General features: G+C 69.7%; 55 protein-coding genes, 1 tRNA gene, 1 pseudogene and 1 other annotated feature (1 of these 58 cut by a window edge). Of the genes and pseudogenes, 32 read left to right on the plus strand and 25 right to left on the minus strand.

Annotated elements, in window-relative coordinates; genetic code table 11:
- Nucleotides 1-207 precede the first annotated feature (207 nt).
- The 22 genes from AC3WRM_RS10915 (at nt 208) to AC3WRM_RS11020 (ending at nt 19437) form a co-directional block, all read left to right on the plus strand.
- Nucleotides 208-558 carry a single-stranded DNA-binding protein gene (locus AC3WRM_RS10915; protein WP_492248457.1) on the plus strand — a complete coding sequence of 117 codons (351 nt, stop codon included), beginning with the start codon at nt 208-210 and terminating at the stop codon, nt 556-558.
- A 10-nt stretch (nt 559-568) separates the two neighbouring features.
- A complete protein-coding gene (locus AC3WRM_RS10920; protein ID WP_492248458.1) occupies nt 569-1567 on the plus strand; it encodes an HAD-IIA family hydrolase in 999 nt (332 codons plus the stop codon).
- A 4-nt stretch (nt 1568-1571) separates the two neighbouring features.
- Entirely contained in the window at nt 1572-1826 is a 255-nt protein-coding gene (locus AC3WRM_RS10925) for a hypothetical protein (protein ID WP_492248459.1), read from the plus strand.
- Complete coding sequence (locus AC3WRM_RS10930; protein WP_492248460.1) at nt 1823-2656, plus strand: TlyA family RNA methyltransferase; 834 nt, start codon at nt 1823-1825, stop codon at nt 2654-2656. The genes AC3WRM_RS10925 and AC3WRM_RS10930 overlap by 4 nt, the downstream gene beginning before the upstream one ends.
- Nucleotides 2653-3585: an NAD kinase gene (locus tag AC3WRM_RS10935; RefSeq protein WP_492248461.1), complete on the plus strand. Its 933-nt coding sequence runs from the start codon at nt 2653-2655 to the stop codon at nt 3583-3585. Before AC3WRM_RS10930 ends, AC3WRM_RS10935 begins: the two co-directional genes overlap by 4 nt.
- Nucleotides 3585-5270: a DNA repair protein RecN gene (recN, locus tag AC3WRM_RS10940; protein ID WP_492248462.1), complete on the plus strand. Its 1686-nt coding sequence runs from the start codon at nt 3585-3587 to the stop codon at nt 5268-5270. The genes AC3WRM_RS10935 and recN overlap by 1 nt, the downstream gene beginning before the upstream one ends.
- A gap of 79 nt (nt 5271-5349) precedes the next feature.
- Nucleotides 5350-6519 carry a putative cytokinetic ring protein SteA gene (steA, locus tag AC3WRM_RS10945; RefSeq protein WP_492248463.1) on the plus strand — a complete coding sequence of 390 codons (1170 nt, stop codon included), beginning with the start codon at nt 5350-5352 and terminating at the stop codon, nt 6517-6519.
- A complete protein-coding gene (locus AC3WRM_RS10950) occupies nt 6520-7368 on the plus strand; it encodes a copper transporter (protein ID WP_492248464.1) in 849 nt (282 codons plus the stop codon).
- Between the two features lie 145 nt (nt 7369-7513).
- Nucleotides 7514-9220, plus strand: a complete 1707-nt coding sequence (gene pyrG, locus AC3WRM_RS10955; protein WP_492248465.1) for a CTP synthase — start codon at nt 7514-7516, stop codon at nt 9218-9220.
- The gene (locus AC3WRM_RS10960) at nt 9217-9825 is read left to right on the plus strand and encodes an NUDIX domain-containing protein (RefSeq protein ID WP_492248466.1); all 609 of its coding nucleotides are present in this window, start codon (nt 9217-9219) and stop codon (nt 9823-9825) included. Before pyrG ends, AC3WRM_RS10960 begins: the two co-directional genes overlap by 4 nt.
- A gap of 10 nt (nt 9826-9835) precedes the next feature.
- Nucleotides 9836-10771 carry a site-specific tyrosine recombinase XerD gene (gene xerD / locus AC3WRM_RS10965; RefSeq protein ID WP_492248467.1) on the plus strand — a complete coding sequence of 312 codons (936 nt, stop codon included), beginning with the start codon at nt 9836-9838 and terminating at the stop codon, nt 10769-10771.
- A gap of 124 nt (nt 10772-10895) precedes the next feature.
- The gene (locus AC3WRM_RS10970) at nt 10896-11744 is read left to right on the plus strand and encodes a ParA family protein (protein WP_492248468.1); all 849 of its coding nucleotides are present in this window, start codon (nt 10896-10898) and stop codon (nt 11742-11744) included.
- Nucleotides 11729-12094: a hypothetical protein gene (locus AC3WRM_RS10975; RefSeq protein ID WP_492248469.1), complete on the plus strand. Its 366-nt coding sequence runs from the start codon at nt 11729-11731 to the stop codon at nt 12092-12094. Before AC3WRM_RS10970 ends, AC3WRM_RS10975 begins: the two co-directional genes overlap by 16 nt.
- The gene (locus AC3WRM_RS10980) at nt 12091-12951 is read left to right on the plus strand and encodes a segregation and condensation protein A (RefSeq protein WP_492248470.1); all 861 of its coding nucleotides are present in this window, start codon (nt 12091-12093) and stop codon (nt 12949-12951) included. The genes AC3WRM_RS10975 and AC3WRM_RS10980 overlap by 4 nt, the downstream gene beginning before the upstream one ends.
- Nucleotides 12944-13744: an SMC-Scp complex subunit ScpB gene (gene scpB / locus AC3WRM_RS10985; protein WP_492248471.1), complete on the plus strand. Its 801-nt coding sequence runs from the start codon at nt 12944-12946 to the stop codon at nt 13742-13744. Before AC3WRM_RS10980 ends, scpB begins: the two co-directional genes overlap by 8 nt.
- Complete coding sequence (locus AC3WRM_RS10990) at nt 13741-14475, plus strand: pseudouridine synthase (protein ID WP_492248472.1); 735 nt, start codon at nt 13741-13743, stop codon at nt 14473-14475. The genes scpB and AC3WRM_RS10990 overlap by 4 nt, the downstream gene beginning before the upstream one ends.
- On the plus strand, nt 14472-15524 hold the full coding sequence (locus tag AC3WRM_RS10995) for a prephenate dehydrogenase (protein ID WP_492248473.1): 1053 nt from the start codon (nt 14472-14474) through the stop codon (nt 15522-15524). Before AC3WRM_RS10990 ends, AC3WRM_RS10995 begins: the two co-directional genes overlap by 4 nt.
- Nucleotides 15525-15559: 35 nt before the next feature.
- A complete protein-coding gene (cmk, locus tag AC3WRM_RS11000; protein ID WP_492248474.1) occupies nt 15560-16231 on the plus strand; it encodes a (d)CMP kinase in 672 nt (223 codons plus the stop codon).
- Nucleotides 16228-16950: a lysophospholipid acyltransferase family protein gene (locus AC3WRM_RS11005; protein ID WP_492248475.1), complete on the plus strand. Its 723-nt coding sequence runs from the start codon at nt 16228-16230 to the stop codon at nt 16948-16950. Before cmk ends, AC3WRM_RS11005 begins: the two co-directional genes overlap by 4 nt.
- Nucleotides 16943-18289: a ribosome biogenesis GTPase Der gene (gene der, locus AC3WRM_RS11010; RefSeq protein ID WP_492248476.1), complete on the plus strand. Its 1347-nt coding sequence runs from the start codon at nt 16943-16945 to the stop codon at nt 18287-18289. The genes AC3WRM_RS11005 and der overlap by 8 nt, the downstream gene beginning before the upstream one ends.
- 111 nt (nt 18290-18400) lie before the next feature.
- On the plus strand, nt 18401-19222 hold the full coding sequence (locus AC3WRM_RS11015; protein WP_492248561.1) for a pseudouridine synthase: 822 nt from the start codon (nt 18401-18403) through the stop codon (nt 19220-19222).
- Nucleotides 19223-19363: 141 nt separating this feature from the next.
- A tRNA-Pro gene (locus AC3WRM_RS11020) sits at nt 19364-19437 on the plus strand.
- 206 nt (nt 19438-19643) lie between these two features.
- On the opposite strand, the gene AC3WRM_RS11025 is transcribed toward AC3WRM_RS11020, so the two are convergent.
- From AC3WRM_RS11025 to AC3WRM_RS11045, 5 genes are all read right to left on the minus strand, one after another.
- Nucleotides 19644-20828, minus strand: coding sequence for a tyrosine-type recombinase/integrase (locus AC3WRM_RS11025; RefSeq protein ID WP_492248477.1), 1185 nt, complete (start codon nt 20826-20828; stop codon nt 19644-19646).
- 28 nt (nt 20829-20856) lie between these two features.
- Nucleotides 20857-21072 (minus strand): helix-turn-helix transcriptional regulator, encoded by a 216-nt coding sequence (locus AC3WRM_RS11030; protein ID WP_463653837.1) that lies wholly within the window; start codon nt 21070-21072, stop codon nt 20857-20859.
- On the minus strand, nt 21069-21653 hold the full coding sequence (locus AC3WRM_RS11035) for a hypothetical protein (RefSeq protein ID WP_492248478.1): 585 nt from the start codon (nt 21651-21653) through the stop codon (nt 21069-21071). Before AC3WRM_RS11035 ends, AC3WRM_RS11030 begins: the two co-directional genes overlap by 4 nt.
- 84 nt (nt 21654-21737) lie before the next feature.
- Nucleotides 21738-23516, minus strand: a complete 1779-nt coding sequence (locus tag AC3WRM_RS11040) for a type IV secretory system conjugative DNA transfer family protein (RefSeq protein WP_492248479.1) — start codon at nt 23514-23516, stop codon at nt 21738-21740.
- Nucleotides 23513-23977, minus strand: coding sequence for a hypothetical protein (locus AC3WRM_RS11045; protein WP_492270924.1), 465 nt, complete (start codon nt 23975-23977; stop codon nt 23513-23515). Before AC3WRM_RS11045 ends, AC3WRM_RS11040 begins: the two co-directional genes overlap by 4 nt.
- Nucleotides 23978-24148: 171 nt before the next feature.
- Between AC3WRM_RS11045 and AC3WRM_RS11050 the strand changes: the two genes are divergently transcribed.
- Nucleotides 24149-24517, plus strand: coding sequence for a DUF4440 domain-containing protein (locus AC3WRM_RS11050; RefSeq protein ID WP_463653834.1), 369 nt, complete (start codon nt 24149-24151; stop codon nt 24515-24517).
- A 131-nt stretch (nt 24518-24648) separates the two neighbouring features.
- Here AC3WRM_RS11050 and AC3WRM_RS11055 read toward each other — a convergent pair whose 3' ends face one another.
- The 16 genes from AC3WRM_RS11055 to AC3WRM_RS11130 form a co-directional block, all read right to left on the minus strand.
- On the minus strand, nt 24649-26133 hold the full coding sequence (locus AC3WRM_RS11055; RefSeq protein ID WP_492248480.1) for a putative type IV secretion/conjugal transfer ATPase: 1485 nt from the start codon (nt 26131-26133) through the stop codon (nt 24649-24651).
- The gene (locus AC3WRM_RS11060) at nt 26130-26921 is read right to left on the minus strand and encodes a hypothetical protein (protein WP_463653831.1); all 792 of its coding nucleotides are present in this window, start codon (nt 26919-26921) and stop codon (nt 26130-26132) included. The genes AC3WRM_RS11055 and AC3WRM_RS11060 overlap by 4 nt, the downstream gene beginning before the upstream one ends.
- A 54-nt stretch (nt 26922-26975) precedes the next feature.
- Entirely contained in the window at nt 26976-28442 is a 1467-nt protein-coding gene (locus tag AC3WRM_RS11065) for an SCO6880 family protein (protein WP_463653830.1), read from the minus strand.
- Between the two features lie 3 nt (nt 28443-28445).
- On the minus strand, nt 28446-29828 hold the full coding sequence (locus AC3WRM_RS11070) for a conjugal transfer protein TrbL (RefSeq protein WP_492248481.1): 1383 nt from the start codon (nt 29826-29828) through the stop codon (nt 28446-28448).
- 28 nt (nt 29829-29856) lie between these two features.
- Nucleotides 29857-30126, minus strand: coding sequence for a DUF6112 family protein (locus AC3WRM_RS11075; protein WP_463653828.1), 270 nt, complete (start codon nt 30124-30126; stop codon nt 29857-29859).
- An 86-nt stretch (nt 30127-30212) separates the two neighbouring features.
- Entirely contained in the window at nt 30213-30479 is a 267-nt protein-coding gene (locus AC3WRM_RS11080) for a DUF6112 family protein (RefSeq protein ID WP_463653827.1), read from the minus strand.
- Nucleotides 30479-32107, minus strand: a complete 1629-nt coding sequence (locus tag AC3WRM_RS11085) for a M23 family metallopeptidase (RefSeq protein ID WP_492248482.1) — start codon at nt 32105-32107, stop codon at nt 30479-30481. The genes AC3WRM_RS11080 and AC3WRM_RS11085 overlap by 1 nt, the downstream gene beginning before the upstream one ends.
- 14 nt (nt 32108-32121) lie before the next feature.
- On the minus strand, nt 32122-32766 hold the full coding sequence (locus tag AC3WRM_RS11090; protein ID WP_492248483.1) for a hypothetical protein: 645 nt from the start codon (nt 32764-32766) through the stop codon (nt 32122-32124).
- 88 nt (nt 32767-32854) lie between these two features.
- Entirely contained in the window at nt 32855-33826 is a 972-nt protein-coding gene (locus tag AC3WRM_RS11095; protein WP_492248484.1) for a ParB N-terminal domain-containing protein, read from the minus strand.
- A 35-nt stretch (nt 33827-33861) separates the two neighbouring features.
- Complete coding sequence (locus AC3WRM_RS11100) at nt 33862-34764, minus strand: hypothetical protein (protein WP_463653823.1); 903 nt, start codon at nt 34762-34764, stop codon at nt 33862-33864.
- A gap of 91 nt (nt 34765-34855) precedes the next feature.
- Nucleotides 34856-35272 (minus strand): hypothetical protein, encoded by a 417-nt coding sequence (locus AC3WRM_RS11105; RefSeq protein ID WP_492248485.1) that lies wholly within the window; start codon nt 35270-35272, stop codon nt 34856-34858.
- A complete protein-coding gene (locus AC3WRM_RS11110; RefSeq protein ID WP_463653821.1) occupies nt 35269-35967 on the minus strand; it encodes a DUF2637 domain-containing protein in 699 nt (232 codons plus the stop codon). Before AC3WRM_RS11110 ends, AC3WRM_RS11105 begins: the two co-directional genes overlap by 4 nt.
- Nucleotides 35964-36896, minus strand: coding sequence for a bifunctional DNA primase/polymerase (locus AC3WRM_RS11115; RefSeq protein ID WP_492270925.1), 933 nt, complete (start codon nt 36894-36896; stop codon nt 35964-35966). Before AC3WRM_RS11115 ends, AC3WRM_RS11110 begins: the two co-directional genes overlap by 4 nt.
- On the minus strand, nt 36896-37957 hold the full coding sequence (locus AC3WRM_RS11120; RefSeq protein WP_492248487.1) for an ImmA/IrrE family metallo-endopeptidase: 1062 nt from the start codon (nt 37955-37957) through the stop codon (nt 36896-36898). The genes AC3WRM_RS11115 and AC3WRM_RS11120 overlap by 1 nt, the downstream gene beginning before the upstream one ends.
- Before the next feature lie 225 nt (nt 37958-38182).
- Nucleotides 38183-39073 carry an AraC family transcriptional regulator gene (locus tag AC3WRM_RS11125; RefSeq protein ID WP_492248488.1) on the minus strand — a complete coding sequence of 297 codons (891 nt, stop codon included), beginning with the start codon at nt 39071-39073 and terminating at the stop codon, nt 38183-38185.
- Between the two features lie 129 nt (nt 39074-39202).
- Nucleotides 39203-39760, minus strand: a complete 558-nt coding sequence (locus AC3WRM_RS11130; RefSeq protein ID WP_492248489.1) for an AAA family ATPase — start codon at nt 39758-39760, stop codon at nt 39203-39205.
- Nucleotides 39761-40794: 1034 nt separating this feature from the next.
- Here AC3WRM_RS11130 and mobF point away from each other — a divergent pair.
- On the plus strand, nt 40795-44355 hold the full coding sequence (mobF, locus tag AC3WRM_RS11135; RefSeq protein ID WP_492248490.1) for a MobF family relaxase: 3561 nt from the start codon (nt 40795-40797) through the stop codon (nt 44353-44355).
- A 41-nt stretch (nt 44356-44396) separates the two neighbouring features.
- Here mobF and AC3WRM_RS11140 read toward each other — a convergent pair whose 3' ends face one another.
- Nucleotides 44397-45398 carry a DNA-processing protein DprA gene (locus tag AC3WRM_RS11140; protein WP_492248491.1) on the minus strand — a complete coding sequence of 334 codons (1002 nt, stop codon included), beginning with the start codon at nt 45396-45398 and terminating at the stop codon, nt 44397-44399.
- Between the two features lie 214 nt (nt 45399-45612).
- On the opposite strand from AC3WRM_RS11140, the gene AC3WRM_RS11145 reads away from it, so the two are divergent.
- The 7 genes from AC3WRM_RS11145 (at nt 45613) to AC3WRM_RS11175 (ending at nt 54510) form a co-directional block, all read left to right on the plus strand.
- Nucleotides 45613-45981, plus strand: coding sequence for a sulfate permease (locus tag AC3WRM_RS11145; RefSeq protein ID WP_492248492.1), 369 nt, complete (start codon nt 45613-45615; stop codon nt 45979-45981).
- Nucleotides 45982-45985: 4 nt separating this feature from the next.
- Complete coding sequence (locus AC3WRM_RS11150) at nt 45986-47599, plus strand: hypothetical protein (protein ID WP_492248493.1); 1614 nt, start codon at nt 45986-45988, stop codon at nt 47597-47599.
- 67 nt (nt 47600-47666) lie between these two features.
- Nucleotides 47667-48374, plus strand: coding sequence for a hypothetical protein (locus AC3WRM_RS11155; RefSeq protein ID WP_492248494.1), 708 nt, complete (start codon nt 47667-47669; stop codon nt 48372-48374).
- Between the two features lie 191 nt (nt 48375-48565).
- Nucleotides 48566-49803, plus strand: a protein-coding gene (locus AC3WRM_RS11160; RefSeq protein ID WP_492248495.1) for an IS3 family transposase whose coding sequence is annotated in 2 segments (ribosomal slippage) — nt 48566-48851 and nt 48851-49803 — 1239 coding nt in all. Because the reading frame shifts where the segments join, the coding sequence is not laid out codon by codon here.
- Nucleotides 48838-48941: a sequence feature (AL1L pseudoknot), on the plus strand. (Overlaps the previous gene by 104 nt.)
- A 45-nt stretch (nt 49804-49848) precedes the next feature.
- Nucleotides 49849-50538, plus strand: a complete 690-nt coding sequence (locus AC3WRM_RS11165) for a hypothetical protein (protein WP_492248496.1) — start codon at nt 49849-49851, stop codon at nt 50536-50538.
- Entirely contained in the window at nt 50535-52520 is a 1986-nt protein-coding gene (locus AC3WRM_RS11170; protein WP_492248497.1) for an ATP-binding protein, read from the plus strand. Before AC3WRM_RS11165 ends, AC3WRM_RS11170 begins: the two co-directional genes overlap by 4 nt.
- Before the next feature lie 31 nt (nt 52521-52551).
- Nucleotides 52552-54510 (plus strand): hypothetical protein, encoded by a 1959-nt coding sequence (locus AC3WRM_RS11175; protein ID WP_492248498.1) that lies wholly within the window; start codon nt 52552-52554, stop codon nt 54508-54510.
- Nucleotides 54511-54776: 266 nt separating this feature from the next.
- Here AC3WRM_RS11175 and AC3WRM_RS11180 read toward each other — a convergent pair whose 3' ends face one another.
- The 3 genes and pseudogenes from AC3WRM_RS11180 to AC3WRM_RS11190 form a co-directional block, all read right to left on the minus strand.
- The gene (locus AC3WRM_RS11180; RefSeq protein WP_492248499.1) at nt 54777-55007 is read right to left on the minus strand and encodes a sensor histidine kinase; all 231 of its coding nucleotides are present in this window, start codon (nt 55005-55007) and stop codon (nt 54777-54779) included.
- 99 nt (nt 55008-55106) lie between these two features.
- A pseudogene (locus AC3WRM_RS11185) lies at nt 55107-55298 on the minus strand (nuclear transport factor 2 family protein); the annotation flags it as partial.
- A gap of 502 nt (nt 55299-55800) precedes the next feature.
- A complete protein-coding gene (locus AC3WRM_RS11190; RefSeq protein WP_492248500.1) occupies nt 55801-56703 on the minus strand; it encodes a zinc-binding dehydrogenase in 903 nt (300 codons plus the stop codon).
- Between the two features lie 102 nt (nt 56704-56805).
- Here AC3WRM_RS11190 and AC3WRM_RS11195 point away from each other — a divergent pair, with 102 nt between their 5' ends.
- Nucleotides 56806-57193 carry the 5' portion of a winged helix-turn-helix transcriptional regulator gene (locus AC3WRM_RS11195; protein WP_492248501.1) on the plus strand. 5 nt of this gene lie beyond the right edge of the window, so the window shows 388 of its 393 coding nt (coding positions 1-388); the start codon lies at nt 56806-56808; the stop codon falls past the right edge of the window.

The following is a 57193-nucleotide window of genomic DNA, read 5'->3' on the forward strand; positions in this document are numbered from 1 at the left end:
TCCACCGCGTCATCGCCACCGACCCCCACCACACCACCGACGCACCCCAACGCATCACCCAACTCGAACACGAACTCCAGGCCCGCAAGGACGAGGACTGAGCGACATCGCCAGCCCGTCCACAGGCCCCCCGACCCGACGCTGACGCCGTCCACAACCTCGACAGGACACGTCGTCGCGTCGTAGGGGAGCCGCGAGGCTGGGGTGATGACGCAGCAGCCACCGCACCAGAACCTCGTCTCGCTCACCGGCCGCGTGTCCGGTGCGCCCGAGCAGCGCACCCTGCCCAGCGGCGACGAGATCGTCACCTTCCGTCTGGTGGTCCGACGAGACCCACCGCGGGGCGGAGCCCGGGCCCGCTCGCGGCAGACCGTCGACACCATCGAGTGCGTGGCCTGGACCGTTCGTCTGAGACGGGCGGTGTCACGTCTGGAGGACGGCGAGACCGTCGCGGTCACCGGGTGCCTGCGTCGGCGCTTCAGCCGCTCTGCCGGGGGAGGGCAGAGCTGGTACGCCGTGGAGCTGGCCTCGTGCACCGCGGTGGCCGCTGCTCAGTAGTCTCGGGGCCATGCCCCTGCTGACCAGCGACGTCCCGCTCTGCGAGGCGCACGACCTCGTCATGCTCGACCTCGACGGCGTCGTGTACGTGGGGGCCGACGCGGTCCCGGGAGCGTCCGAGGCGCTGGAGACCTCCGTCGCCCGTGGCGCGCGGATCGCCTACCTGACCAACAACGCCGCACGTCCGGCAGGCGAGGTGGCCCAGCACCTGCGTGACCTCGGGATGCCCGTGCACGACGACGGCGAGGTCGTCACGTCGGCCCAGGCCGTCGCGCGGATGATCGCGGCCGACCTGCCGGCGGGCTCGCACGTGCTGGTCGTCGGCGGGCCGGGGCTGCGTGAGCCCCTGGAGGCGGCCGGGCTCGTCTGCGTCGACTCCGCGGACGACGACCCCGCGGCGGTGGTGCAGGGTTTCCACCGCGAGATCGGCTGGCGTCACCTGGCGGAGGCGGCGTACGCGGTGGCGCGAGACGTCCCGTACTACGCGAGCAACCTCGACCTCAGCATCCCGACGCCGCGGGGGACGGCGCCCGGCAACGGCACGCTCGTGCACGCGGTGGTGGCCGCCACCGGACGTGAGCCGATGGTGGCGGGCAAGCCCGAACGCCCCCTCTTCGACGAGACGCTGCGGCGCACCGGTGCCCAGCGTCCGCTCATGGTCGGCGACCGGGTCGACACCGACATCGACGGCGCCACCCGCGCAGGCATCCCGGCGCTCGCGGTGCTCACCGGCGTGAGCGACCTCGCGGAGCTGGTGGCCCTCGCGCCCGAGCGCCGCCCGGGCTATGTGTCCCACGACCTGCGTGGCCTGGTGGACCAGCACGTCGCGGTCGTCGTCGACGGCGACGCCTCCCGGTGCGGCGACGCGACCGCGGAGCGCAAGGACGGCACCGTCGTGCTGACGAGCGGCGATCGCGCCGCCACGACGTCGGTGCGCGCCGTCCTCGGCCTGGCCTGGTCGGCCGTGGACGCCGGGCACGACGCGCCGGACGTCCGTCTGGGAGGATGAGACGGTGACCGAGCACCACGACCCCGCGAGCGAGGCGTCCTCGCAGCCGCCCGCGGACGACGGCGTCGACCCGGTGGCAGCGCTCGTCGTGCAGGCCCAGGAGGCCTGTGCCGACCACCCCGAGCTGTTGGTCCTGGTCGAGCAGCTCGAGCGGCTCGAGGAGGTCGAGCTGGCTCGTCGCCCCGAGGTCCTCGACGCGGTGCACCGCACCCTGCGCGAGGTGCTCACGGGAGCGGGCAGGTCGGGCCGCTCCTCGTGAGCCGGCGGGTCCGGCTCGACGCCGAGCTCGTGCGCCGGGGGCTCGCGCGCTCCCGCGACCACGCCGGACAGCTCATCGCGGACGGCAAGGTGCTGGTCGCAGGACAGCGGGCGGCGAAGGCGGCCACCCAGGTCGGCACCGACCAGGCGGTCGTCGTGCGCGAGGCCGACGACCCCGGATGGGCCTCCCGCGGTGCGCACAAGCTCCTCGGGGCCCTCGAGGTGTTCGAGCCGCAGGGACTGCGACTGCAGGGTCGGCGCGTGCTGGACGCCGGTGCGTCGACCGGCGGTTTCACCGACGTGCTGCTGCGTCGCGACGTGCGCGAGGTGGTGGCGGTCGACGTCGGCTACGGCCAGCTCGTCTGGCGGCTGCGTGACGACCCGCGCGTCCAGGTGCACGACCGCACGAACGTGCGCAGCCTGACCCGCGAGGACGTCGGCGGCGCCGTCGACGCGGTCGTCTCTGATCTGTCGTTCATCTCCCTTACCGTGGTGATGCCCGCGTTGACCGCCGTCTGCCACGAGGAGGGCGACATCGTGCTGATGATCAAGCCGCAGTTCGAGGTGGGCCGCGGCAACCTCGGCAAGAACGGGGTCGTGCGCGACCCCGAGCTGCACGCCGACGCCGTGCTGCACGTCTGTGCCAGCGGGCTCGAGCAGGGCTGGGGCACGCACGGCCTCGCGGCCAGCCCCCTGCCCGGACCGGCCGGGAACGTCGAGTACTTCTGCTGGCTGCGTCGCGACCCCGAGCCCTCGGTGCCCGACCGGGCGGCCGTCGCCGACGTCGTCGCGCACGGGCCCCTCGGGACGGCGGACGGGGACGACGCATGAGCGAGCGCCGCGTCCTGCTCATCGTCCACACCGCACGCGAGGAGGCGACGTCGCTCGCGGCGCGCCTGGCCTCCGACTTGCGCAGCGCCGACGTCGGCGTCTGCGTGCTGGAGTCCGACCGCGACGACCTCGTGGCTGCCGGCATCGGCGAGGTCGGGGTGATCCCCGCGGAGGAGGGCGCGGCGCACGGCTGCGAGCTCGCGGTCGTGCTCGGTGGTGACGGCACGATCCTGCGCGCCACCGAGATCTGCCGTGGCACCCAGACGCCGGTGCTGGGCGTGAACCTCGGGCACGTCGGCTTCCTGGCCGAGGCCGACGTCGACGACCTGCAGGCGGTGGTGCAGGGCGTCGTCGACCGGACCTACCGGGTCGAGGAGCGGCTGACGATCGAGGTCACGGTCAGCGTCGGCGACGAGGTCGTCGCGACGAACTGGGCGCTCAACGAGGCGACCGTCGAGAAGGCCTCGCGCGAGCGCATGCTCGAGCTGGTCGTCGAGATCGACGACCGGCCCGTGTCGCGGTGGGGGTGCGACGGCGTCGTCTGCGCCACGCCCACCGGCTCCACCGCCTACAACTTCAGCGCCGGCGGCCCGATCGTCTGGCCCGAGGTGGAGGCCCTGCTGATGGTGCCGATCAGCGCCCACGCCCTCTTCGCGCGGCCGCTCGTCGTCTCGCCGAACTCGACGCTGGCGATCGAGGTGATGGGGGAGACGACCGCGGGAGTGCTCTGGTGCGACGGGCGCCGGGCGGCCGAGCTCCCGCAGGGCGCGCGGGTGGAGGTCCGCCGTGCCAGCACCCCGGCCAGGCTCGCGCGGCTGCACGAGGCGCCGTTCGCCGACCGGCTCGTCCGCAAGTTCGACCTGCCCGTCGCGGGCTGGCGGGGCACGGCCGAGCAGCGTCGACTCGGGCGACGGGTCGAGGACGCCTGATGTGGCAGCACCTGAGGCTCAGCTCCCTCGGCGTCATCGAGTCCGCCGAGCTCGAGCTCGACGCGGGCTTCACCGTCATCACCGGTGAGACGGGCGCGGGCAAGACGATGGTCGTCACCGCGCTCGGACTGCTGCGCGGCGGACGTGCCGACGCTGGACTCGTGCGGCACGGCGAACGCCAGGCACGGGTCGAGGCGAGCGTCGAGGTACCGGGCGGGTCGCCGGTCGTGCGCACGGTCGAGGACGCCGGAGGCACGGTCGACGACGACGTGGTGGTGCTGGGGCGCGTGCTGTCGGCACAGGGCCGCTCGCGAGCCGTCGCAGGCGGTGCGACGGTGCCCGCCGCGGTGCTGTCCGACGTGACCGACGCCCTGGTGGCGGTGCACGGACAGTCCGACCAGCACCGGCTGCTGCGCGGATCGGCCCAGCGGTCGGCGCTCGACGCCTTCGCGGGGGAGGCGCTCGCCGTGCTCGTGGAGGAGTACACCCCGCGGTACGCGCGGCTGCGCTCGGCGCGTGCGCGCCTCGAGGAGCTGCGCCAGCACGGACAGGAGCGGGCGCGCCAGCTCGACCTCCTGCAGCACGGACTCGCCGAGATCGCCGAGGTGGAGCCGCGGGAGGGCGAGGACGAGGAGCTGGTCACCGAGGAGGGTCGGCTGGCGCACGCCGAGGCGCTGGTGCAGGCGGCGCTGACCGCGCACGAGGGTCTCGCCGGCGACCACGGCTCCGCCGCGCGCGACGTCGTCGCCACCGGGTCGGCCGCACTCCAGGACGTCGCCGGGCACGACCCCGGTCTCGACGAGCTGGCCCAGCGGCTCCGCGAGGTCGGCATCCTCCTCGACGAGGTCGCGGCCGACCTCAGCGCCTACGCCCACGGCGTGGAGGTCGACCCCGCCCGGCTGGCCGCGGTCCAGGACCGTCGGGCGGCCCTCGCGGCCCTCCAGCGCAAGTACGGCCCCTCCGTCGCCGACGTGCTGGCCTGGCAGGAGAAGGCCGCCGCCGAGGCGGGGGAGCTCGACCACGACGACCAGGCCATCGCCGACCTCGAGGCCGAGGTCGAGGCCCTCGAGCCGCAGGTGCTGGACCTCGCTCACCGCATGAGCCAGGTGCGTCAGGAGGCGGGCGAGCGGCTGGCCGCGCTCGTGGGGGAGGAGCTCACCCAGCTGGCCATGCCGTCGGCGCGGCTCGAGGTCGCGGTGAGGGTGCCCGAGGGCGCCGTTCCCGCGGCCCACGGCATCGACGACGTCGAGCTGCTGTTCGCCGCGAACAACGGCTCCGCGCCGCGACCCCTGGCGAAGGGGGCGAGCGGCGGCGAGCTGTCGCGGCTCATGCTGGCGCTGGAGGTGGTCCTGGCCGACCAGGGCACCGTCCCGACGCTCGTGTTCGACGAGGTCGACGCGGGCATCGGCGGGCGGGCGGCGGTGGAGGTGGGCCGCCGGCTCGCCCGGCTGGCCGAGGGCCCCCAGGTGCTGGCGGTGACGCACCTGCCGCAGGTGGCGGCCTTCGCGCACCACCACTTCCACGTGATGAAGGACGACGACGGCAACGTCACGAGCAGCAGCGTCGTCCGGCTGGACGGGCAGGCACGCGTCGACGAGCTGGCGCGGATGCTCGCCGGCCAGGACGAGTCGGAGGCGGCGCAGGCGCACGCCCGTGAGCTCCTGGAGCTGGCCGGCCGGCTCTGAGGCCCCGTGGCCGACCCGCCGTGACGCGCCGACCCGACCTGCACGGAGGGCCGGGGTCTGCGTGCCACGATGGACGACGATGTCTCGACGCACCCGATCCACCGACGACACGACCGACGACATCGTCGGGGTCGTGCGCTTCGCCCGCGCCGGTGACGGTGCCGCCAAGTCGCTCCGCGCGGGCGACATCGCCGTCGTCGACCTGCCCGACCTCGACCGCGCCCAGGCCGACGCCCTGGTGCAGCGCAAGGTCCGGGCGGTGCTGAACGCGGCGGAGTCCTCGACCGGTCGGTACCCCAACTCCGGGCCGCAGGTGCTGGCCGACGCCGGGATCGCGCTGGTCGACCACGTCGGTGCCGGCATCTGGACCCGGCTGCGCAGCGGCGACACCGTCCGCATCACCGACGGCAAGATCTTCAAGAACGAGGTGCTCGTCGCGCAGGGCCAGATGGTCGACGACGCGACGCGCTCCGAACGCCTCGGCGCCGCCGAGCGGGAGCTCGCCACGAAGCTCGGCTCGCTCACCGCGAACGCCTCCGACCACCTCGAGCGCGAGCGCGCCCTGCTGCTGGAGGGTGCACGGGTCCCGCACCTCGACGCGAAGCTGCGCGGTCGGCCCGTGGTCGTCGTCTCGCGTGCCTACCAGTGGGAGCACGACCTCAAGGCCATCCGGCGCTGGATCCGCGACTCCGGCGCGGTCGTCGTCGGGGTCGCCGCCGGCGCCGACGCGCTGCTGGAGACACGCATCAAGCCCGACGTGGTGATCGGCCACCTCCAGGACCTCTCCGACCGTGCACTGCGCAGCGGCGCCGACGTGGTCGTCGTGAGCCCGTCGGGACGCACCGACGGCGCGGAGCGCTTCGAGCGCGCGCACGTCGACGTGACCGTGTTCCAGGCGACCGGCTCCGCCGCCGACCTCGCGATCCTCCTGGCTGACGCGAACGACGCGCCCGTCGTCGTCGAGGTCGGGGCGCCGCGCGGGCTCGTCGAGTTCCTCGAACGCGGCACGGCCGACGTGGCCAGCTCGTTCGTCACGCGGCTGCGGACGTCGGCGACGCTCGTCGACGCGCACGCCGTGGCCCACTTCACCCGCCGCACGATGCCTGCGTGGCCCGTGCTGCTCATCCTGCTCGCGGGCGTCCTGGCCGTCGCCGCCGCCGTGGGCACCACCCCCACCGGCGCCGACTGGTACGCCGTGCTCGGCGAGCGCCTGGCCGACCTCCGCACCTGGCTCGAAGGACTGCTGTAGATGATCACCTTCCGGTACCACCTCGTCTCGATCGCCGCCGTCCTGCTGGCCCTAGCCGCAGGCGTCGCGCTCGGAGCCGGCGCGCTCGACGGTCGCTTCGCCCCGGACCGCGAGGAGGGCTCGTCGTCCGGCGGCGACTCCGCGCTCGTGTCCTTCGAGAACGGGTACGCGGCCCGCACGTCGACCGGCCTCATCGAGGGCACCCTCGACAACCGGTCGGTCGTGCTGCTGACGCTGCCCGGTGCCGACGCCGAGCAGGTCGCCGGCGTCCGTCGCAACCTGGAACGGGCGGGCGCGACGATCACCGGCACGGTCGCGCTGACCGCCAAGCTCGTGGACCCGGCCAACCGTCAGTTCGCCGAGAGCGTCACCGAGGAGGCGGCCCCCGACTCCTCGGGCGAGGGCTACGCCCGGGTGGGTGCGGCGCTGGGTCGCTCGCTCCTCGGCCGCGCCGGCCGCGAGCTCGACCAGACCGCGCGCACGACGGCGTCCGCCTTCGAGGAGGGCGGACTCACCTCGGCCAGCGCCGCGCCGGAACGGTTCGCCGGCCAGGCCGTCGTGGTCGCGGGCCCGTCGCGGCTCGGCGACTCCGCCGAGGTCGTCACCGGGCTGCTCCGAGCCCTCGCCGGCACGAGCGACGGCACGCTGCTGGCCGGCCCGTCGGCCTCCAGCCTCGACGGAGGTGCCGTGGACGTCGTCCGCCGCGAGGCGTCCCAGGTCTCCACGGTCGACGTCACCGACTCCGCCGCCGGCCGGGCCGTCACGGCCCTCGCCCTCGCCCGCGTGGCGGCCGGCGAGACCGGCGCGTGGGGCACCTCGCGCAGCGAGGACGGCTCCGTCCCGCGCTAGCCGGCCACGTGGTCGGCGCGCCGCACCGGCTGGTCATGGCCGTCGCGGCGAGGGGCTACACTGGAATCCCGTGGAGCAGTGACGACCACGGCGCCCGCCGTCGGTCCGCTGAGCCGCATCCAGGCCCACGACCACGGGAGTCACCTTGCAGGGCAGCGCCGTCACCAAGCACGTCTTCGTCACCGGAGGCGTCGCCTCCTCCCTCGGCAAGGGGCTCACCGCCTCCTCGCTCGGCCGGCTGCTGAAGTCCCGGGGACTGCGGGTCACGATGCAGAAGCTCGACCCGTACCTGAACGTCGACCCCGGCACGATGAACCCGTTCCAGCACGGCGAGGTGTTCGTCACCGACGACGGCGCCGAGACCGACCTCGACATCGGCCACTACGAGCGGTTCCTCGACGAGGACCTCGTCGGGCGCGCGAACGTGACGACCGGCCAGGTGTACTCCGACGTGATCGCGCGTGAGCGGCGCGGCGACTACCTGGGCGACACCGTGCAGGTCATCCCGCACATCACGAACGAGATCAAGGACCGGATGCTCTCGATGGGCGGGCCCGACGTCGACGTCGTGATCCACGAGATCGGCGGCACGGTCGGCGACATCGAGAGCCAGCCGTTCCTGGAGTCGGCGCGCCAGGTGCGTCACGAGATCGGTCGCGGGCACGTGTTCTTCCTGCACGTCTCCCTCGTGCCGTACATCGGGCCGTCGGGCGAGCTGAAGACGAAGCCCACCCAGCACTCCGTCGCCGCGCTCCGCTCGATCGGCATCCAGCCCGACGCGATCGTGTGCCGCTCCGACCGTGAGATCCCCGAGTCGGTCAAGCGCAAGATCTCGCTCATGTGCGACGTCGACACCGAGGCCGTCGTCACCGCCAGCGACGCCGCGTCGATCTACGACATCCCCAAGGTCGTGCACCGCGAGGGCCTCGACGCCTACGTCGTGCGACGTCTCGACCTGCCGTTCCGCGACGTCGACTGGACCGAGTGGGACGCCCTGCTGCGGCGCGTCCACCAGCCGGCCGACGAGGTCACGATCGCGCTCGTCGGCAAGTACGTCGACCTGCCCGACGCCTACCTGTCCGTGGCCGAGGCCCTGCGTGCCGGCGGCTTCGCCAACGACACCAAGGTGCACCTGCGGTGGGTGCCTTCCGACGAGTGCGGCACCGAGTCGGGGGCCGCGCGTCACCTGGCCGACGTCGACGGCATCTGCGTCCCGGGCGGCTTCGGCATCCGCGGCATCGAGGGCAAGGTCGGCGCCCTGCAGCACGCCCGCACGCGCGGCATCCCGACGCTCGGCCTCTGCCTCGGCCTGCAGTGCATGGTCATCGAGCACGCCCGCCACGTGGCCGGGATCCCCGGTGCCAGCTCGACGGAGTTCGACCCCGACGCGAGCGACCCCGTGATCGCGACCATGGCTGAGCAGCACGCCTTCGTCGAGGGCGCGGGCGACCTCGGCGGCACCATGCGCCTCGGCCTGTACGAGGCCGCGCTGGCTCCGGGCAGCGTCGTCGCCGACGCGTACGGCTCCGACAAGGTCGAGGAGCGGCACCGTCACCGCTACGAGGTGAACAACAGCTACCGCGACCGGCTCGAGGCGGCGGGGCTCGTGTTCAGCGGCACGTCGCCCGACGGGACGCTCGTGGAGTTCGTGGAGCTGCCGGCCGACGTCCACCCGTTCTACGTGGCCACGCAGGCCCACCCCGAGCTGCGCTCGCGTCCGACGCGGCCGCACCCGCTGTTCGCCGGGCTGGTCAAGGCGGCGCTGAAGCGCCAGCGCGAGACGCGGCTGCCGGTCGAGGTGCCGGTCCCCGGCTCCGACCCGGTCGAGGGCGTCGACGCGCCGACGTCGTGAGCCCGCACCCCACGCTGCCGGGCGTGCTGGTCGACGAGGTCGCCGACCGGTCCGAGTCCTGGCCCGTCGCCTCCCACGAGCAGGTCTTCGCCAGCGGGTACCTCGACGTGGAGGTCGACGTGATCGTCGACCCGCGCGGTGACGAGCACCGACGCGTCGTGGTGCGACCGCAGGGCGCGGTGGGCGTGCTCGCCCTGGACGAGGACGACCGGCTGCTGCTCGTCGTGCAGTACCGGCATCCCGTCGGAGCGCGGCTGGTGGAGCTGCCCGCCGGCACGCTCGACGTGGCGGGGGAGGAGCCGCAGGAGGCTGCGGCCCGTGAGCTGGCCGAGGAGGCCGACGTCGTCGCGGCCGACTGGGCACCGCTGCTGTCGATCGTCTCGAGCGGCGGGTACTCCAGCGAGGTGTGCCAGGTGTACCGCGCGACCGGTCTCAGCCCGGTCCCCGTGGGCGAGCGCACCGAGCGTCGTGCCGAGGAGGCCGACATGGAGCAGTGGTGGGTGCCGTTCGGGTCCGTGGTCGACGCCGTGCTCGACGGACACGTCCGCGACGCGACGATGTGCGCCGCGGTGCTGGCCGAGGCGGCCCGCCGCGCCCGCGCGTGAGCCGGCGACGATGAGCGACGCCGGCGACCTCGACCGCGCCGTCCAGGACTACCTGGGCCATCTCGGCGTGGAGCGCGGTCTCGCGGCCAACACCCTCGCCAGCTACCGGCGCGACCTGCGGCGCTACCGCGCGCACCTGCACGGTGCCGGGGTCCACGACGTGGCCGAGGTGGCCGAGACCGATGTGCTCGCCTTCCTCGCGGCCCTGCGCACCGGCGACGACGACCACCCTCCCCTCGGTGCCTCGAGCGCCGCGCGAGCCGTCGTCGCGGTGCGTGGGTTTCACCAGTTCTGCCTGCGCGAGCAGCTCGTCGCGACCGACGTGACGGCGGCGGTGAAACCGCCCCGTCCCGCGTCGCGGCTGCCGAAGGCGCTGCCGCTCGCCGACGTCGAGGCGATCCTCGAGGCGGCCGGCGCGGCGGGGACCAGCCTGGCCAAGCGCGACCGTGCGCTGCTGGAGGTGCTCTACGGCACGGGGGCACGGATCTCCGAGGCGGTGGGCCTCGACGTCGACGACCTCGACCTCGAGGAGGGCACGGCGCTCCTGCGCGGCAAGGGCGGCAAGCAGCGCATCGTGCCCGTGGGCTCGTACGCGGCGGGGGCGCTGGGCGACTACCTCACCGTCGCGCGACCCGGGCTCGTGTCGGCCACCGGACGGGGCGGGCCGGCCCTGTTCCTGAACGCGCGCGGGGGCCGGCTGAGCCGCCAGAGCGCGTGGACGGTGCTCTCCCGCGCCGCGCGCGCGGCCGGCGTCGACGCGGACGTCTCGCCGCACACCCTGCGCCACAGCTTCGCGACCCACCTCCTCGACGGCGGGGCCGACGTCCGCGTCGTGCAGGAGCTGCTCGGGCACGCGTCCGTGACGACGACCCAGATCTACACGCTCGTGACGGTCGACCGGCTGCGCGAGGTCTACGCGACGTCGCACCCTCGCGCCGTCGAGTGAGCCGGGGAGGCGCCGCGATCCGGCCTCCGACCGGCGGGGCCAGGGGCGCGGGGACGCCCGTCGAGCGCGGTACAGTGGCACGACGATCGCCGGGCGGCGACCGGCCGCGGCGTGAAGGAGACTGATGAGCGACGAACTCGGACCCACCGGACGCCCCGCGCCCGACTTCCCCGAGCCGTCACCGCGCCAGGGCGGCCGACCCGCGCAGATCATCGCGATGTGCAACCAGAAGGGCGGGGTCGGCAAGACGACGACCACCATCAACCTGGGTGCGGCGCTGGTCGAGGCAGGTCGACGGGTGCTGCTGCTCGACTTCGACCCGCAGGGCTCGCTGACGGTCGGGCTGGGGTTCAACGCCCACGACCTCGAGCAGTCGATCTACCACGTGCTCATGGACCGCGAGCTGACGCTCAAGGACATCGTGCTCGAGACGTCCGTGCCCGGCCTCGACCTCGTGCCCGCCAACATCGACCTCTCGGCCGCCGAGATGCGTCTGGTCACCGAGGTCGGTCGCGAGCAGGTGCTCGCCCGTGCGCTGCACCCCGTCCTGCACGACTACGACGTCATCCTCATCGACTGCCAGCCGTCGCTCGGCCTGCTCACCGTGAACGCCCTGACGGCCGCCGACGGGGTGATCATCCCGCTGGAGTGCGAGTACTTCGCGCTGCGCGGCGTGGCGCTGCTCAAGGAGACGATCGAGAAGGTCCGCGACCGGACCAACTTCGACCTGCGCATCATCGGGCTGCTCGGCACCATGTACGACGGTCGCACCCTGCACGGCCGCGAGGTGCTGCAGACGCTCGTGCAGGGCTGGGGCGACCTCGTCTTCCACACCGTCATCCGCCGCACCGTCAAGTTCTCCGACGCGACGGTCGCGGGCGTGCCGATCACCGAGTACGCCGCCAGCTCGCCGGGGGCCGACGCCTACCGCCAGCTCGCCCGGGAGGTGCTGCACCGATGCCCCGACGCGTGAGCATGCCGGGGGCGGACGAGCTGTTCCGTCCCACGGCGCCCTCCGCCCGCTCGCGCCGTACCGCCCCCGAGGCGAGCAGCGAGCCGGAGCCTGCTGCGACGGAGCCGGCCGAGGCGCCTCCTGCGGCACCGCGCGACAGCGGGCGCATCAAGCACGACGAGAAGATGACGGTCTACGTGACGAGCGAGGAGCTGCTCGCGATCGAGCAGGCGCGACTCCAGCTGCGCAGCAGCGTGCGTCGCAACGTCGACCGCGGCCGCCTCGTGCGGGCCGCGATCGCCCTCGCGCTCGAGGACCTCGAGACGCGTGGCGACGACAGCGACCTCGCCCGGCGGCTCGGCTCGGCATGAGCCTGTCGGCCGACACCGCCCAGGCCCCGGAGGCGGACGGCTTCCACGTCGACGTCGGGGTCTTCGACGGCCCCTTCGACCTCCTGCTGTCGCTCATCTCCAAGCACCAGCTCGACATCACCGAGGTGGCGCTCTCGACCGTGACGACCGAGTTCATCGCGTACGTCCGCGAGCTCGGTGGCGACCTGGAGCAGACGACGCAGTTCCTGGTCGTCGCCGCCACGCTCCTCGACCTCAAGACGGCCCGGCTGCTGCCGCAGGCCGACGTTGAGGACGAGGAGGACCTCGCCCTGCTGGAGGCCCGCGACCTGCTGTTCGCCCGGCTCATGCAGTACCGGGCCTTCAAGCAGGTGGCGAGCTTCCTGGCCGACCGGCTCGCGACGGAGGGCAAGCGCTACCCCCGTCAGGTGGGGCTCGAGCCGCGGTTCGCGGCGCTGCTGCCGGAGGTGGTCGTCTCGATCGGGCCGGACGAGCTCGCCGCGCTCGCCGCGCGGGCCCTGCAGCCGAGGCCGGAGCCCGTGCTGTCGCTCGCCCACCTGCACGCCCCGACCGTGAGCGTGCGGGAGCAGGCGCACCTCGTCGTCGACCGGCTGCGCCGCGAGCGCACCACCACCTTCCGTGCGCTGACCGCCGACGCCGACCTCATGACCACCGTGGCGCGCTTCCTCGCCCTGCTCGAGCTGTTCCGCGAGGGCGTCGTCGGCTTCGACCAGGCCAGCCCGCTGGGCGACCTGCACCTGCGCTGGACCGGCGGTGACGACGAGGTCGACATCGACGTCGGCGACGAGTTCGACGGCCACACCGCCGACGACGGGATCACCCCCGCCCTGACCATCCCGGAGGACGACGATGCCTGACGCCACGCCCGACGCGAGCACCGCCGAGGCATCCGTCGACCAGACGGAGCAGACGGAGCAGACGGAGCAGACGGGGGAGCGCGAGCAGTCGGCCGACGGGTCGCTGCGCGGCCCGCACGAGCTGGAGCTGGAGCTGCTCGCGCTGCGTCCGGCGCTGGAGGCGGTCCTCATGGTCGCCGACCAGCCTCTCGACCACCTGACCCTCGCGCAGGCCGTCGGCCACCCGCCCGCGGAGGTGCAGGCGGCGCTCGCCGGCCTCGCCGCGGAGTACGACGAGCAGGAGCGCGGCTTCGAGCTGCGCCACGTCGGCGGGGGTTGGCGCTACTTCACGCGCGAGGCGTTCGCGCCCGCCGTCGAGCGGTTCGTGCTCGACGGGCAGCAGGCCCGGCTCACCCAGGCGGCGCTCGAGACGCTCGCCGTCGTGGCCTACCGCCAGCCCGTGAGCCGTTCGCGGATCTCCGCGATCCGTGGTGTGAACGTCGACGGCGTGGTGCGCACGCTGGTCACGCGCGGCCTGCTGGAGGAGGCCGGCACCGACCCCGAGAGCGGGGCGCACCTGTACCGGACCAGCAGCTACTTCCTCGAGCGCATGGGGCTCGCCTCGCTCGCGGAGCTGCCCGACATCGCGCCCATGCTGCCGGACATCGAGGACATGGAGGACGACCTCGTGCCGCCGACCGCCTCCGACGACGCGACGGCGGACGTCGCCGACGGGCTCGACACCGAGGACCGTCAGACTCCTGACCCGGCGCCCTCTGCCCCGGTGCCGTCCGAGCAGGAGGGGAGCGCGTGAGCGACACCGAGGGCATCCGTCTGCAGAAGGTGCTCGCCCAGGCCGGTGTCGGCAGCCGACGCCGCTGCGAGGAGCTGATGGCGACCGGCCGGGTGGAGGTCAACGGCGAGGTCGTCACGCAGATGGGGATCCGGGTCGACCCGCACACCGACCTGGTGCGCGTCGACGGACGGCGCATCCCACCGCCGTCGGACCACGCCTACCTCGTGCTCAACAAGCCGCGGGGGGTCGTGTCGTCGATGGCCGACGAGCAGGGCCGCCGCGACCTGACGGAGTTCGTGGCGGGGCGCGACGAGCGGCTGTTCCACGTCGGGCGGCTCGACACCGACACGTCGGGCCTGCTGCTGCTCACCAACGACGGCGACCTCGCCCACAGGCTCGCCCACCCGTCGTACGAGTTCACCAAGACCTACGTCGCCCTCGTCGACGGCTCGGTCGGCGACGCGGTGGGACGTCGGCTGCGCGACGGTGTCGAGCTCGAGGACGGTCCGGCCGCCGTCGACCGCTTCGTCGTCAAGGACCGCTCGCGTGGTCGCTCGCTCGTCGAGCTCGACCTGCACATGGGGCGCAACCGGATCGTCCGACGCATGCTCGCGGCCGTCGGCCACCCGGTCGTCGAGCTGACGCGGACCACCTTCGGACCGATCCACCTCGGTGGGCTCGGGGTGGGACGCTCGCGCGAGCTGACCCGCGAGGAGCTGGGAGACCTGTTCGATAGCGTGTCCCCATGACGTCGCTGCCCCCGACCCTCGTCGTCGGGTGCGGCCTCATCGGCACCTCGGTGGCCCTCGCACTGCGTGAGCACGGCATCGACGTCCACCTCACCGACCGCGACCCGGACCACGTCGCCGCCGCGGTCGAGCGGGGCGCGGGCAGCGCCGACCCCGTGCGCGACCCCGCGCTCGTCGTCGTCGCAGTGCCACCGCGGGCCACCGCCGCCGCGGTGCGGGAGGCGCTCGAGACGTACCCCGAGGCCGTGGTCACCGACGTCGCGAGCGTCAAGGGCAGCGTCGCGCGGGAGATCGCCGGGGGAGCCGGGCTCGACCGCTACGTGGGCAGCCACCCGATGGCCGGCAGCGAGCGCTCGGGCCCCCTGGCGGCGTCGGCGCGGCTCTTCGAGGGTCGGCCCTGGGTCATCACGCCCGCCGCCGGCGCCACCGACGCGGCCGTGCGGCTGGTCGAGGAGGTGGCCGTGATGCTCGGCGCCGTGCCCACCGTGATGGACGCCGACACGCACGACCGTGCCGTCGCGCTCGTGTCGCACGTGCCGCAGGTCCTCTCGACGCTGGCCGCTGCCCGCCTCGTCGACGCACCGCCCGCCCACCTCGCCCTCGCCGGTCAGGGCCTGCGCGACGTCACGCGCGTCGCCGGCAGCGACCCCGTGCTCTGGCGCGACATCATCACCACGAACGCCGCCGAGATCGGTGCCGTGCTCACGGCCGTGCGCGACGATCTCGACACCCTCATCGACGCGCTGCGCGACGGCGACGTGGTCGGGGGCGTGCTCGAGGCCGGTCGGGTCGGCACCCGTGCCATCCCCGGCAAGCACGGCGGAGAAGCCGTGGAGCTGGTCGTCGTCAACGTCCAGGTGCCCGACACCCCCGGCGCTCTCTCCCGGCTGTTCGCCCACGTGGGCGAGTCGGGCGTCAACATCGAGGACCTGCGCATCGACCACGAGCTCGGTCGTCCGGTCGGACTCGTCGAGATCGCGGTCGCCGCCGACCGCGCCGACGAGCTCGTCGCCCGGCTCACCGAACGCGCCTGGTCCGCCTACCGTTGATCCGTCCGTCCACCCCCTCCGAGGAGCCAGCACCTGTGAGCACCCCCTTCGTCGTCGCCGTCGACGGTCCGTCCGGATCGGGCAAGTCCAGCACCGCGCGCGGCGTGGCCACGCGCCTCTCGCTGGCCTACCTCGACACGGGGGCGATGTACCGCGCGGTCACCTGGGCGCTGCTGCAGCGGGGCACCGACCTCGACGACCCCGCCGCCATCGCGCGTGACGCCGTCGACCTGCGGCTGGAGTCGGGCACGGACCCGCAGGCGCCGACCATCGCGGTCGACGGCACCGACGTGTCCGAGGCGGTCCGCGAGGACGACGTGAACGCACACGTGAGCCCCGTGGCGGCCGTGCCCGAGGTGCGGAGCATGCTCGTCGACCAGCAGCGCGCGATCATCGCCGCGGCGTCCGGCGGCATCGTCGTGGAGGGTCGCGACATCGGGTCGACGGTGGCGCCCGAGGCGCCCGTCAAGGTCTACCTCGTCGCCGACGCGCAGGCCCGAGCCGCCCGCCGTGCCGCGGAGCGCGGCGGGGCCGATGAGGCCGCGACGGCCGCGTCCCTGGCCGCTCGCGACGCCATCGACTCCACCCGCGCGACGTCACCGTTGACCCGGGCCGACGGTGCCGTGCAGATCGACGGCACCCACCTGACCCTCGACGAGGTCGTCGACGCGGTGGTCCGACTGGTCGAGGAGGCCCGGACGACGTGACCGAGCCCCTCGTCGGCGCCGGTGCCCCGGCGTACGCGCCGCGCGGCCTGCCGGAGGCCGGCCTCCGGTCGCTGCGCCCGGTCGTGCGCCGCTACGTCGACCGGCAGTGGGACGTGCACCAGCGCGGCGCGCACCACGTGCCCGTCGCGGGGCCCGTGATCTTCGCCAGCAACCACGTGGGGTGGCTCGACGGTCCGCTGCTCATCCTGTGCGCGCCGCGGCTGGCCCACGCCCTGGTCAAGCGGGAGGCGTTCGAGGGTCGTACCGCGCGGGTGCTGCGCCTCGCCGGACAGATCCCCGTGCGCCGCGAGGAGCGCGACGTCGGAGCCCTGCGCTCGGCGGCCGGGGCGCTGGCAGCGGGCCAGTCCGTCGTCGTGTACCCGGAGGGTCAGCGCGGCGCGGGCGACGTGCGGCGCACGAAGGACGGCGTCGCGTGGCTCGCGATGGTCTCCGGCGCCCCCGTCGTGCCGGTGGCGCTGTTCGGCACGCGCGCACCGGGCGGCCACCCGGAGAGCAGGCCCGCGCGGGGCGCGCGCATCGACGTCGTCTACGGTGAACCCTTACGGATCGCGCCCGTTCCGTGGCCCCGCACCCGGGCCCACGTGGCCGAGGTCGGGCGCCGGATCACCGATCACCTGCGGCACCACGTCGAGTGGGCCGCCGACACCGGGCACCTGCAGCTGCCCGGCCCCCTGCCCGAAGGAACCGCCGATGTCTGAGTCCACCGCGCCGCGCGGCGACGCGCCCCTGCCCGTCCTGGCGGTCATCGGACGGCCCAACGTGGGCAAGTCGACGCTGGTCAATCGCATCATCGGCCGTCGTGAGGCTGTCGTCGAGGACGTCCCCGGTGTCACCCGCGACCGCGTCCCCTACGACGCGGAGTGGAACGGCAAGGCGTTCACCGTGGTCGACACCGGAGGCTGGGACCCGGACGCCCGCGGCCTCGCCGAGCGGATCGCCGCCCAGGCCGAGGTGGCTGTGCAGGCCGCCGACGCCGTCCTGTTCGTCGTCGACGCCACGGTCGGCATCACCGACGCCGACGAGGCGGTCGTGCGCATCCTGCGTGCGGCGAAGAAGCCGGTGGTGCTCGCCGCGAACAAGGTCGACGACCAGCGGGGCGAGCTCGAGGCGGCGTCGCTCTGGAACCTGGGGCTGGGGGAGCCGTACCCGGTCTCGGCGCTGCACGGCCGCGGCAGCGGCGACATGCTCGACGCCGTCCTCGCCGCCCTGCCCGACGCGCCCGAGGAGCGCGAGTCCGAGATCGGCGGGCCGCGTCGCGTCGCCATCGTCGGCAAGCCCAACGTGGGCAAGTCGAGCCTGCTGAACCAGCTCGCGGGGGAGTACCGGGTCGTCGTCGACGACGCGTCCGGCACCACCGTCGACCCCGTCGACGAGCTCGTGGAGCTCGGCGGGCGCGAGTGGCGCTTCATCGACACCGCCGGCATCCGCCGACGCGTCCGCGAGGCGTCGGGGCACGAGTACTACGCGAGCCTGCGCACGTCGACCGCGATCGAGCGGGCCGAGGTGGCCGTCGTCATCGTCGACGCGAGCATGCCGTTCACGGAGCAGGACATCCGCATCGTGTCCTCGGTCGCCGAGACCGGCCGCGCCCTCGTCGTCGCGTTCAACAAGTGGGACAAGGTCGACGAGGAGCGTCGCTACTACCTGGAGCGAGAGATCGAGCGCGAGCTGGTGCAGGTCCAGTGGGCGCCGCGGATCAACATCGCCGCCCGCACGGGCTGGCACGTCGACCGGCTCGTGCGTGCGCTCGACGCCGCCCTGGCGGGTTGGGAGACGCGCATCGGCACCGGGGCGCTGAACTCCTTCCTCGGGCGGCTCGTCGCCGAGCACCCGCACCCCGTGCGGGGCGGCAAGCAGGCCAAGATCCTCTTCGGCACGCAGGCCTCCACTGCTCCGCCGACCTTCATCCTGTTCACGTCGGGCAAGCTGGACGCGGGCTACGTGCGCTTCGTCGAGCGTCGACTCCGCGAGGAGTTCGGGTTCGTCGGCACGCCGATCCACATCCAGCAGCGTCCGCGCGAGAAGCGCAAGCGCTGACGGGAGGGCCCCGTGCCGCCTCGCTCGCCCTTGCCGCCGCGCCACGGGCTCGGTGCCGCCTGGGTGCGCACGCCCGACCACGACCGCACGCGACCGTCGCCCGCCCCCACGATGGGTGCCTGGCTGCGCCAGAAGCTGCCCGAGCGCGTCGGGGTCGAGGAGCTGCTCGCCGAGGGTCGGTTCGTGCTCGACGACGGGACCCCGCTCACGGGCGAGGAGCCCTACCGCCCGCACACGTTCGTGTGGTTCCACCGTGCGTTGCGTGACGAGCCGGAGGTGCCGGGCACGATCGAGGTGCTGCACGAGGACGAGCGGCTCCTGGTGGTCGACAAGCCGCCGTTCCTGGCGACCATCCCGCGCGGACGGCACGTGCGACAGAGCGTCACGGTGCGCTTGCGTGACAGCCTCGACCTGCCGGAGCTGACGCCCGCGCACCGTCTGGACCGCGTGACGTCGGGCGTCCTGGTGCTGGTCAAGGAGCGGCGGTGGCGAGGCGCGTACCAGCAGCTGTTCGCCGAGCGGGCGATGCGCAAGACCTACCTGGCCCTGGCGCCGCACGACCCGTCCCTCGAGCTGCCGACCACGGTCCGCGACCACGTGCGCAAGGACCGGGGGACGCTGCGCGCCGAGGTCGTGCCGGACGCCCCGGTGAACGCGGTGACGCACGTGGAGCTGCAGGAGGTCCGGGACGGCAGTGCCGTCTACCGCCTGCGACCTGAGACCGGCCGGACCCACCAGCTGCGCCTGCACCTCTGCGGCCTCGGGGTGCCGATCGTCGGTGACCCGCTGTACCCCGACGTGCTCGACGTCGCGGTCGACGACATGAGCACGCCGTTGCAGCTCCTGGCGCACGAGCTGGCCTTCACCGACCCGGTGGACGACGTCCCGCGGCGCTTCACGAGCCGCCGGACCCTGCCCCTCCGGAGCGGGTGAGGCCAGGTGGGGTCGCGACGGACGCGTACGGTAGGCTGGCTCAGGTTGTTCGGGCTGTAGCGCAGCTTGGTAGCGCACCTGACTGGGGGTTAAGTGGTTTACCACTCTTCGGTCGGCCCGAACAACTGAAAAACAATGCCACGGGCTGTGGCGCAGCTTGGTAGCGCACCTGACTGGGGGTCAGGGGGTCGCAGGTTCAAATCCTGTCAGCCCGACGTAAAAGCCCAGGTGAGAGCAGGTTCTCACCTGGGTTTCGTCATGTCCGAGGGACGTTTTCTGTGGTCCCCCTCTGGTCCCCCTGGCGCGGTGCTGACAGGTCGGCTGTGGATGGCCCGACCGCCTCGACCCCCTCCTCTGTGGATAAGGGGACCAAAAGGGGACCAGAGCACCTCCGGCAGCATTCGCTCGACCTCGGAACGCATCACAGGCTCCTCGCCGCCGGGCCGATGCGCCGGGCGTGTTTGCGCTGTCCAGCGGCGGAGAGGAAGGCGTTGGCCTGCTCGGCGGCGGAGGCGAGGTGGCGGTCGTCGGGGTGGAGGTAGCCACGGGTGGTTTCCATCGAGGCGTGGCCGAGGATGTCTTGGAGGACGTGCAGCGGGATGCCGGCGTCGGCCATCCAGGTCGCTCCGGTGTGGCGAAGGCCATGTCGGGTGAGGTCGGGCAGGCCGAGCTTCGCGACGATGCCGTCCCAGTTGGTGGCGTCGCGGACGGTCGCGGTGGTGAGGTAGCCGCCTTTCGGTCCGACCAGCAAAGAGTCCTCGGGCTGCTTGCCTGTGGTGAGGCGTTCCAGTACCGGACGGAGCGGTTCGAGGATCGGCACCCGGCGCTCTTTGCGGCTCTTGGTCGGCTTGGTGACCAGGCCGCCTTTGCCGGGGAAGACCTGCCGCCGGATCACGACGAGGTTCTTACCGAACTCAACGTCACCGACCCGCAACCCGGACACCTCCGAGGACCGTGCCGCCAGCAGCGCGGCGAGCATCACGAAGTCGCTGTAGGACTGATGCACCTTGCCGCACACCCTGGCGAGCCGGTTGAGGGTCCTCATGTCCGGGATCGCATGCGCCCGCGGGGAGGACTGCTCGGCCGACTGTCCGCGGAAGGCGTTGCGGTTCAGGCTCCGCTTGGCGCGGTTCTTGGCGGGGTTGATCTGGATCAGTCCGTCCCGGACGGCTTCATCGAGCACCCGGACGAGCGGCGCGATGGTGTTCTTGATGGTCGACGCCCCGTGACGCTTCTCCCACTCGTCGATGGTGCGGTCGATGATCCCGGCCGTGATTTGGGTGACCGGCAGGTGCCCGAGAGCGGGCAGCACCCGCAGCTTCAGCCCGTAGCCGTACGTCTCGCCCGTGGAGGTCGGGTCCAGGCCCCGCGCCCACCTGTCGCCGATGGAGGTGACGAACTCCAGCAGCGTCATGGACACGTCCATGCCCTTGGTGGACGAGTTGCGGAGCTGGTCAAAGAACTCGTGTGCCGCCGCCTCGTCCCGCACGATCTCCGAGCGAATGACACGGCGCTTGGTGGTCGGGTCCGTCCACCGGGCACGGGCACGGATGCCGTAGGAGCGGCGCTCCATATCTGTGGAGACCTTCACCCCGATCGGCGGCACCGGCTTGGGCTCAGCGGTCGGCTGCGGCTCAGCCCTCCGAGGCATGGTCGCGTTCCAGCTCGCCCAGCCAGCGGTCCACTGCATCGAGCCGATATCGGGCAATCCCGCCGAGCCGCAGGAACGGTGGCCCGGTCCCGGCCGATCGCCACCGCGACAGCGTGGACTCTGACACCTTCAAGTACGTGGCAACCTCACGACTATCCAGCAGCGGCGACACGACCAGTGCCTCGGCCTTCTCGCTCATGAGACTTCTCCGGTGTCCGGGTCGAGGTCGCGGTAGAAGGCTTCCTCGGCTACGCGGCGGGCTTGGACGTCGGTCATGACGAACTCCACGAACTCGGCGTCGCGGTCGATGATCGGCACATCTTCGATGGGGTCGGCGGGTTCCTCGCCGGGCCAGACTGTCTGCCTGGTGGGCCGGTCGTGGTCAAGCTTCGTGCCCGAGGCAGCCACCCAGTCGCGGAGGCGTTGGCGGGCGTCGGCGAAGTCGCGGTGCCAGCCGAGCGGCGCGGAGCCGTCTTGCTCGGGGTCGTAGGCGCAGAGCCAGTGCAGGTGCAGCGCGGACAGTTCCCACAGCAGTTCGGGGTGGGTGTGCCAGGCCGGCGGGATGACGGTGGCGGGCAAGCCGTAGGTGTGCCTGAGCCAGTCCACCCACCGGTTGAGTTCCAGCCACTCGACCTCGGCGTCGTCGGCGTTCAGCAGGTTCCAGTTGATCGGGTGCGGCGGCTCGGCGACCAGCGGGTCCTCGAAGCCGTCGTCGGTGTCGCCCAGGTCCGGGTCGGGAACCTCGTCCGCGGCGGCGTCCTGGTGTGGGGTGTCGGACATGCTCTGCTCCTGTCTGCTCTCGCATCCCCGGGTCGTGCCGGGGCTCGCTGTGGCAGGCAGGTGGGCCAGGAGGCGTCTGGACGTTCAGTCCTCGGTGCGGCGCAGCAGGGCTTCGATCTCCGTACGGTCGGCGGTGAGCTGGGCGGCGTCGGGGCGTTTCGGCCAGGGGTGCAGGTCGGTGAAGATCGGGGGCGCGGAGCGCAGCAGGACGATGCCGGTGCCGAACGGGAGCCGGCGGATGCGGTCGGGCGGGAAGATCGGGATGCGGCGGATGGAGCGTTGGTTGGAGCGGGTGCCGTGATCGCCGAGGGTCACGGAGTCGGTGTATTCGTCGCGTTCCCCCACGAGCGCGCTCAGGTCTTGCAGATCGCGGCTGTTGGACGCGCCGCCGAGGATGACCTTGACGATCGAGGCGTCCCAGATCGCGCCGGCCTGGTGCTCGTTCCACTTGTCCCGCGCCTGCGCGAGCGACTGGAGCACCGGCATCGTCGTGATGCCCGAGCCGCCACCTTCGGCCATGAGGGTCGGCAGCGATGGCAGCGGCGACAGGTTGGCTATCTCGTCCAGCGCCAGCAGCATCGGCGGATCGAGCCGGGCACCGGGTGAGCGTGCAGCCAGCCGCCGGGCGGTCTCGATGAGGTCTTCCACCAGCGCGGCAACCAGCGCGGCGCTGGCCCCTGCGCCGGACCCGGTGGCCAGGAGGAACAGGGTGCCGCGGTTCTGGATGAAGTGCTCGGGGTCGAAGCCCTCGCCGGGACCGGGCGACACGGCATCGAGCACCCGCGGGTCGGCCAGCGATCCGAGAGCGAGGGACACGCCTTGCCAGATGGAGTCTCGGGTGCGGGGGTCGGAGTCGATCATCGCTTCCAGGGACTCGGCCCATCCCGTCGCTGCTTGGGTTGAGCCGGTCAGGATCGCCACCGCGTCGGCGGCTGCGGTGGGGTCGAGGGTCCAGCGGAACAGCTCAGCCGGTGGCCGGTGGTCGATCGCTGCGGCGTGCAGGAGTGATTGCAGCGCGGCTCTGGTCTTGCCTTCCCAGAACCCGCCGCCATCGACCCCACCGGAGGCGAGTCCGGTGCCGGCGGCGAGTCCGGTGGCGCGGATCATCGCGGTCTGCGGGGATTCGCAGCCCCGGATCGGCGACCACCGCATTCCCGCAGGCAGTCCTTCGGCGAGGTGCTGCGGGTCGAAAATAGCAACGGGGCCGACTCTCTGGCGGGCGCGCATGGTCGCGGTCAGGTTGTCCGGCCTCGTGCTGGTGCAGACCACGGCGCCGGGTGCGTCGAGGATCGCCGGGATCACCAGATGCAGTCCCTTGCCGGAGCGGGGCGGACCGATGACCATGATCGAGTCCTCGACCGACGCCCACACGCTCGCGCCCTTGGAGACGCCGAGCCGGTAGCCGACATCCCGTGCGCGAGGATCATCCAGGCCGGGGCGCAGGTTCCCGGCGCGGCGCAGCAGTGCCTTCTCGGACGCAGCGGCGGCGACCTCGTGCCGGGTGGCGATACCGGCCATCCGTCGCGGGTCCTGCTCGACCCGGTGCGTGTGCCGGCGCAGCCGCGACCACGCCCACAGTCCGCCCGCTGCCAGAGCGGACAGCAGCAGGCTCGTGACCGTCCAGTACGCCACCGGGTTCAGGCCCGGGGCGTCGAGCGCTGTGGCGGGGTCGCCGGGATTGAACAGCACGCCTATCCCGGAGGCGGCGTCGCCGGCGGGCTGGCCGGTGTCGGTGAGGAATGCCGCGACCGATCCGGCACCGCGGAGCACGAGAGCGACGCCGAACAAGACGACCAGCCCGATCATCGCGGCGTTGGTCAGCTCGTCTCCGAAAGAGCCGGTCTGCCGGCCCTGGCCGTTCACAGCTCGATCCGCCGGATGATCGTGGTGCCAGAGATGCGGCCGACCAGCAGCACCTCCACGACCCCGCCCGAAGTATCCGGCCCGAGATGGGCGGGATCGATTAAGGCGCGGGCGGTGCCGGTCCCGGCGGCGTCGGTGTGCCCGGTGACGACGGCGACTGCCACGTCCTCACCGGGAACGAATCCGTCGCCGGTGACGGTGTGGAACACCGGCAGCGCCGCCTGCTCCGGTGCGGGGTGTGGGAGGGAGGGTCGGCGGCGTCGGGGCGCGATGATGTCGGTGAAGGTCGTTCCGTCCGACTCGCGGACCTCGACCCGTGCCGGGATCGTCCGGTCGTTCGTGGCGTGGTCGATGATCTGCCCGAACGAGGAGCGCCGCCACGGCCCCGCGACCGGGTCCGGGTCCAGTGGCTTCCCGTCGACCGTGACAGTAACAGTCCCGTCCTCGTGCACATCGAGCACGATGAGCGGAATGGATACCGGGACAGATTCGGGCTCGGGTTTCCTCATGGCCGCGAGGTGAGCCAGAGTCCTCCTGCGTGAAGGCGGCGCGGCTCAGGTCAGGATTCGTGAACGTCCGGGGAATCAATCTCCTCGTAGGCTTGAAACCCCGGCCAACGAAGGAGACGTACCGTGCTCGACGAGCTGCTCGACCTCGAACACCAGGGATGGAGATCCCTCTGTAACAGCACAGGCGCGGACTTCTACGGGCAGATCATGACCAGCGACGGCGTCATGGTTCTCGCCCACGGTCAGGTTTTCGACCGGCAGGCGGTCATCGACTCCCTGGGCGAAGCACCGCCGTGGCGGACTTACGACATCGCCGACGAGCGACTCATCGCCCTCAGCGACGATCACGCGATCCTCGTTTACACCGGCCGCGCCTACCGCGACGAGGATGAGCCCGCGTTCACCGCGCTCATGTCCAGCGTCTACACCCGGCACGACGGCACGTGGCGACTTGCCCTCTACCAGCAGACACCCGTCCCCACCCAGGCGTAGAGCCAGACGCGTCGACATAATCCGACAGCCTGTCCGTTGTCGAACGCCGGGCTGTTCGCTCCCAACGGGCCCAGAGACGTCCTGGAGGACCTTGAAGCTCTCGCGAAAACCGTCAGGAATCTGGGGAACTTCTAGGAGTTCCCGGTCATGCGGGCGGTGGTGTCGAACGCGGCCAGCTCGGCGGGGTGGAGCTGGTGCTGCACTACGAACGACCTGTCCTTGATCCGCCAGAGCCCTTGCCCGGTGCCGAGCCCCGGCAGGAGACGTTGTTCGGTGCCGGTGAGTCCAAGCGCGGCCGCGGTCGGGCCGAGCTGGTCGGTCTCTTGCCGGTAGACGATCCGGGTCTCGGCGTTCGCGAGCAGGCTGTTCGCGAGCGCCCGGTTCGCTGAGCCGAGGTCGCCGACGTTTTCCAGGTCGGTGAGCTTGTGGAACACGAGCAGGTTCGCCAGTCCGTAGTGCCGCGCGAGCCGCCAGTGTGCGTCCATCCGTCGCAGTAGCGCCGGGTGGGACATGAGCCGCCAGGCTTCGTCGTAGATGACCCAACGGCGTCCGCCGTTCGGGTCGAGCAGCGCGGCTTCCATCCACGCTGACGAGCAGGTCATGAGCACGCTGATGAGGGTGCTGTTCTCGGTGACGCGGGACAGGTCCAGGCTGACCATCGGCAGCGATGGATCGAATCTCAGGGTGCTGGGGCCGTCGAACAGCCCGCTGAGGTCACCGCGGACCAGACGGCGCAGGGCGTGTCCCACTTGCCGGCCGTCCTCGGTCAGCCGCCCGTCGGGGTCGTCGGCGGGGTCGGGGCGCAGCAGTCGGTCGACCACCATCGGCAGGATTGGCACGTCCGCGTCGCGCACCGCCCCGGCGAGTGCGGTGTCGATTGCGGTGTGTTCCAGAGGCGCGAGCGGGCGGTCGAGCACTGTCTCGGTGAGCGCGCCGAGCAGGTCACGGCGCCGTGCGGCGAGGGTGATGGCCCACTCCTGGTCGCTGAGGCCGCCGGGGCGGTAGCCCTCATCGAGCGGGTTGAGGCGGTTGCCCATCCCATGTCCGAGGATGATGGCTTTGCCTCCTACGGCTTCGGCGACGCCGGTGTGTTCGCCCTTGGGGTCGCCGGGTACGTAGACGCGGTAGCCGAAGGGCAGGCTGCGGGTGTAGAGGCTCTTGGCGAGCGACGACTTCCCGGAGCCGACGATGCCCGCCAGGATCAGGTTCGGGGCGGTGATGATGCCCCGCTGGTACAGCACCCACGGGTCGTACACGAACGACGACCCGCTGTAGAGGTCCTGGCCGATGAACATCCCTTGTGGCCCGAGCCCGGCCTCGGCGAGGAATGGGTAGTGGCCGGCGAGCACGGCGCTGGTGTCCTGATGTCGGGGAAGCCGGAACCGTCCCGGAGTGCGGAGCATCGCCGGACCGGGCTCACCTGCCGGCGGCAGATAGACCGTGGCGCGGCGTTCCGCGCGCTCAGCCTCCATCCGGGCTCGTGCCGTCGCTCTCTCGGCCTGGCGCTGCTCGGCGACGAGCCGGGCCGCCGCCTCCCTCCGTGCCTTGCGCAGCTGCCGCCGCTCAGAGGCGGGCGCGACGAGGACCGCGGTGTGCAGCTTCTCGTCCCGGCTCACAGCGACAGCCCGCGGTTCTGCTTGACCGCGGCCACGCCGGGATGGCTGAACCACGACTTGTCGCGACCGGCGCTGCGGCGCCCGGTGGCCGCGGAGCCGGCCGGTGGGCGCCGAGCTGGGACGGAGGATTCGGCGGGCGGGTCGATGGCGTCTTCGGGCCGGATCAGGTGCCGCCGGTAGAGGGCGACGTGTCCCGCCTGCGGGTTGTAGGTCATCGCGTAGTCGCCGGTCTCCGCCTGATGGTCGCCGGCGTAGGCGGGGGCGCGGTCGTGAACGTCGCCGTTCTGCAAGGCAGCGTCGGTGGTCTCATCGCCGTAGTCCCATCCGGACAGATTCTCGATCCCCGCCTCCGGCCCTTCTCGGTCGATGAGGTCGAGCACTCGGTCGGCTTCCTCGCCGTGGAGGAACACGATCCCGACCCACCGTTCCGCCAGCGGTCCGTGGGGGTTCCACACGATCCGGCCGGAGTGGGTCATCGCTGCGTTGAGCCGGTCGTGGGCCTGGTCGATGAGCGTGCCGGCGTGGTGCAGCTCGTCGGCTGCGGACAGCGCCTCGACCGCGCCGCCGGCCTGGTCGCGGGCCTCGTCGGTGACCTGGTGCTGATGGTTCAAGTGGGCGTTGGCGAGCTGATCCAGGACTTGTCGGAGCGACCGCATCCCGCCCAGCAGGTCACCGATCACGGCGTAGCTGTCGGACGGGTCCTCAACGGTGCGGGTGGCGTGCGCGAGCCCGCGCAACGCTTCGTAGGCCTCATTGGCGTCGTGGGCGGGATCGGTGAACGTGGGCATCACGGGCCTCCATCTGTGCTGGGTCTCTCGATGCCGGTCAGGTGAGCCCGCGGGTCACACCGTCCGGCACAGCGGTATCGCCGCGGCGGTGAACGCCGCCGCTTGCTGGCCGACGAGCCTGCGCGTCTCGCAGGAGGCTTGGATCGCGGACTGTTCGATCGCGGCGACGGCTGCTTCCAGCTCGTCGAGGGTGGGCGCGGAGACGCTGATGAGGCCGGAGACGCGAAGTACCCCGTGTCCGGCGGTGAGGTCGGCCTCCTGTTGGAGCACGTCTTGGTACTCAGCGGTCTGACTGGCGTCCTCGATTTGTCCCATTCGTGCGCGCTGTGCGGCGTCTGAGATGTGTTCGACCTTCTTCTTGCGGATGTCGCGGGCTGCTTGGTCTGAGCGCATCGGGGTGTAGATCAGCGACACCGACCGTTGGATGCCGGTGGACAGCAGCACCGGGGCGAGGAACCCCGGATAGACCATCGACCGCGGCCATTCCGCGACCCACAGGACGGCGTGCCAGGCCGAATCGGTGCGCAGGGTGCCCCATGTCTCGGTGACCGCGACCGGCCCGGCCGTGGCGAGCTCCTGGCCGAGTCGTCCGTGCCGTTCCAGCGTCGCGGCGACGGCAGGGTCGTAGGCCGAGCGCAGGATCACGGCGACTTGTCCGGGACCGAGCCAGCCGACAGGGGCCAGGTCCGCTGAACGGAGCGCGGCCGTGAGCGTCGCCATCTCCTGGCGGAGCACCGCGGCACCGCCGCGGATGCCGCCTCCGGCGGTCCTGATCTGCCGAGCCGCGGTCTTCATGTCCAGGGAGAGGCTGATCGTGGTGGCGTGTCGTTCGCCGGCGGGACCGGCCCGCTCGATCAGCTCGGCGTAAGTCTGAGCGGCCCAGGAGTCATCGGCGGTGCCGTGCTCGGCCCACCATTCGGCCAGCCCGGCCCCGGAGTCCGGCAGGGTGCGTTCGAGCACTTGCAGGGTCGCGATCCGCCCCGACCGGCATACCGTGGCCAGCACCCGCCCCCAGGAGGTGACCCGGCGTTCTTGCTCGCCGGGATCGAGCAGCACGAATGCGGGGTGGGTGACCTCGCAGACCACGGTGAGCGTGGCCTGGCGGGGATCGTGGATCATGCACGCCCCGGTCTCGGGGTCCAGATGCTCCCGCAACCGGGCCATGTCGCCGGGCAACGCGAGATTCCCTGCCGGACGCGGTTTGACGATCCGCCGCCGGTAGAGCAGCTGCCCGCCGGTGGTACGCCATAGCCACCAGCAGGTGACCGGGAGCCATTCGACCATCGGCCGCCCGGCGATGGGCACCCAGGTCAGCACCGCGGCGAGCACCCAGATCGGGGCGGTGTAGGCCAGCAGCATTCCGGCGCCGGCGTAGAGCGCGGCCAGCATGGTCAGCCCGCCGATGCCGGCGGCGACGAGCTGGGAGACCGACAGGCCCAGCAGCACACCCCGCCGGGTGAGGCGGGAGAACTTCACCGGGGTCAGCTCGCTCCCGGGCGCCTTCCGTTCCGTCGCGGACATGCGTCACTCCTTCCCGGTCTGCGGCGGCACAGGCTTGGACGGTGCGGGCGTACGCGGCTGCGGCGCGGAGGGCGGCGGGGGCGCCTTCGACGGCGCGGCCCCACCACCGGCCTGCCCCTCAGCGCCGCTCGCGGCGGCCTCCGCCTGACCCGCAACCGCCTTGCCTGCCTTCGGCCCGGCTTCAGCGGCTCCCTTGGCGACCTGCGCCCCGACGACGACCGCAGCCGCGGGACCAGCCGCAGTAGCGCCCGCCCCGGCACCCGCACCGGCTCCGGCGTCCGCTCCTGTCCCGGTCGCGCCCGCGGTGGGCGCCGGGTTGCGCGGCGGGGAGCCGCCCGGTCCTGTGCCCGACCCGCCCTGCGGGGAGCCGCCCGGTCCTGTGCCCGACCCGCCCTGCGGGGCGCCACCCTGGGGGTCATCGAGAACCTTCTTCGGCTCGCTGCCGCCCTGGGGCTTGGACGGCAGCGGCAGGGGACGGTTGAGGGCGTTCTTGGCCTCTTGCTCGGTGCCCATCTGCTGGTAGAGGTCGAATCCGATGAACGACACGAACCGGTAGACCATGTACGGGGCGAAGGCTGCGATACCCATGAGAACGGTGCCGGTGATCGGCTCAGTAACGGCGGTGATGTCTGCCTCGATCGGGGTGGCGATCTGGGTGATAGCGAGCAGGAAGATCACGACGAGTACGAGCTTGGAGATGATGAGCGCGATCACGAATGCAGCCCATTTGCCGATCCACCCTTTGGTGGCGTCCCAGGACGCTCCGGCGAACGCGATCGGCGCTAGCACCACGGCCACCAGTAGCAGCGCCTTACGGATGAGCAGGCTGAACCAAACGATGAAGACGGCGGCGATCATCAGCCCGGCCAGGAAGATCGTGACGATCGCGCCGACGCCGGGTGCGGCGATGTTGATGCCGGTGAGCCCGGCGGCGAGCAGGATGATCTTGTCGCCCATCGTCCCGGTGGTCTCCCCGGAGGCCTGGATGATGCCGATGCAGAGCTGGTCCACGATCTCCAGCGCGAGCGCGGTCAGCGTGATCACGACGAACGCGCCGAGCACCGATTTCGCTGCTCCGAGTGCGGCCCTGGACAGGGCGGTGGGGTCGCGGCGGATCAGCCCGGTGATCAGTTGCAGGCAGAAGAAGATCAGCACCAGGAACACGCCGATGCCGAAGATCAGGTTGTAGACGCTGGTGAACCCGTCCGTCTGAACATCGACCAGTGTGGTGGTGTCGAACACCGTCCACATTGCCTCGATCAGCCAGCCGGCTGCACCTCCCATCGCCTGGGCGAGCCAGTCGAACGGGGCCGCCACGACCGTCGCGGCCGCTTCGCCGGCCACATCGCAGACGGACGAGATGATCGGAACGTCGCAGACACTCATCGCGAATCTCCTGTTGTGCGGGCCGGCATCAGACGGCCTGGCCGACGTCCCAGAAGAAGTTCACGAGCGTCACCGCCGCGCCACAGATCACCGCCGCGCCGCAGGAAATCAGGACGCCGAGCTTCCCTCGCCCGGACAGGTGCGGGTTGGAGCTGTTGGCGCCGTAGGCCCAGACGATCGCGGACGCGATCAGCGCCAGGACACTGAGGATGAGGCCGACGGTCATCACGGCGCCGACGATGGTGCGGAGCTGTTCGATGCCGGGCAGGCCGGAGCTGTTGGGGTCGATGTCGATCACGGCGGTTACTCCCTTGCTGAGCAGATGGCTGGTTCAGCGGCGAGGTGAGCCAGCCACACCCTGAGCGCGCACTGTTTGGCGCAGGGTCAGAGCTGGCGGCCGAGGACGATGAGCCAGTTCACCCACGCGACACCGGCACCGGCGAGGACGGCCGCGCCGACGCCGACGAGCACCCCGATCCGGCCCTTGGAGGCCAGGGAGTGGTTGCCGTGGGAGGTGCCCAGCGCCCAGCAGATCGCCGAGACGACGATCATCAGCACCGCGACGATGAGCACGATTGTGAGCAGGGCACCGATGACCTGTTCCAGATCACCGATCCCGGTAAGACCGTCGAAGTCGGGGAACACGTCCATCACGCACCGGCCTTGACGGTGACGTGTAGGTGGTCGATGTGCCTTGTCGTGATATCCGTCCCGCGGGTGTAGTCGCGCCATCCTTCGGCGTCGCGGGCCAGGGACCAGATCTTGTCCTGCCAGATCAGATACTCCACCCCGAGGGTCTGGGCGTGGTCCTTCATCCAGTTCGTCACCGCCCACCCACCCTCGAGTTGTGCCGGGGTCGGCTGTTGGCCGATGGTGTTGCCGAATGTGATGTCGCAGGCACGCCCCAAGGGGTGTTCGGAGACGGTGCCGGGGCGCGGTGAGTAGCAGGCCCATCTCGTGTCGGGGAACGCGCTGGTGCCTTGTTCGTACAGGTGCAGCAGCCGCGCGGTGATCTGCCCGCTACTGGTGGGGTCATCGACCATCCGGTCGGGGTCGCCGTCCAGCGGGACCGGCTCGCTCGTCGTGCCGCCGGGGGCGCATCCGGCGGGGCTTCCGACTGTGGCTTCGGGCAGGTCGGCGGCGTTGTGGGCGTTGAGCCACGCCGCCGCGTCGACGGCCTCGCCGTTGGTGCCGCCCGGCCTGACCTCGAAATGTAGATGCGGCCCCGTGGAGTTGCCGGAGCTGCCGACATCGCCGATGTGCTGCCCGGCGACCACCCGGTCACCGGCCTGGACGTGGATGCCGTGCTGCCACATGTGGGCGTAGGCGGTCGCCACCATCTGACCGTCGATGTGGTGCTCGATAACGATCAGTCCGCCGTAGCCGCCCGAGAACTCCGCGACGGTCACGGTGCCGTCCGCAGCGGCGAGGATCGGGGTGCCATCCGGGGCAGCGAAGTCGGTGCCGGTGTGGAACGATGACGCTCCGGTGATCGGGTGGATGCGGGGCCCGAACTCGCTGGTGAGCACCCACGTCCCCTCCGGGAGCGGGACCACCACGCGCGCGGACTGCGCCACCGGACCCGCCGCGACCACGGACACTGCCGGGCCGGCCGAACCGCTTCCAGAACCGGACGCACCGGTCAGGGCATCGACGATGGCTTCGGCGACCGGCTCATAGTTGCGGTAGCGGTCCGGGTAAGCGCTGACCTCGACGGCTTGGGCAGCCTCGCCGGGGTCCATCTGCTGCCAGCCTGGAATGTCCAGCAGACCTCGCGGGCTCGGGTAGTTCGGGCCGGTCGGCCCGCCGAAGAACGCCTTGGCCTGGTAGGTCGGGTCCATCAGGTCCGCGACGGTGCCCCAGCCCGATTGCGGGCGCATCTGAAACAGCCCCAAGCTGTCGTGGTCCGACCCGTTGCCGTCGTTGGGGTAGTCGCCGCTCTCGGGGTAGGTGCCGGTGTTCGCCAACTGCCGCAGCGTGCTCTCGGTCAGCGCGGCCATCAGCGCGATCGTGATCCCGGGACGACCCACGCCCTCGATGCCGCCTCCGATCGTGATGATCGTGGCCGCGTGCGTGAGCTGGGTCTTGTTCACCGTGAACGTGGTGCCCTCGGCGGTGGTGACCGTCAGCGACTCCGGGACACTTCCCACGGTGACGGAGCCGCCAGGGACCACGCAGTTCGCGGCGGCAGGATTCATCAGCACGCCGACCCCGACCAGGGCCAGCGTGGGACCCAGGAGGACCAGCGCGAGAACGGCGGCGGCGACCTTCTTCAGCACGGCACGACCTCCGGCTATCGGAGTGGGTTGTCGAGCTGGGACAGGCGCAACACATGACACAGGCCGGTGCGGAACTGCGGCGCCGGCGGCGGGCAGGCCAGGAACACGGTGAACGACACCGACTGCTCGGCGGTGACGGGTTCGTCGTTCCAGACGCCTTCACGGTGGCGGGTGCCCTCGATCGTGATCGCGGTGGCACCGGGAGGGAGTTGCCCGGGCTGAGCCTGCTCGACCGCCTGATCCCAGGCCTCGGGAACGAACGAGCGGTCGATGACCAGGTGCTGGGTGGTGGCATACTTGCGCAGCTCGATCCATGCCTCCCGCGAGGGCAGATAGGCGGCGATGTCCGAGGCGAGCCCGGCCTGCTCGGTGCCGGAGGGGTCGCCGACCTCCAAGAGTCCGGCGGTGTAGTCCAGCGGCATCAGCCCCGACCCGGTGTCCCAGCCGAACAGCGCCTCCGCGACGTTGCGGGCGAACTCGTCCGGATCGTGCGAGGGCACGACCCGCGGCAGGCCCGGCGCCACGGGGTCGGTCTCACCGGGCGCGGTGGCCGTGGGCGCAGGGTCGGGGGCGCGATCGTCGGGCGGTCGCGGGCCGGTGATGAGCCCGTAGACGCCGACGCCGACCAGGAGCAGCAGCACGAGCCCGGCGGCGATCACGGCGATCAGCCGGCCACGGGACCAGGAGGCGAGATTCGTCTTCATACCCGTCAGGTGAACCCGCCCGCGACTGACGCGACGAGGTGGTTCAGAGGGCGCGCAGCAGCGGCCGGTCCTGCTGTGCGCCGGCGCGGGCGGTGCGGAGCCGGTCGGCGAACGCGACCGTGCCCTCGACGGCGGCGACGAACGCCGCGATCTGCTCGTCGGTGAGTTCGGCGGCCAACTCGTCCACGTCGTAGTGCGTCCACCACGCTTCCATCTCGCCCCAGGTCAGCACGAACGCACGCACCGAGAACCGCACCGGCTCCTCGTCCGCGTCGACCGGGCGACGAGACGGTGCGGCCGGCTTCGTGGCCTTGCCGCGCTTGGCGGCATGGACGCGGGCAAGTGCTTCGTCGGCCAGCTCGTGCAGCCGCCGATCCCGGTCGGTGCCGGCTTCGGCGTGCGCATCGCGGAGGTGCTGGAAGATCGGGTTGACCGGCGCGCCGGCCTCGATCTGCGCCAACCCGTCGCGGGCCTGAGCGCGCAGCACCTCCGGGGTGGTGGGGTCGTCGGCCAGGCGTTGCAGGAAACCGATCTGCTCCAGCCGCGTGTAGGAAGACGAGCCGGTCACCATGCGCGCCGCCTGCGCGCGAGCATCCCCGAGCTGGCCGGGTGCGGGTGGTCCCGCCGAATCGGCGGGACCATGTTCTCCGGGCTTGTGACCGGCCTGGAACTGGGTGGCCGCCTTCCTTCGGGCGGCGTCCTCGGCCATGAGTTCCTTGATCTCCCGATACAAGCCGGCGGCCTCGATCGGGCTGAGGGCCTTGTGGAGCTGGTTGTCGTCTTGTTCGGCCAGCAGATGCCCGAGCCGGTCCGAGATGCCCGAGCGCACCCACACGCTGACCCGCCGGTGCCCGAGCTGCTTGATCGCCGCGAGCCGCCGCGCCCCGCACACCAGCGTCCCGTCCGGGGTGATCGTCGGCGGCTGCAACAGACCGTGCCGGTCGATCGACGCCGCCAGGGCGTCGAGGTCGCCCAGGTCGGTGCGGTGTCGGCGGCCCACGGTGATGGAGTCCACCGTCCTCTCCAGCTCGATGCGACCGGCTGGTGCGCTCATCGCGCACCCCGCGACGCGTCGGTGCCGCGCGTGTTCGTGCCGGGTGCGGCCAGAGACAGGGTGAGCACGAGGTCGTCGTCGCGCAGCAGCACCGGGAGCGTCTCGCCGATCAGTAGCCGCAGCAGCATGCCGCGTCCCGCGCCGGTTGCCGCGAGCGCCGGGTCCGGGCTGCCCAGCAGAGCGCGCAGCAGCACCGCCCAGGTCCGGCCCGGTAGGTCGAGTAAGGCGCGGGCGTGCTTGTCGCGCCGCAGCGTCTCGTAGGCGGTGTGCCGATTCCCGACCCGGGTCAGCGCCCCGCAGACGTGCTCCACCGCCGTCCGCGCGGTGTCGGCCGGCCAGCCCAGCAGCACCAGCAGCGTGATCGCATCCTCCACCGCCGCGGTCGCGGACGTCGGCTCCGAACCGTCCCGCTCAGCCTCGTCACCGTGACCGTCGCCGTCGTGCGGGTCAGTGACCTGGAACGCCGGGTGGTAGTCGTCCAGCGGGTTCTCCCGGTCGGAGAGCCGTTCGGGGTCGTGGAACACCGAGTAGCGGGGCCGGCGCGCCTGGTGGGTCGAGCACAGCAGTCCTTGGCCGCGTTCCTCGGCGATGCAGGTGATCCGCACCGCGTGCGTGACGACCGCCCACGGGTCCTCCGCGGTGCGGGCGGCCTTGGACCGCATCACGTCGAACGCCGCTGACGCGGCCTCCCACGGATCGAGCCGATGCTTGTGCGCCAGGGCCGCGTACTTCTCGGCCGCGAACGCCATCAGCTCCGCAGCCACGGGGTCCTGCTCCCACGCGCCACGCCCCGCAGCGTGGATCCGGCACAGCAGGGCACGCAGCCCTTCGCTGCTGCGGTAGTCCTCACCGGGCGTGCTGGTGTTCGCCGTGCCGGTAGTTCTGGTGTTGTCGGTCATGGTCGGGGCACCTCCTGGCGGGCAGGTGCACCCGCAGACTCCTGCGGGTCTCACCTCTGCCAACCGGGCGTCCACGACTCACCACCACCTGCTAGCGCATCCCGACCCCGGACCGGGCCTGGCCCCGATCGGTGCCACCATGACGCCCGAACGCCGACAGCGGTGGCAGGCGGCGCGCCCGCTCTGCGGCCCACCGGGCACCCTTGTCGATCGGGGCTCGCAAACGGTGGCTCCCCGCGGCGGTGACGTCGATGCCGCGTCGGGACAAGGCCCCGCCGCCGTGGGCGAACAGGTCGGTCGGGCGCACCCAGTCCACGCCCCGTCCCCGCACCAGCGCCAGCTTCTCCTTCGCGGCCCTGCGGGACGCGGCCTCCTTGATCGCGTCCGACGTGCCCGCGGCCTCCGCGTCCTCGGCAGGGTTCGGAGTCGTCCGTGCCTGTTGTGACTGCGCGACCTGGGGCGGGCCGTGGTGCTGCTCTGCCGGGTTCGTCTGGTCCTGGTCGCTCATGGCGTGGCTCCTTCCCTCACGGGCTCAGGCCCAGACGGGCCGGCCTCATTACTCCGGTGCGCGTCGGGATGCTCGGGGCGTGGCAGCCACCGGCCGACCGTCGAGGGATGCACCCCCAGGTGCCGGGCGATGGCCTTGTTCGACCACTCCCGCTCGCGCAGCTCCGCCGCCAGCATCCGACGATCCGGCCCACCGTCCTCGTCCGCCTCAGTGATGCCGGACTCGGCTGGCGACGGCACGGCGGGTGCGGTCTCGATCTGTGCCGCGGTCTCTGGCGCATCGGCAGGACGCGCGGCGGATCGGGTCAAGACAACGGTCAGATGGGTGATCGCCAGCAGCACGACCGGCGGTACCGCGGCAACCGCGGCCGCCAGTGGGCCGGGCACGTCGGCGTCCGCGGCGACGACCGCGTGCAGAGAGTTCGCCGTCACCGACACCGCCGCGCCGCCGATCAGCAACGTCCACGGATACCAGGCCGCTTTCTCACCGGCGAGCGCGACCACCGCGACCGTGGACACCACGATCACGCCATCGACGATCAGTGGCCACGCCCACGCCTGCCCTGCCCCGATCCCGGAGCGGTGGGCGAGGTCGGCCAACGCGGTGAACGACAGCCAGAACGCGCCAGCCGCGATGAACACCGTCCCGGCAACCGACGTGACCACCGCCCAGCGCCGCCCCCGTACCCTGTTCATCCCAGCCCACTCGCCGCGCCCGCCCGGAGCCCTGGGTCACGCGGAGCCCACCCGCCCGCTGGCGGGCTCGCAGAGGAGGCGGAGCGTTCCCGGCGGGCGCCGGCGCCGACCCTGCGATAGGCGCTGTAGACGGTGCGAGTGATCTCCCGCTCCCCGAAGTCGGGCTGCTCAGCACGCACCAGCGCATCCAGGGCATCAGAGACCGGCACGTTCGCCTCGGCCAGACGGCACGCGGCCCAGAACAGCTTGTAGTTCCGGTCGCCTTTGACCTGCCGGGACAGCCACGCCGCCAGCCGGTCCGCGTCCTCCCGCCCCGCCACCGGTCTGCCCGCCTGCACCGGCCGCTGCGGCGGTGGGGGATCGAGGAAGTCGCGCAGGCGCACCGCATCCACCGGCTCGACCGCACCGGCGATGACCTGCTCGACCCGGTACGAGACGTGTGCGCCGTCCAGCATGAGCACCGAGGGCGGGGCGATGACGTAGCCGCCGTTCCCGCGGAAGTCGACCCCGGCCTTGCCGACCGCCCATGACCGCTGCATTCGAGCGGGGACGGCTGGGAAGTAGGCGTGCTGACCGCCGGTGGGCGTCGTGACCGTCGCCAACGGCGCCGGGATCAGACCCGCGCGTGCCGCCCGCGCGTATGAGGCGTACCCGTCGACGCCGTGCACATCCACGTCGATCACGACCAGACCCGAGGCAGCGCCTGTCGGGATGCCGATGTTCGCGCCCGGCCTCCACTGCCACCACCCCGCCACCCGGCGCGGATCGGTCGTCGCGCGCTGGAAGCCCCGGCGCACGATCGGGGTCTTCTCGCCGGGCACGCACGGGAACACCGGCACCCCGGCCCTCGCCAGCTCGCGTGCCGCTTCCGGCAACGGCAGACCGTCGAGCCGGTCGAACACGGCGGCGAGGGCTCCGGGGGAGACCATCACAGCCCCCGCCCCGGCACCGCCTGCACCCTCTGCGGCTCTCGCTCGGGCAGCGGCTCCACCTGCGGCGCTTGCTCGGGTCCAGAGTGTTCGGGGCCGTCGAGCCGTAGCGAGACCGGGTTGCCGTTGCCGAGCTGGATCGTGTCGAGCTGGCCCAGGACCTCGGTCGCGGTGCGCCGGACCTTCTCGCCGGTGTCCCGGATGACCTGCACCGGGTCCTTGCCGTCCACGCTCGCTGCCCACCCGGCGACGTAGGGGATCGTGTAGTCGCTGGTGTCCATGCCATGCGCAGCGGCGATCATCAGCGCGACCGACTCGGCCTCGACCTCACCGATCCCGCGATGCTGGCGCGCGTCCTGCTGGTTCGGGCCGTGCAAACGCACATGGCCCAGCTCGTGCGCGAGAGTCTTCACTTGCGCGGCCGGGTCCATGTCGGTACGCACGAGCACCTGGCGGCTCTCAAAGTCGGTCATGCCGTTCGCGCCGTGCATCGCGTCGCCGTCTGGCATGTGCAGCACCTCGTACCCCAGCGACTCGACCTGGGCGGCCAGGCCCTTCCATAGACCGGCAGGTGCTTCGCCTTCCAGCAGCTTTGGGCTCGGCAGCTCCGGAAGCTCCGCACCGTGAGTCCGGGACACATCCCAGACATGGGCCGGGACGACGCTGACGATCCGGCGCTGCACGACCTCGCCAGGGCGCGGCTTCTCGCCCTTCGTCAGGCGTCGCCACGAGGCCGGGTCCTTCGGAGTCGCTGTCGCGAACCGCACCCTGACCGGCGCGCGAATCTCATAGCCGCCGCCGGCCTCTGCCCAGCGGCCCATCTTCTTCCAGTCCTGGAACCCGGCCACCCACGTCGGCGTCGGGGTCGGCACCCGGCCCTGCTCGTAGGCGTCCAGGTGCTGCGCCCAGATCAGCAGGGTGTTGTTGAACGAGCGCGACCGGAACCGGGCGGCGAACTCGATCGCCCGCCGCCAGTCCTCACCCGACACCAGTTCCTCAACCGAGCGCACAATGCGTTCTTCGAGAGCTTCGAGCTTCGCTTCACGTGTCTTATTCCTCATAGCCATGCCTGACCTCCCTCCGCCGGGCCACGCCGAGAGGCAGCAGCCGTGCGACCACGAGGTACGCCGGGCGGATCAGGAAGACGAGACGGACGACGGAACGAGACTGGCGACCGTCAGGCTCCGCGATGAACCCGACGAGTCCTTACCGGAGTACCGGAGCGCTCGGGAGCTGTGGGGCGGAGGCGGCTGATCCTGCGGATATGACCCGGCTCGATGCGCGTTTCACCCGGCCCCGGTAGCGGCACGCGCGCGGGCGATGGCTCGGTAGCGGCTCGGCGTCACGCCGACGCTACGACGGAACTGACGGGCCGCGAAATCAGGATCGTTCCACCCCACCTCACGGGCAAGCACTGCGATCGGCGTGTCTGTGGTGCGCAGAAGACCCGCCATGCGCTCCGCCCGCAGCATCGTCAGATACGCGATGGGCGACTTCCCATACGCCTCCACGAACACACGGCCAAGCTGAGACTTCGACAGGTGCACCTCGTTGGCGAGGTCTGTCACCGACCAGCGACGTTCCGGGTCGGCCCGCAACAGCTCGGCGACCTTCCGCGCGTCGGTCCGTAACGGCGAGAATCCGCGTCGCCGTGGCTGAGTAGGCCAGGTCGTCTCGCGCTGGGTTGAGGTCTCGCGGATCGGTGTCGTCTTCACGAACGGGGTCAGGACGTGAGCGACGGAGAACCACAACGCCTGTACCCGATGGAAGGTCTGCATCGGACGATCCTCGATCGTCAGGGCAACCAACTCGTCCAGCCACGGCATCAACATCCCCGCCCGGTCCTCACCGAGACGGATCAGCTGAGCGGCTTCGCTGTAGAACGTCTCAGCGAACTGCTGCGCATGCAGCCTGTCTGACAGCACCGCCGCGTACTGCCAGAACACCTGGTCGATGATGTAGTCCGGGTCGAGGTAGACCGTGGTGACCGTGACGTGCCCTTCCGGTTCGCCACCGCACAGGGTGTTCTTGGCGAGGATCACCACGTCGCCCAGCGTGGCTGGCTGTTGGCCGAACTCACTGAACAGAATCACCGATCCTGAGCGAACGAACATCAGCTTCACGAAGTCGTGGGCAATCGGCGACGTGGGGTCGTGGTGCGTGGACGTGTGCGCCACGATCGGACCGAACGCTCGACTGGCATTCCCGCGCAGCGACCGAACAGCTCCATAATCTACAGATGCCGCCACCGCTCGCCCTTTTTATAGGCGCGTCTTTATAGGCTTGTCGGGCCGCATCGAAAGTGCCTAGCCATTTCGGTGTGCCGACGGAAGGCGCATTCGGTTTCTTACAAGTTCCTGATACACGACCTCGGCTGCTTCTTCAGCGTCGAAGTGCGTAGTGTCTACGGCATGGCGACTGAGATCGCCGAGCCCATCGAACTGATGCCACAGGTCGAGGATCGGTCCTGCGTCGAGAAGGGCGCCTGGCTCGGTCCGCTGCTGAGCTCGTGCCAACGCAGTCTCGCGCTCAGGTCGCAAGACAACGTAGTGCAGATCAACGTCCGGGTGCTGATCGGCCGCATTCTGGTAGTGATGCAGCATCCAGGGTCCCACCACGCCGTCAACGATGGTTGTATATCCGCCGGCTGCGTATCCGAACGCTGCTGAGGCGATGGCGCCAACCACTGTTTGGTTTTGCTGCTCGGACTCAGGCATAAACGGCGGGATCGCTCCCTGGACGATGAAATGCCAGAAGTCGTCGGTGTGGAGGTGAACGCAGAGTGGGTATCGCTGGGCAAGGAGCCGTGCGACGGTTGTTTTTCCCGACCCAGGTGATCCGCTGACAATGATGAGGTCGCTCATGAAGATTCCTTTCGGCTGTCGCGACAACAAAACGCTTGCCCGATGGCGCCAGTGCGCACAGTTCGCTGTGGGGGCTGCCAAAGGGCGGAACTCATCAAGCGCAGCCGTTGGAGCATTGCGGGGGCAACGGATCTAGATTCCGAATGGACACGCGCGAAAGGTTGAGGAAGGGACCTCTGATTTCTCGTTCGGACAGGTCCGACTACGAGAGTGTCAAAGGGACGCACTGACGCGAAGCGTCAGCATCGTCAAGCTCAGCCTGGGAACGCGATGGCTCACCACAACCGGCCCTTCCGGCGCGATCGATCGCGAACAGCAGAAGGGCCTCTCCTGTAGGGCTGCTTAGCGGCTGGAACTCATACGTCAATTCTATCATCCTTCAAGAGCATTCGAGCTTCGAGGAGCTTCGAGGAGCTTCGAGGAGCTTCGAGCTTCGCTTCACGTGTCTTATTCCTCATAGCCATGCCTGACCTCCCTCCGCCGGGCCACGCCGAGAGGCAGCAGCCGTGCGACCACGAGGTACGCCGGGCGGATCAGGAAGACGAGACGGACGACGGAACGAGACTGGCGACCGTCAGGCTCCGCGATGAACCCGACGAGTCCTTACCGGAGTACCGGAGCGCTCGGGAGCTGTGGGGCGGAGGCGGCTGATCCTGCGGATATGACCCGGCTCGATGCGCGTTTCACCCGGCCCCGGTAGCGGCACGCGCGCGGGCGATGGCTCGGTAGCGGCTCGGCGTCACGCCGACGCTACGACGGAACTGACGGGCCGCGAAATCAGGATCGTTCCACCCCACCTCACGGGCAAGCACTGCGATCGGCGTGTCTGTGGTGCGCCCGCCACCATGTCGAAGTGCAGCGCTTTGTTCTGCCGACCGACGCCACTTCGTCTGAGCCAGCTTTCCGCAGGAGCCCCGACCTCAGAGCCACCACACGTCTTTCAGACGAGGCAGACGGCGCCCGAGGGCGGCGTGTAGGGGCGGCGTTGGCTGGTCGTGTCACGCCTACCTGGTGCCCGAGGAAGGGGCGCGACGGTGACGGTTTCGATGCGTGTGATGTCGGCCGGCGACGGCTACAAGTACCTGTTGAAGTCGGTCGCCGCGGGCGACGGAGACCGGAGTCTCAGCACACCTTTGACCCGCTATTACGCCGAGGCGGGCGCGCCACCGGGGTTCTGGATGGGCTCGGGCCTGGGTCGTCTTGGGCACGGCGAGCTGGGCGAGGGCGCCCAGGTGTCGGAGGCCCAGCTACAGCTCTTGATCGGGATGGGGCATGACCCGATCACCGGAGAACCGCTCGGACGCGCCTACCAGCAGTTCGCGTCGATCGCGGAGCGGGTCAAGCAGCGCGTCGATGCACTCGATCCCGAACTCGGCCCAGCGGCCCGGGCGCAGGAAGTGACCGCGATCGAGGCCGAGGAAGCCGAACGCGGCACACGGCGTGCCGTGGCGGGGTTCGACTTCACATTCAGCGTCCCGAAGTCGGTCTCCGCGATCTGGGCGGTCGCGGACGCGGGCACGCAAGCGCTGATCGCGGACGCCCATCATGCGGCGGTTGCAGAGCTGGTTGCGTTCCTCGAACGCGAGGTTGCAGCAACCCGTGTCGGTGCAACCGGCCCGGACGGAGCGGTTGCGCACGTCGATGTCGCCGGGGTCGTCGCGGCGGCGTTCGATCACTACGACAGCCGCTCGGGTGACCCGCAGTTGCACACCCACGTCGTCATCAGCAACAAAGTGCTCACCGTCCAAGACGGCCGCTGGCGGACTCTGGCCGGACGGCCGATGCACTCAGCGGTCGTGGCGGTCTCCGAGCTGTACAACGCCGCCCTCGCCGACCGGCTGACCCGCACCCTCGGACTGGCCTGGGAGGCACGGGAGCGGGGACGGGACCGGAACCCAGCATGGGAAATTGAGGGCGTGCCCGACGAGGTGGTGGCCGAGTTCTCTACTCGCTCCCGGCACATCGAGGCCGAGAAGGATCGCCTCATTGCGGAGTACGTCGCCAAGCACGGCAGGCAACCCTCGGCGCGGACGGTGCTGAAACTCCGGGCGCAGGCGACACTCGCCACCCGGCCGGAGAAACAGGTCAGATCACTCGCCGACCTCACCGGCGAGTGGCGGCAGCGCGCCGGCCACTTACTCGGCCAGGACGCGACCGGATGGGCGCTCGCCCTGACCAGCGGCGCAACTACCCGCCGGGTGCTGCGTGCCGATGACGTGCCGCTAGACGTGGTGGGAGAGGTCGGGCAGGCCGTGATGGAGACGGTCGGCGAGAAGCGTTCGACCTGGACACGGTGGAACCTGCACGCCGAAGCATCCCGGCAGCTCATGGGCTGGCGGTTCGCCAGCATCGAAGACCGCGAAGCGATCACCGGCCTGGTCGTGGACGCGGCCGAGCGCGCCTCTCTGCGGCTCACCCCGCCAGAGCTGGCGACCAGCCCGCTCGAGTTCCGCCGCCCGGACGGCACCACCCGGTTCCGTCCCCGGCACTCCACGCTGTTCTCGTCCGAGGCGCTGCTGGCCGCCGAAGACCGCCTCCTGGCCCGCGCAGACGCGACGACCGGACCCGCGGTGCCGTTGGAGACGGTGGAGCGGATCGCCCGCAAACCCGACGCCCGTGGCCGGGTGCTCGGCGAGGATCAAGCCGCCGCTCTGGCCGCGATCGCCGTCTCCGGTCGGGTCGTGGACGTGCTGGTCGGCCCGGCCGGCGCCGGGAAGACCACCGCCATGAGCGCGCTGCGCCGGGCATGGGAGAAAGAGCACGGCGCCGGGTCTGTGGTCGGGCTGGCGCCCTCGGCGGTCGCCGCCCAGGTCCTCGCCGACGATCTGGGGATCAGATGCGAGAACACGGCGAAGTGGTGGCAGAACCACCTCATGCACGGAACCACGTTCGATGCGGGTCAGCTCGTCATCATCGACGAAGCCTCCCTCGCAGGCACCGCCTCTTTGGACCGGATCATCCGCGAGGTCGAGCAGGCCGGAGCGAAAGCCCTGCTGGTCGGAGACTGGGGCCAGCTCCAATCGGTCGACGCAGGCGGCGCGTTCGGCCTGCTCGTCCACGCCCGCGACGATGCCCCGGAGCTTCACGACCTGCACCGCTTCAGCCACGCCTGGGAGAAGACCACCTCCCTACAGTTCCGCCACGGCCGAACCGAAGCGATCGACACGCTGATCGAGCATGGTCGGATCACCGGCGGTGAAGCCGAGGCGATGATCGACGCCGCCTACACCTCCTGGCAGCGCGACCTCTCCACCGGCCGAGCGTCTATCCTCATGGCCGAGACCCACGAGACCGTCACAACCCTCAACGCCCGAGCACGGGCCGACCGGATCATCGACGGTGCCGTGAACCCGGCCCGCGAGGTCGGTCTGCACGATGGCACCGCCGCTTCCGAAGGCGATCTGGTCATCACCCGCCACAACGACCGCCGGCTCCGCAACGGCAGAACCTGGGTCCGCAACGGCGCCCGCTGGATCGTCACCAACGTCCGTGACGACGGGTCGGTCAACATCCGCCCGGCCGCGCGCAGGGTCGGCGGAGGGATCGTCCTGCCCGCCGACTATGTGAGCGAGCACCTGGACCTGGGCTACGCGATCACCGCGCACCGGGCTCAAGGCGTGACCACCGACACCTCGCACGTCGTCGTCACCCCGACGACCACACGGGAGAACTTCTATGTCTCGATGACTCGCGGCGCGGAAGGCAACTACGCCTATGTCGCCGTCGACCGCGAGGACCAAGAGCACGCTGAGCCGCACCCCGGCGACAACCCCAACGTCACCGCCCGCAGCGTCCTGCATGGCGTGCTCCAGCACGTCGGCGCCGAGATGTCGGCGCACGAGACGATCACTGCCGAACAAGAACACTGGGGCTCGATCACTCAGCTCGCGGCGGAGTACGAGACGATCGCCCAAGCCGCCCAACACGACCGCTGGGCAAGCCTGCTCAGCACGTCCGGGCTCACGCCCGAGCAGGTCGGCGACGTGCTCGACTCCGACGCCTATGGTGCTCTCTCTGCCGAGTTGCGGCACGCCGAAGCCAACCACCACGACCTCGACGCCCTGCTCCCGAGGCTGATCGCCGCGCGCAGTTTGGACGATGCCGACGACATCGCCTCCGTCGTCCACGCCCGCCTCGCACGCGCCACAGCGCGGCCGGCCGGGTCCGGCCGCACTCGCAAAACACCACGGCTGATCGCCGGACTTATCCCCGAAGCCGCCGGTCCGACGGCTGCCGAGATGCGCCAAGCCCTGGACGAACGCCGCGAACTGATCGAGCAACGCGCCGACGCCGTGCTCCACAGTGCCCTCACCGACACGGAGCTGTGGACGGCGCAGCTCGGCACTCCACCGAAAGAGGCGAAGGAGCACGCCGCGTGGTGGCGCGCCGCCCGCACAATCGCGGCATACCGCGACCGCAACCAGATCACCGACAACCGGAACCCGCTTGGCCCGGCGGCAGAGAGCACCAGCCAGAAGATCGACGCAGCACGAGCGCGCGCCGCCCTCAACCGCGCACGGTCCATCGCAGGCGACGACCCGACGAAGGACCAGGTACGGCCAAGCGCCGTCACCCGATCCGCACCGCGCCTGTAACCACCCCGACTCGGAACGGCAAGGAAAGGTTGGGGGAGTCGTCAGATCGAGTGTCCCGGCGTGCCCGGTGACGGCCGCCGCTGGGCGAAGTCCCGTCCGACCTCCGGCGGTGTGACCGCGCGGCCGGGCGCATCGGCGTCGAGCAAGGCGATCACGTCGCTGGGCTGGGTAACGAGCGTCGCGAGGCCCTGTCGGATGAGTTCGTTCGTCCCGCTACTGGCGGCGCTGGTCACTGGGCCAGGCACCGCACCGACGCCTCGGCCGATGTCACGTGCCGCAAGGACAGTGCTCATCGACCCTGACCGCACACCGGCCTCGGGAATCACGGTCGCGCCCGACAGCGCCGCCATCAGCCGGTTCCGTGCGATGAACCGGTGCTTGGTCGGCGCGGACCCTGGCGGCAGCTCGCTCACCAGCAGGCCGACGTCGCCAACCCGATTCAGCAGCTCACTGTGACCAGCGGGATAGAGCCGGTCAAGACCGCCCGCGAGGACCGCGACAGTCTGCCCGCCGGCCGCGAGAGCGCCGCGATGCGCGGCTCCTTCGATCCCGTAGGCACCACCCGCGATGATGATGCGTTCCTCATCGGCCATACCCGTCACCAGCTCGCCGGTGACATGCTCCCCGTAGCCGGTCGAGGCGCGGGCGCCCGTGAACGTGACCCGATCGCTCAGCGCCCTCGTCAGGAAGGAAGTCGCTCCGCGCGTCCACAGCAGATACGGGGCACGGTCGCCCAGATCATCTAGACCGGCCGGCCAGTCCTCGTCCGACGGGATGAGCGTGCCGAACGCCCCACCCTGAGTCTCGGCCACGTGGCCCAGCAGGCCCGGCGTGATCCGCGCACCGAGGCGTTCGCGCCACATCAGCGCGTCGGCGCGAGCAAGACCCGGCACCGGATCGTCCGCCTCGATCAGCCGCAGCGTCTCAACCCCTCCGACGCGAGCCAGCACGTGTCCGGAGGCCGCATCGTTGGGCTCGGCGATCATCGACAGCACAACCCGCGCCATCCGCTCACCCTGCATCTGCTCCGCCAGTGTCGCCATTATTGGTGTCCTCTCGCTCCAAGGTCACCGACGAGGTACACGCGTGCCGGCCGCCGACGGGTTCCCTCTGTCAGAGCACGGTCGTAAACTGGACGACGAGGCAGGTTCTTCAGCTACGCGGGTCCTACGGGACGGCCCCTTCGAGGGCACTCGGTTCATAGCCGCCTCCACGACGGAACACCGTCGCGCTATGACGAGGAAAGAGAGACCCGCGATGCTCCGCACATCAGTCGCACTCAGCGCACGAGGCTACTGCGTACTCCGCTACGCACCCACCAACCTGCTGCTCAACGCCATCCGCATCAGGCGTGGCCTCAAGTGGGGCGTCCCCGCGATGCTCCTGTCCGTGCCCTACCTCTACGCCGCCGCGATCTGCACCACAATCATCAACGACGGCGGTCCCCGTTGGCTCTGCCTGCTGGTCCTGCTGTTCGTCTGGAACGCCTTCAAGTTCCTCTGGATCGGACCCGTCAGCCTCATCCAACTCATCCGCGTCCGAAGGAACGAGCTGGGGTCTCGACCACTTGCCTTCCTCGGAACCGGTCGGGCTTCGCGGGGGAGCACTAGCACGGGGGACAATTGACGGTATGGCGAGGATGGACAATCACGAGATACTGCGGCGGTTCGTCTTGCGTGCGCGGCGAGTCCAGGCGCACTCGATCGTCCAGAATCAGGAAGAGTTGCTGCGGCACGCACAGGGAAGCTTCGACGGTCACGTTGACGTGACCGGGCGAATGACCATCACACGGCGCCTCCCGGCTGATGAGGAGGTCTTCGAGTCACTGGCTTCGAGGGTGAGGCCGTTGACAGTGAAGTCCGAGCCCGTCTACTACGTGAAGGTCTTCGACGCGATCGAGCACCTCGTCAGCGAAGCGGATGTCGATGATGCGCTCCGAGCGCGTCTGGACGACCTTCGGCGTGCCTGGGACGTTTCCGAGATTCAGGGAACCCAAGTCCAGGCGTACTCTGTGCAATCTGCTCGCATTGACGGGACCGACGCGACCAACAGGGTCTCGGACACACAGCTTGCCGCCGCTTGGCTGTACGCCGACCTCGTCCATGCTGACGCTCAAGGACCGAAGCAGGAGGCGCTTGCGTTCCCCCTCCACGAGCGATATGCCGCAGCGGTCCGCGTGTTCTCCCACATGGCTGCTCTGACAGTAGCGACTTTGCGCATAGTCGAGTCGCTACGGGACGCGCAGCTGCTCGCCCTGGACAACTCGGCGTGGGAGGACGACGTCACCGTGGGAACGTCCGAACTAATCGAAGAGGCAAGGGCATACGTTGCGCCGTTGGGCAGCGAGGTGCCGGACATGCGCGACTCTCTGGAGTTGACCGAGGACTGGAGCGCTTTCACCGTCACAGAACTGCTCAGACAGGACCCGACCAACCACGTCCGCGTTGTGCTGCGCGACGACGACGGAGATGTCACGGAGGCTTACGACGCGGCCGTCGCTCGTCGCCGCCCCGACGCTAGCTTCGCGGAATGGGATGTGCTGGTCGCCGGCAGCGTCATGTTCAAGTTCTCCTTCGATACTCAAGGCGATCGGATGACTGACGCACACTTCCGAGGTTGGGAGGTGTTCGACTCGACCAATGACCTCAAGCTCGCATCGACGCGCTTCCTGCTTCAGTTCTACCGCTCTACTGCGGTCGCCTTCGAGGTTGGAGGGAGCGAGCTGCTGTCTCTTGGGTCGCCAGCTATCCCCGAGAAGGAACAACGGGAGCTGGAGGTGATCGCGGAGACAGTCGAAGACATCGTTAGGATCGAGCGTCTCAGTAGACAAACCGTCGAGCCCTGCAACGGTCGTTTTGACGACCGTGACCGGGTGCGGCTGCGTCGCGCTCGTTTGCTACTGGAGGGCCATATCGTCCACGCCATGCGCCATCCAGTCACGGTCACGGCCCCCGAAGGCAACCCGCCGCAAGTAGTGGTTGTTGCCACCGGGACGCTCAACGTCGGCGGCGCAGAAGTCCCCACACCGCAGACCGTTATGCGTCATCCCGCGATGACGGCCACGGAGACCGGTCTCGCTCCCGAGACGGGGCCTGAGGCCAAGACATACCGGATTGAGCCGCCCCCTGGCGAACAGTTCTTGGCCTGGGTACCCGGGCTCGCTGACGTATCTGGCGACGAAGACCTCGTGGCCACCGCGCCGTGGGAACTGATCGACATCGATGAAGAGAGCTTCAGCGGCTGACTGACCGAAGAGTCCGGCACCGGTGCGTGCATACGAGGGTGTCAGTCGACGTCGTTAGCCTGAAGGCGTGGCGATCATGGACTTGGACCGACAGCAGGCGTTTGCTCTGCTCGCCGAGATGACCTCCACGCGCAACCTCCTCGCCTACGGCATCCGGGTCGTCCGCACCGGTGCGTTCATCGACACTACCCGCGACCCGATTCTGACGATGTTGTCGATCGGCGTTGAGAAGCTCTACAAACTGACCCTTGGGCTCATCGCACTGGACCGCGACCAACGGTGGCCTACCAAGTCTGAGATGCAGAAGCAAGGGCACAAGCTCGTTCCCATGCACGCGGTGGTGATGAACGAACTGCGATTACGCACCGCGAACAAGAGTCAGTATGTCCGCGAACTCCTCGCCGAGGTGGACAACGATCCGGTCATCCTGCCCATCATCGAAGCGCTCGACATGTACGGACGCATGGGACGGTTCTACTACCTGGATGAACTCGGAGATGCGCCGCAACCGGTCAGCCCCGACGACGCGTGGCAGAACATCGAAAACGCCGTGCTCGCTGACCCCGCGGTGGCAACGTTCTACCAGCAGGCGATGAAAGACGTCGGCGACAACGACGCCTGGGTCAAGTTCATCCGAGCCCTTCACGAGCGGATCGCAACGGCAGTCGAACGTATCTGGTTCGCGATCGCAGTGTGCGGACGAAACCACTGTCTGGGAGCGACCGGCGGGACCTTCGGATTCGAAGTGCACCCTGACGCGGTCGGTCGGCAGTAGGTGATGGGTGCGTAGTCGCAGCACCGTCGACGGCGAGCTTCCCGCCGCTGGCCGCTGAGATAGCTGAAGACCGCCGTCCCGCAAGACCTTCCGAGGGCAACCCGTTCGACTGGCTTGACGAGCCTCCCTCTCAGATGGGCGCCTGAATCGGCCTGACTTTCGTTCCGTTCTTCAAGCAAGGATGGAACTCGATGAACAGGAAGTATTCGCCGGAGATGCGTGAGCGGGCGTTGCGGATGCTCGCGGAGACGCGGCCGTCGCACCCGACGATGATGAGCGCGGTCCGTCATGTGGCTGGGCTGTTGGGGATGAGTCCCGAGACGCTGCGTCTCTGGCAGCGCCGCTACGAGGTCGACGCTGGCGTGAAGCCAGGGCTGACGACGGACGCTGCGGCGGAGATCAAACGTCTTCAGAAGGAGGTCTCGGAGTTGCGGAAGGCGAACGAGATCCTCAAGGCTGCGAGCGTGTTTTTCGCGAAGGAGCTCGACCGCCCCTGACCGAGATGATCCGGTTCATCGACGAGTACCGGGATCGTTTCGGGGTCGAGCTCATCTGCCGGGTCCTCCGACCGGCAGTGCAGGGCTTCCTCACCTCCCGCGGCTACCGCTCCGCCGTCGGCCGCGCCCCATCCGCCCGGCAGCTGCGGGACGACCTTCTCGTCCCGGAGGTCGTCAGGCTGCATGCGGAGAACTACGGCGTGTACGGGCGCCGGAAGATGCATGCGCTGATGCGCCGGCAAGGATGGGACATCGGCCGCGACCAGACCGAACGCCTCATGCGTCTGGCCGGGGTGCGGGGCGTGAAGAAGTCGAAGCGGGTGTTCACCACACGATCCGACAAGACGGCGGCGCTACCGAGCGATCTCGTCAATCGCCGATTCACGGCGCCGGCGCCGCGGCGGCTCTGGGTGTGTGACGTGACCTACGTCGCAACGTGGTCTGGGTTCGCCTACGTCGCGTTCGTCACCGACGTCTACTCGAGACGCATCGTCGGATGGAACGTCGCTGCGACGCTGCGGTCGGAGATTCTGCCGATGCGGGCGCTCGACATGGCCGCCTGGGGCGCCGGCGGACGGCTCGACGGGCTCATCCATCACGCCGACCACGGGTCGAACTACACCGCAATGGTCTACACCGAGCGAATCGTCGAACTCGGCGCCGTCCCCTCCACCGGGACCGTCGGGGACAGGTTCGACAACGCGATGGCCGAGGCGATCAACAACCTCTACAAGACGGAGCTGATCCGCCAGCGCGGCCCCTGGCGGACCGTCGAGCAAGTTGAGCTCGCGACCCTCGAGTGGGTGTGGTGGTGGAACAACTCCCGCCTCCACGGCGAGCTCGACATGCGCACCCCGGTCGAGGTCGAGGACGCGTACTACGCTGACCTGGAATCAGCCCAACCGGCATCTGCCGGACAAGCAATCCGATAGGAACAAAAGTCAGGCCGATTCAGCCCTCCCACTAGCCTCAGTCTTGTGGCGAACTTTGATCAGGTAGCGGATGGGCGCACCACGAGCGTCTACCAGGACGCCGTTCGTCTCTTGCTGCTTATCGACGCGGCGGCGGACCCACTCCCTGACCCCCGGCCGGTCCAGACGCCGTCGGACGCGGTAGCGGTGCTGCACTCGCAGGTTTTGCTCCAGAAGCTCGATTTCTGGTTGCGCAATCCGGACTATTTGGCCGACGAGCTGATCTCCCGTTTCGAGCGCGACGGTAACTCAGATGATCTCGACTTGGCTCGCGACATTCTAGAGAGCGATGAGCCCGAGGTGCGTTCCTATCAGATGCTTCGTTATCTCTTTGGCGCCTACGAGCCACTCGATGAAGCTTTGTCCGTGCTACGAACTCCGGGCCTCGTGATCCGCCGCAAGCACGGGAACTCGGGTCACGTCACGCAGCATGATTACTACCTCACGACCTCGGGGCGAACCGCAGCTCAAGCGATCGTTGATACGGCGCCGGACCTTTATTACTACGTCGAGCGTTCGGCTCTCGTAGCGGACCTCGCCGCTGGTCGACGTGGCAGTGCGCTGCGTGACATTCAATACCTCCAGCCCGAGTACGCAGATGCCGCGCTCGGAACTCGGATCGCAGGTATCGCAGATCGCGCAAGACAACGACTGAAAGATGCGCTCGCGAGCGCAGAGGGCGGAGAAGACCAGTGAGCGAAGCAGGCACCACTCTTATCGAGCGAATTGCCTCCGCGGCCTCGTGCTCCCAAGAAGTTGTCGAGCAAACCCTTAATGACTATGGGCTGAATCTGACGACGAGCACCCGACGCCACCGAAGCATTCGACTCGATCGTCTCAGAGTCCGTGGCGATAAGGCCGGGGCAGTCGAAGCCGGTGCCTTCGACGAGACCTTTGATTTTGGACTCGGTGTCACTGTAATCGCAGCTGACAATCTGCGAGGCAAAACCAGCATCCTTGAAGTGCTCACGCTTGTCCTCAGAGGCGAACCACGCAACCTCCAAGCTGACGTGCTGTCCTGGCTCACAGAGGTCTCCCTTGACGCGCACATCAACGGTCAACCGATCGGATTCCGGCTATCGCTGGAAACGTCCGAGGTTACCGAAGGCTGCATCTTGGCGGGCACGACCGCAGCTCTGGCCGCAAGCGATGACTCGATCGCGACAGGCGCCACTGAGCTAGCGCGCGCTCAGAGCAGCGACGAATGGGCCGAGCAAGTCGGCGCGTTCATGATGACCCAACTGGGACTCGAAGAGATGCAAGTCTTCAACCGAGCGCGCAACGAGGACGAAGCCGGCATCATCAAGTCACACGGCTGGCCCGCGTACTTCGGCGTCCTGTATCCACCATCCGGCGCAGACACAATTTTGCTCGGCAGCACGGCGGGTGACCAGCTGCCCGTAAGACTGATGCAGGTCTTCCTCGACATGCCCGAAGCAACGCGCTCGATGCGCGTCAGGGCGCTCGCTCAGCGTCTCGACAGCGAGTTCAAGGCAGAACAACGCCGGGGTCGCGACACGAATGCGGCCATAGCGAAACAACTCCAGGACGCAGGAGACCGACGTACGAACGCCGAGACACGACTCGAAGTTCTCAGCACTCAAACTCCGGCCGAAAGCTTGCAGGACCTTATAGGTCTCGCCGCCGACACCGGCGCACGTGTTGCCGCTGCCAGACAAGCGGCAGAAGCAGCAGCCGCGGCCTTCGGTGAGGCGCAGCTCGCCCGCGTTGCCGACGAAAAAGCCCTCAATGGCCTCCGCGAGTCGAAAGCGGCAAGCGCCCTGTTCCACGGGCTGAATCCGCAGTTCTGCCCCCGATGCGAAATCCCAATCAGCGCTCAGCGTCGCTCGCGAGAGCACGATGACCACCACTGCGCTGTCTGCGACACAGCGCTTCACGTCGATGACGAAGATGACTACGCCGAGCGCGAGACTCAGGCAATCGAAGCTCTCGCGGCAACCCGCGCGGCCGAGAAGGCACTGGACGCAGCGAAGAACAAGTCGCAAGCCGAGCTCAGCACTGCGCAGGACGACCTCAACTCGGTCGACGAGCGGATAGCACAGGCGCAAGGCGTGCGACAAATGACCGAGCGAATCGAAGCAGAACACGAACTCGCCGCAGCTACGGCCGTCGTCGAAGCGCTCCAAGCGATGACCCCTGAAGACGCCGAACCGCCGATGTCTGTCGTCGTGCTCAACGCCGCAAGCGAAATTCTCAAAGACGAGATCGCGCAGGTAAGCGCCACGCTCTACTCCGATCTGAGCGATGCCACCCGCGACCTTGCCCTTGCCTTCGGAATCGGCGAACTAGAGGACATCAAAATCAAGGGCAATGGCAACATGGACGTCACCAAAGGCGGAGGCGCGCGGTCAAGCTTCAGCTCGCAGAGCCCGGGCGAACGTCTTCGTCTGCGCTACGCCCTCGTCGTCGCGTTGCTACGCACGGCGCGCACTCGCGACATCGCGGGACATCCAGGCCTCCTCTTGCTCGACAGCCTCAAAGCGGAAGAGGTGCAGGATGACCACGCGCAGACGCTCCTTCAAGGATTAGTCACCGCTGCGGCCGAAGAACCGGGACTGCAGATCCTTGTGACGACAGCCGACAAGACCTTGGCAGCATCGGTGTCGGGGGTCTCCGGCACGATCGTGCCCAAGCCAAACCGCACCACGCTCTTCTAGAGATTTAGCCGAATGACAGACATCCCGGGAGGTGACGGTGTCGATCGCTGAACGCCTTGCCGAAGCAACAGCGGACCCCAGCGCCGTAACTCTGGATTCGCTCGGGACCGTCGCCGAAGTTGCTGCCGAAGCCTCCGATCTGGCTGCTGACCCCCTTGCTCCCTACCTGGCATATGCCTTCTGCACGCAGTTGCGAGGCGGATTGTGGACAGAGGTGCACACCGGGGCGCTCTTGAGCTTTGCAGCGGGCCTGGCGCAGCAGCACAGCTACCTTGCTCTGCGCGAAACGGCAGATATCTTGCTCGACGACGAGCGTGCGCTGAGCCTCACGGCTGCCACACTTCACGACGCCCTACTACCTGAAGAAGCCGATATTGCGTCGAGCCCGCTGCTCGCGGGACTGCGACTCGACATCGCGCTCGAAGTAGCGGCCAAAACGACAATTGCTCCGTACCGACTTCTCGCACTGCTCACGGGCCCAGTACAGGACTACCCAGAAGACTTCGATGACCCTCTAGCCCGGGCACTTGGCTTCGCCGCGGACATCTGGACGACTCCCGGGGAGCGAGCACGGTTCGCAGCCACGCTGACCGCACTTGCTGAGCGAGGCAGTGAGGACGCTGCGTATGAGGGCGCCGTTGGGCAACTCCGAGATGCTCTGATGCAGACGGGCAGAGAAGAGCTCGTCGGCAAGATTCGCGATGCTCGGGACGGATTTCAGGCAATCACTCGTCAGCTCGAAGGACGGGAGGACGCCGCTGCTTTTGCGCAAACCTGCACTGCGCTCATCGCCTTCGACGAGGTAGACAAGACGACTCTGTCCATGTCGGCGCAGGCTGCTCGAGGCATCGCTGACCAAAGAGCACTGCTCACCTACGGCATGCACAGTCGGCATCAGGGCACCGCGCGCCACGGGGCGCAACTCGCATGGACCTCTCTGGCATGGCAGCTGGAGACTGCCGTGACCGAGCTCGAAGAGGATGCCTTTCTCGACACGTGGGTCGCGGTCGACGCGATCATCAAGGTCTACGAGGCTGACCGGCAGTTCACCAACCTCCAGACGGTGACCTCAATCATTCGGCCAAGGCTTGTGAACGAGATTGCTCAACGCGGAGCGATGGCGCACCAGCTTGAACGAGCCGTCACTATCGATAGGCGGCGAGATGAGCCCGAGCTCCCGCCGGAGATCTACGAACTCTTGGATCTCGTTCACCGCGGTCGCGCAACCCAGCGCGAACCGAGCGACGCACCTGAGGAGTCATCTCCTAGTGAGCCGTACCTCCGAGCGCTGTTGGGGCCTGCGTCCACATTGCTTGATGACCTCGAACGCCCTCGTCGAGCGCAACTTGAGGAGGCAGCTCGTCAGACGTTCGTTGGAAGCTTTGCCGGTGATCGGCCAACTAACGAACTCATCGACCGCCTTTGCGCTGACCTCGTAGCAGACCTTGGCGAGAATGCTGCTTTCGTCGGCATGGCGAAAGCGGACTTCTCTCTTCTCGTCGTCAACACCGTTCGGTTCCTTGTTTACGTCGGCGACAATGCGCAGCCGTATACCGCGCGCATCCCTCACGGGGGCATGTCACCACTTGAGGCGGACATCCAGAACCACTTCCACGAGTTCCTCAGCGCATCGGGCCTAGCGGGCCGCGTAGGAAAGGAGCACTCGAACATCGCGGGTGGTCGCGCGGACGTCATTGCCACCTTCGACGGTGCACGGCGCTACGTCACCGAGGTCAAGCGGGAACTCGGCAACTCCGCAAGAGCGAGCCTTGAGGCAGCGTATTTGGCTCAGGCCGTCGAATACCAGTCGACGAACGAGCCCTTCGGGCAACTGCTTGTGCTGGACCTCACCGACCACTCGGGCGGGACACCACACATCAACGACTCGATATGGGTAGCCCACCGACGAGATGCCGCTGGCAAAGTAACGAACAGCACGGTCGTCGCCGTCGTGCGTGGAAACAGACCGATGCCCAGCGCGATGCACTAGCGACCCGGAGGCCCGGAGGCCCGGATGCGTGAGTTGGGATCGCTCGCGTTGGGGGACCAGAAGGGGACCAGAATCATGCAAACCATGCATCTCGTGACGTCTTCAGCATGACCTGATCTCCGGAATCACGCGGAAAACGGGCTGGGTGGGATCGTTTGGACGCCTGGGGGTCAGGGGGTCGCAGGTTCAAATCCTGTCAGCCCGACGTGGTGATGTCTCAGGACATCATGGACGGCCGGACCCACGGATGTGGGTTCGGCCGTCGCTCATGTCCGGGGTGCGCCCCGAACGCCGGGGAACATGACCGTCGTAGACAGTCCACCACCGCTCCGTGGCGTGATCGACAGGCTCGCAGCATGCGTGCCGACGATCGACTGCACGATCGCGAGCCCGAGTCCGTGGCCATCTCGCGCGGATCGATGGGTTCGGTACAGAGGTTCGGTGAGCTTGCTGATCTCCGCGGGTGAGACGTCGTGGCCGGTGTTCGGGACGCGCACCCAGGACCCCTGAGGACGTGCACCCGTGGGTGTGGCCAGGCCCTCGATCCGAAACAGAACGGCGGTCGGATCTCTGGGAAGACGGCAGCTGTCGTCCGGTCAGGATGCGGCGGCGTCGCGGACCTTGGCGGTGTCGACGAACTGTTCGAAGCGGACGATGAGTCCGCCGCGGACGACGAAATGATGTGCGACGCGGACGGCGAGCGCGTTGCCCGTCGCACGGTGGGTGGCGGTGTACCGAGCGAGGACGACGACGTTCTCGCCGTCGACGACGTAGGTGTCGTCGTGGGCGCCGGAGCTCGAGGCGCTCGCCGTCGACGAGGATCGCGTCGTCGGTGAAGGGGGTCATCTCGACGAGACGGGTGGGGAGATTGGAGCCGAGCATGCTCCACGCCTTGAGCTTGCCCTCGTAGGAGTGCTGGATGTGGTCGATGACGGTCGGGGTGGCGAGGACCCGGGCATCCGGGAAGGTGTCGGCGATCACCTCGAGGCCGAAGTAGAAGTCGGGGTCGGCGCTCGATGCGGCGGAGATCCACGCGCTGAACATCGAGCGGTACGTGATCGCGGCGCTGCCGCGCGGGAGCGATCGGTCGTTCGCGGCGAGTGTGCGAGCGTTGAGCAAGAACGCATCGGCCGCGTTGCCTGCTATGCCCTAGCTGGGGACTGCGGCACCGATAGGCGACAGCGACAGTGTGATCCCCACGGAAGGTTCCAGTTTCGGTGGTTGACTGACAGCCTCTCCGAGGGGTGGATCACCATGCCCCGTGCTCGACACCGAGTGGGTGATCGTGCGTCAGGCGGCGAACGCTGTGAGCAGGATCTTGCCGCGGACACCACCAGCCGACATTCGCTCGATCGCCGCCTGAGCGTCGGTGAGCGGCCAGCGGCTGTCGGTCTTGAGCTGAACCTTGTCCTGCTCGACCATCCGAAGCAGGATGTCGAGATCGTCGGCATCCTGACGTGGGTCCTGCGCGTAGGAGAAGTAGGTGGAGACCGAGACTCCTTCGTGGCCGACGAAGTCGTAGATGGACAGAGCGGTCGGCTCTGCGCTACTTGATCCGAACCACACCACTTTCCCGCCGGGGCAGAGGGCCCCGACGACAGTACGAAGCGTGTCGCCCCCGATGGCATCGAGTGCCGCATCGAATGCGGCACCGTCGCCGAGGTCGCTGACGAATCCGCTTGCAGACTTGCCCACGCCTGGTGCGCGAACCAAGCCGGTGACGTCGGCACCGCCGAGGCGGGCGAGCTGTACTTGCAGAGATCCGACACCGCCACGAGGTCCGGTGATGAGAACCTTCGCGCCGAGGATGCTTCCGAGGCTTCGGACAGTTCGCAATGCTGTCAGGCCGGCCATCGGCAGGGCCGCCGCCGTCTCCAACTCCACGTTGTCGGGAACCTCGGCCAAGCGAGACGCGCGCACGGCGACTCGCTCGGACCACGCTCCCTCTTCGGCGAGCCCGACCACTCTTGTGCCTGTCGCTGGGCCCGAGCCGTCCTGCGCGGCCGAGGAGACGACGCCCGCCACATCCTGCCCGGGACGCCAACCCTCTCCGCGCATCCCGATGAGTGCGAGCTCGCCCCGGTTGATGCTGCTCGCCACCACCTCGACCACCGCCTCATCAGGCGCTGGTAGGGGCTCGGGGATATCACGAGCGGCGAGACCCCGGCCGGCTGTGACCTGAACACTGAGCATGCTTCCTCCTTCTGCTGAAACTGAACTCACGCCAGGGTCCCGCGCATCGCATTCGTTTCGGCAGTAGGAACAAAAAAGTGCGTTAGGTGGCACGATGGCAGCATGACGACCCGTACCGCCGCCCAGCGCCGCGACGAAGCCCGTGCGGAGTTCGAGAGCTTCCTCGCGGAATGCCCCTCACGGGACATCCTGCAGACGATCACCGGTAAGTGGACCTGCCTCGTGCTGGCGTCGCTTGCGGACGGAAGCATGAGGTACAACGCGCTTGCGCGGCACATTGCGGGAATCAGCCCGAGGATGCTGACTCAGACTCTTCGCGCCCTCGAGCGAGACGGTCTCATCTCTCGCGAAGTCACGATGGCTGTGCCCGTCGAGGTGAGATACTCACTCACCGAACTCGGGAGCGGGCTGCTGGGAGTCGTGCTGCAACTCAAGACGTGGGCGGAGACGCATGTCGAGGCTGTGCGCGCTGCCCGAACCAGCTATCAGG

It is taken from the genome of Aeromicrobium sp. EU05-FHT14F07 (genome assembly GCF_058790455.1).

Coding starts and splice junctions, on each gene's coding strand:
- AC3WRM_RS10995 (WP_492248473.1), top strand. CDS start 14,472: ATGACGTCGCTGCCCCCGACCCTCGTCGTCGGGTGCGGCCTCATCGGC.
- AC3WRM_RS11130 (WP_492248489.1), bottom strand. CDS start 39,760: ATGAGCGACCTCATCATTGTCAGCGGATCACCTGGGTCGGGAAAAACA.
- AC3WRM_RS10915 (WP_492248457.1), top strand. CDS start 208: ATGACGCAGCAGCCACCGCACCAGAACCTCGTCTCGCTCACCGGCCGC.
- AC3WRM_RS11015 (WP_492248561.1), top strand. CDS start 18,401: ATGGGTGCCTGGCTGCGCCAGAAGCTGCCCGAGCGCGTCGGGGTCGAG.
- AC3WRM_RS11140 (WP_492248491.1), bottom strand. CDS start 45,398: ATGGCGACACTGGCGGAGCAGATGCAGGGTGAGCGGATGGCGCGGGTT.
- recN (WP_492248462.1), top strand. CDS start 3,585: ATGTGGCAGCACCTGAGGCTCAGCTCCCTCGGCGTCATCGAGTCCGCC.
- AC3WRM_RS11060 (WP_463653831.1), bottom strand. CDS start 26,921: ATGCCCACGTTCACCGATCCCGCCCACGACGCCAATGAGGCCTACGAA.
- AC3WRM_RS10935 (WP_492248461.1), top strand. CDS start 2,653: ATGAGCGAGCGCCGCGTCCTGCTCATCGTCCACACCGCACGCGAGGAG.
- AC3WRM_RS11100 (WP_463653823.1), bottom strand. CDS start 34,764: ATGACCGACAACACCAGAACTACCGGCACGGCGAACACCAGCACGCCC.
- AC3WRM_RS11035 (WP_492248478.1), bottom strand. CDS start 21,653: ATGTCCGACACCCCACACCAGGACGCCGCCGCGGACGAGGTTCCCGAC.
- der (WP_492248476.1), top strand. CDS start 16,943: ATGTCTGAGTCCACCGCGCCGCGCGGCGACGCGCCCCTGCCCGTCCTG.
- AC3WRM_RS10920 (WP_492248458.1), top strand. CDS start 569: ATGCCCCTGCTGACCAGCGACGTCCCGCTCTGCGAGGCGCACGACCTC.
- AC3WRM_RS10980 (WP_492248470.1), top strand. CDS start 12,091: ATGAGCCTGTCGGCCGACACCGCCCAGGCCCCGGAGGCGGACGGCTTC.
- AC3WRM_RS11190 (WP_492248500.1), bottom strand. CDS start 56,703: ATGCTCAGTGTTCAGGTCACAGCCGGCCGGGGTCTCGCCGCTCGTGAT.
- AC3WRM_RS11080 (WP_463653827.1), bottom strand. CDS start 30,479: ATGGACGTGTTCCCCGACTTCGACGGTCTTACCGGGATCGGTGATCTG.
- AC3WRM_RS11030 (WP_463653837.1), bottom strand. CDS start 21,072: ATGAGCGAGAAGGCCGAGGCACTGGTCGTGTCGCCGCTGCTGGATAGT.
- AC3WRM_RS11145 (WP_492248492.1), top strand. CDS start 45,613: ATGCTCCGCACATCAGTCGCACTCAGCGCACGAGGCTACTGCGTACTC.
- AC3WRM_RS11105 (WP_492248485.1), bottom strand. CDS start 35,272: ATGAGCGACCAGGACCAGACGAACCCGGCAGAGCAGCACCACGGCCCG.
- AC3WRM_RS11120 (WP_492248487.1), bottom strand. CDS start 37,957: ATGAGGAATAAGACACGTGAAGCGAAGCTCGAAGCTCTCGAAGAACGC.
- AC3WRM_RS11110 (WP_463653821.1), bottom strand. CDS start 35,967: ATGAACAGGGTACGGGGGCGGCGCTGGGCGGTGGTCACGTCGGTTGCC.
- AC3WRM_RS11065 (WP_463653830.1), bottom strand. CDS start 28,442: ATGTCCGCGACGGAACGGAAGGCGCCCGGGAGCGAGCTGACCCCGGTG.
- AC3WRM_RS10950 (WP_492248464.1), top strand. CDS start 6,520: ATGATCACCTTCCGGTACCACCTCGTCTCGATCGCCGCCGTCCTGCTG.
- AC3WRM_RS10970 (WP_492248468.1), top strand. CDS start 10,896: ATGAGCGACGAACTCGGACCCACCGGACGCCCCGCGCCCGACTTCCCC.
- AC3WRM_RS11115 (WP_492270925.1), bottom strand. CDS start 36,896: ATGGTCTCCCCCGGAGCCCTCGCCGCCGTGTTCGACCGGCTCGACGGT.
- AC3WRM_RS10975 (WP_492248469.1), top strand. CDS start 11,729: ATGCCCCGACGCGTGAGCATGCCGGGGGCGGACGAGCTGTTCCGTCCC.
- scpB (WP_492248471.1), top strand. CDS start 12,944: ATGCCTGACGCCACGCCCGACGCGAGCACCGCCGAGGCATCCGTCGAC.
- AC3WRM_RS11070 (WP_492248481.1), bottom strand. CDS start 29,828: ATGAGTGTCTGCGACGTTCCGATCATCTCGTCCGTCTGCGATGTGGCC.
- steA (WP_492248463.1), top strand. CDS start 5,350: ATGTCTCGACGCACCCGATCCACCGACGACACGACCGACGACATCGTC.
- AC3WRM_RS11150 (WP_492248493.1), top strand. CDS start 45,986: ATGGCGAGGATGGACAATCACGAGATACTGCGGCGGTTCGTCTTGCGT.
- xerD (WP_492248467.1), top strand. CDS start 9,836: ATGAGCGACGCCGGCGACCTCGACCGCGCCGTCCAGGACTACCTGGGC.